Origin of the sequence: Halomonas sp. GXIMD04776 (assembly GCF_049808615.1) — a bacterium.
Lineage (GTDB): Bacteria > Pseudomonadota > Gammaproteobacteria > Pseudomonadales > Halomonadaceae > Modicisalibacter.
In genome coordinates this window covers 57364-115034 of record NZ_JBNCAN010000006.1, presented here as the reverse complement: position 1 = coordinate 115034, position 57671 = coordinate 57364, and the positions used below count along the sequence as shown (strand labels likewise).

The 57671-nt window shown below is 60.0% G+C and carries 50 protein-coding genes (2 of these 50 only partly in view); 18 read left to right on the top strand and 32 right to left on the bottom strand.

Annotation, left to right across the window (positions count from 1 at the left end; genetic code table 11):
• From gltB to pilM, 8 genes are all read right to left on the bottom strand, one after another.
• Positions 1 to 2277 carry the 5' portion of a glutamate synthase large subunit gene (gltB, locus tag ACPF7Z_RS05765; protein WP_425192233.1) on the bottom strand. 2175 nt of this gene lie to the left of the window's left edge, so the window shows 2277 of its 4452 coding nt (coding positions 1-2277); its start codon is at positions 2275 to 2277; its stop codon lies off the left edge, out of view.
• Positions 2278 to 2644: 367 nt separating this feature from the next.
• Entirely contained in the window at positions 2645 to 3763 is a 1119-nt protein-coding gene (aroB, locus tag ACPF7Z_RS05760) for a 3-dehydroquinate synthase (protein ID WP_425192232.1), read from the bottom strand.
• A 5-nt stretch (positions 3764 to 3768) separates the two neighbouring features.
• The gene (gene aroK, locus ACPF7Z_RS05755) at positions 3769 to 4311 is read right to left on the bottom strand and encodes a shikimate kinase AroK (protein ID WP_425192231.1); all 543 of its coding nucleotides are present in this window, start codon (positions 4309 to 4311) and stop codon (positions 3769 to 3771) included.
• Positions 4311 to 6443 (bottom strand): type IV pilus secretin PilQ, encoded by a 2133-nt coding sequence (gene pilQ, locus ACPF7Z_RS05750; protein ID WP_425192230.1) that lies wholly within the window; start codon positions 6441 to 6443, stop codon positions 4311 to 4313. Before pilQ ends, aroK begins: the two co-directional genes overlap by 1 nt.
• A 99-nt stretch (positions 6444 to 6542) precedes the next feature.
• Complete coding sequence (locus ACPF7Z_RS05745; RefSeq protein ID WP_425192229.1) at positions 6543 to 7082, bottom strand: pilus assembly protein PilP; 540 nt, start codon at positions 7080 to 7082, stop codon at positions 6543 to 6545.
• Positions 7079 to 7708 carry a type 4a pilus biogenesis protein PilO gene (locus ACPF7Z_RS05740; RefSeq protein ID WP_425192228.1) on the bottom strand — a complete coding sequence of 210 codons (630 nt, stop codon included), beginning with the start codon at positions 7706 to 7708 and terminating at the stop codon, positions 7079 to 7081. Before ACPF7Z_RS05740 ends, ACPF7Z_RS05745 begins: the two co-directional genes overlap by 4 nt.
• The gene (locus ACPF7Z_RS05735) at positions 7705 to 8283 is read right to left on the bottom strand and encodes a PilN domain-containing protein (protein ID WP_425192227.1); all 579 of its coding nucleotides are present in this window, start codon (positions 8281 to 8283) and stop codon (positions 7705 to 7707) included. The genes ACPF7Z_RS05740 and ACPF7Z_RS05735 overlap by 4 nt, the downstream gene beginning before the upstream one ends.
• Positions 8280 to 9344, bottom strand: a complete 1065-nt coding sequence (pilM, locus tag ACPF7Z_RS05730) for a type IV pilus assembly protein PilM (RefSeq protein ID WP_425192226.1) — start codon at positions 9342 to 9344, stop codon at positions 8280 to 8282. Before pilM ends, ACPF7Z_RS05735 begins: the two co-directional genes overlap by 4 nt.
• A gap of 239 nt (positions 9345 to 9583) precedes the next feature.
• Here pilM and ACPF7Z_RS05725 point away from each other — a divergent pair, with 239 nt between their 5' ends.
• Together ACPF7Z_RS05725 and ACPF7Z_RS05720 are read left to right on the top strand one after the other, a co-directional pair.
• A complete protein-coding gene (locus ACPF7Z_RS05725; protein ID WP_425192225.1) occupies positions 9584 to 12109 on the top strand; it encodes a penicillin-binding protein 1A in 2526 nt (841 codons plus the stop codon).
• A gap of 135 nt (positions 12110 to 12244) precedes the next feature.
• Complete coding sequence (locus ACPF7Z_RS05720) at positions 12245 to 13015, top strand: DUF481 domain-containing protein (RefSeq protein ID WP_425192224.1); 771 nt, start codon at positions 12245 to 12247, stop codon at positions 13013 to 13015.
• 12 nt (positions 13016 to 13027) lie between these two features.
• Here ACPF7Z_RS05720 and ACPF7Z_RS05715 read toward each other — a convergent pair whose 3' ends face one another.
• The gene (locus ACPF7Z_RS05715) at positions 13028 to 14299 is read right to left on the bottom strand and encodes a malic enzyme-like NAD(P)-binding protein (protein WP_425192223.1); all 1272 of its coding nucleotides are present in this window, start codon (positions 14297 to 14299) and stop codon (positions 13028 to 13030) included.
• A gap of 239 nt (positions 14300 to 14538) precedes the next feature.
• Positions 14539 to 14754: a 50S ribosomal protein L31 gene (rpmE, locus tag ACPF7Z_RS05710; protein ID WP_425192222.1), complete on the bottom strand. Its 216-nt coding sequence runs from the start codon at positions 14752 to 14754 to the stop codon at positions 14539 to 14541.
• A gap of 185 nt (positions 14755 to 14939) precedes the next feature.
• Between rpmE and ACPF7Z_RS05705 the strand changes: the two genes are divergently transcribed.
• The 13 genes from ACPF7Z_RS05705 (at position 14940) to tatC (ending at position 27235) form a co-directional block, all read left to right on the top strand.
• Positions 14940 to 17180 (top strand): primosomal protein N', encoded by a 2241-nt coding sequence (locus ACPF7Z_RS05705; RefSeq protein WP_425192294.1) that lies wholly within the window; start codon positions 14940 to 14942, stop codon positions 17178 to 17180.
• A gap of 168 nt (positions 17181 to 17348) precedes the next feature.
• On the top strand, positions 17349 to 19034 hold the full coding sequence (gene argS, locus ACPF7Z_RS05700; RefSeq protein ID WP_425192221.1) for an arginine--tRNA ligase: 1686 nt from the start codon (positions 17349 to 17351) through the stop codon (positions 19032 to 19034).
• Positions 19035 to 19037: 3 nt separating this feature from the next.
• Entirely contained in the window at positions 19038 to 19709 is a 672-nt protein-coding gene (locus tag ACPF7Z_RS05695; protein ID WP_425192220.1) for an SPOR domain-containing protein, read from the top strand.
• A 176-nt stretch (positions 19710 to 19885) separates the two neighbouring features.
• Complete coding sequence (gene hslV / locus ACPF7Z_RS05690) at positions 19886 to 20404, top strand: ATP-dependent protease subunit HslV (RefSeq protein WP_425192219.1); 519 nt, start codon at positions 19886 to 19888, stop codon at positions 20402 to 20404.
• 7 nt (positions 20405 to 20411) lie between these two features.
• The gene (hslU, locus tag ACPF7Z_RS05685; RefSeq protein ID WP_425192218.1) at positions 20412 to 21740 is read left to right on the top strand and encodes an ATP-dependent protease ATPase subunit HslU; all 1329 of its coding nucleotides are present in this window, start codon (positions 20412 to 20414) and stop codon (positions 21738 to 21740) included.
• Between the two features lie 50 nt (positions 21741 to 21790).
• On the top strand, positions 21791 to 22174 hold the full coding sequence (locus ACPF7Z_RS05680; protein WP_425192217.1) for a gamma-butyrobetaine hydroxylase-like domain-containing protein: 384 nt from the start codon (positions 21791 to 21793) through the stop codon (positions 22172 to 22174).
• Between the two features lie 112 nt (positions 22175 to 22286).
• Positions 22287 to 23033 carry a bifunctional demethylmenaquinone methyltransferase/2-methoxy-6-polyprenyl-1,4-benzoquinol methylase UbiE gene (ubiE, locus tag ACPF7Z_RS05675; protein ID WP_425192216.1) on the top strand — a complete coding sequence of 249 codons (747 nt, stop codon included), beginning with the start codon at positions 22287 to 22289 and terminating at the stop codon, positions 23031 to 23033.
• A gap of 7 nt (positions 23034 to 23040) precedes the next feature.
• On the top strand, positions 23041 to 23685 hold the full coding sequence (locus tag ACPF7Z_RS05670) for a ubiquinone biosynthesis accessory factor UbiJ (protein WP_425192215.1): 645 nt from the start codon (positions 23041 to 23043) through the stop codon (positions 23683 to 23685).
• Complete coding sequence (gene ubiB, locus ACPF7Z_RS05665; protein ID WP_425192214.1) at positions 23682 to 25304, top strand: ubiquinone biosynthesis regulatory protein kinase UbiB; 1623 nt, start codon at positions 23682 to 23684, stop codon at positions 25302 to 25304. Before ACPF7Z_RS05670 ends, ubiB begins: the two co-directional genes overlap by 4 nt.
• Before the next feature lie 51 nt (positions 25305 to 25355).
• Positions 25356 to 25694 (top strand): phosphoribosyl-ATP diphosphatase, encoded by a 339-nt coding sequence (locus ACPF7Z_RS05660; protein ID WP_425192213.1) that lies wholly within the window; start codon positions 25356 to 25358, stop codon positions 25692 to 25694.
• 30 nt (positions 25695 to 25724) lie between these two features.
• Positions 25725 to 25997, top strand: coding sequence for a Sec-independent protein translocase subunit TatA (tatA, locus tag ACPF7Z_RS05655; protein ID WP_425192212.1), 273 nt, complete (start codon positions 25725 to 25727; stop codon positions 25995 to 25997).
• Positions 25998 to 26003: 6 nt separating this feature from the next.
• Positions 26004 to 26456, top strand: coding sequence for a Sec-independent protein translocase protein TatB (gene tatB / locus ACPF7Z_RS05650; RefSeq protein ID WP_425192211.1), 453 nt, complete (start codon positions 26004 to 26006; stop codon positions 26454 to 26456).
• Complete coding sequence (gene tatC / locus ACPF7Z_RS05645; protein WP_425192210.1) at positions 26453 to 27235, top strand: twin-arginine translocase subunit TatC; 783 nt, start codon at positions 26453 to 26455, stop codon at positions 27233 to 27235. The genes tatB and tatC overlap by 4 nt, the downstream gene beginning before the upstream one ends.
• 71 nt (positions 27236 to 27306) lie before the next feature.
• On the opposite strand, the gene elbB is transcribed toward tatC, so the two are convergent.
• Positions 27307 to 27966 (bottom strand): isoprenoid biosynthesis glyoxalase ElbB, encoded by a 660-nt coding sequence (gene elbB / locus ACPF7Z_RS05640; RefSeq protein WP_425192209.1) that lies wholly within the window; start codon positions 27964 to 27966, stop codon positions 27307 to 27309.
• Positions 27967 to 28175: 209 nt separating this feature from the next.
• Between elbB and hemB the strand changes: the two genes are divergently transcribed.
• Positions 28176 to 29183 carry a porphobilinogen synthase gene (hemB, locus tag ACPF7Z_RS05635; RefSeq protein ID WP_425192208.1) on the top strand — a complete coding sequence of 336 codons (1008 nt, stop codon included), beginning with the start codon at positions 28176 to 28178 and terminating at the stop codon, positions 29181 to 29183.
• Between the two features lie 41 nt (positions 29184 to 29224).
• The gene (gene ppk1, locus ACPF7Z_RS05630) at positions 29225 to 31435 is read left to right on the top strand and encodes a polyphosphate kinase 1 (RefSeq protein WP_425192207.1); all 2211 of its coding nucleotides are present in this window, start codon (positions 29225 to 29227) and stop codon (positions 31433 to 31435) included.
• A 195-nt stretch (positions 31436 to 31630) separates the two neighbouring features.
• On the opposite strand, the gene ACPF7Z_RS05625 is transcribed toward ppk1, so the two are convergent.
• The 7 genes from ACPF7Z_RS05625 to ACPF7Z_RS05595 all read right to left on the bottom strand — a co-directional run bounded on the left by ACPF7Z_RS05625 (position 31631) and on the right by ACPF7Z_RS05595 (position 38520).
• On the bottom strand, positions 31631 to 32146 hold the full coding sequence (locus tag ACPF7Z_RS05625) for a DUF3087 family protein (RefSeq protein WP_425192206.1): 516 nt from the start codon (positions 32144 to 32146) through the stop codon (positions 31631 to 31633).
• Positions 32147 to 32154: 8 nt separating this feature from the next.
• Complete coding sequence (locus ACPF7Z_RS05620) at positions 32155 to 33234, bottom strand: 3-deoxy-7-phosphoheptulonate synthase (protein ID WP_425192205.1); 1080 nt, start codon at positions 33232 to 33234, stop codon at positions 32155 to 32157.
• Positions 33235 to 33739: 505 nt separating this feature from the next.
• Positions 33740 to 33865, bottom strand: coding sequence for a hypothetical protein (locus tag ACPF7Z_RS05615; RefSeq protein ID WP_425192204.1), 126 nt, complete (start codon positions 33863 to 33865; stop codon positions 33740 to 33742).
• 53 nt (positions 33866 to 33918) lie between these two features.
• On the bottom strand, positions 33919 to 34668 hold the full coding sequence (locus ACPF7Z_RS05610) for an NAD(P)H-flavin reductase (protein ID WP_425192203.1): 750 nt from the start codon (positions 34666 to 34668) through the stop codon (positions 33919 to 33921).
• Positions 34669 to 34696: 28 nt separating this feature from the next.
• The gene (gene ubiD / locus ACPF7Z_RS05605; RefSeq protein ID WP_425192202.1) at positions 34697 to 36184 is read right to left on the bottom strand and encodes a 4-hydroxy-3-polyprenylbenzoate decarboxylase; all 1488 of its coding nucleotides are present in this window, start codon (positions 36182 to 36184) and stop codon (positions 34697 to 34699) included.
• A gap of 403 nt (positions 36185 to 36587) precedes the next feature.
• Positions 36588 to 37847, bottom strand: coding sequence for a transcription termination factor Rho (rho, locus tag ACPF7Z_RS05600; RefSeq protein WP_425192201.1), 1260 nt, complete (start codon positions 37845 to 37847; stop codon positions 36588 to 36590).
• Between the two features lie 340 nt (positions 37848 to 38187).
• Positions 38188 to 38520 (bottom strand): thioredoxin family protein, encoded by a 333-nt coding sequence (locus tag ACPF7Z_RS05595; RefSeq protein WP_425192200.1) that lies wholly within the window; start codon positions 38518 to 38520, stop codon positions 38188 to 38190.
• Between the two features lie 109 nt (positions 38521 to 38629).
• On the opposite strand from ACPF7Z_RS05595, the gene ppx reads away from it, so the two are divergent.
• A complete protein-coding gene (ppx, locus tag ACPF7Z_RS05590) occupies positions 38630 to 40159 on the top strand; it encodes an exopolyphosphatase (RefSeq protein ID WP_425192199.1) in 1530 nt (509 codons plus the stop codon).
• Here ppx and tilS read toward each other — a convergent pair.
• The 14 genes from tilS to frr form a co-directional block, all read right to left on the bottom strand.
• Entirely contained in the window at positions 40138 to 41412 is a 1275-nt protein-coding gene (gene tilS / locus ACPF7Z_RS05585) for a tRNA lysidine(34) synthetase TilS (protein ID WP_425192198.1), read from the bottom strand. The genes ppx and tilS overlap by 22 nt on opposite strands.
• 261 nt (positions 41413 to 41673) lie before the next feature.
• The gene (gene accA / locus ACPF7Z_RS05580) at positions 41674 to 42627 is read right to left on the bottom strand and encodes an acetyl-CoA carboxylase carboxyl transferase subunit alpha (RefSeq protein ID WP_425192197.1); all 954 of its coding nucleotides are present in this window, start codon (positions 42625 to 42627) and stop codon (positions 41674 to 41676) included.
• A gap of 179 nt (positions 42628 to 42806) precedes the next feature.
• Positions 42807 to 46310 carry a DNA polymerase III subunit alpha gene (gene dnaE / locus ACPF7Z_RS05575; protein WP_425192196.1) on the bottom strand — a complete coding sequence of 1168 codons (3504 nt, stop codon included), beginning with the start codon at positions 46308 to 46310 and terminating at the stop codon, positions 42807 to 42809.
• Positions 46311 to 46359: 49 nt separating this feature from the next.
• Positions 46360 to 46998, bottom strand: a complete 639-nt coding sequence (gene rnhB / locus ACPF7Z_RS05570) for a ribonuclease HII (RefSeq protein WP_425192293.1) — start codon at positions 46996 to 46998, stop codon at positions 46360 to 46362.
• Between the two features lie 59 nt (positions 46999 to 47057).
• Positions 47058 to 48239, bottom strand: a complete 1182-nt coding sequence (gene lpxB / locus ACPF7Z_RS05565) for a lipid-A-disaccharide synthase (RefSeq protein ID WP_425192195.1) — start codon at positions 48237 to 48239, stop codon at positions 47058 to 47060.
• A 2-nt stretch (positions 48240 to 48241) separates the two neighbouring features.
• Complete coding sequence (lpxA, locus tag ACPF7Z_RS05560) at positions 48242 to 49012, bottom strand: acyl-ACP--UDP-N-acetylglucosamine O-acyltransferase (RefSeq protein ID WP_425192194.1); 771 nt, start codon at positions 49010 to 49012, stop codon at positions 48242 to 48244.
• The gene (gene fabZ / locus ACPF7Z_RS05555) at positions 49009 to 49452 is read right to left on the bottom strand and encodes a 3-hydroxyacyl-ACP dehydratase FabZ (protein WP_425192193.1); all 444 of its coding nucleotides are present in this window, start codon (positions 49450 to 49452) and stop codon (positions 49009 to 49011) included. Before fabZ ends, lpxA begins: the two co-directional genes overlap by 4 nt.
• Before the next feature lie 119 nt (positions 49453 to 49571).
• Positions 49572 to 50621, bottom strand: a complete 1050-nt coding sequence (gene lpxD / locus ACPF7Z_RS05550) for a UDP-3-O-(3-hydroxymyristoyl)glucosamine N-acyltransferase (RefSeq protein ID WP_425192192.1) — start codon at positions 50619 to 50621, stop codon at positions 49572 to 49574.
• 97 nt (positions 50622 to 50718) lie between these two features.
• Complete coding sequence (bamA, locus tag ACPF7Z_RS05545; protein WP_425192191.1) at positions 50719 to 53052, bottom strand: outer membrane protein assembly factor BamA; 2334 nt, start codon at positions 53050 to 53052, stop codon at positions 50719 to 50721.
• 150 nt (positions 53053 to 53202) lie between these two features.
• A complete protein-coding gene (rseP, locus tag ACPF7Z_RS05540; protein ID WP_425192190.1) occupies positions 53203 to 54555 on the bottom strand; it encodes a sigma E protease regulator RseP in 1353 nt (450 codons plus the stop codon).
• 16 nt (positions 54556 to 54571) lie between these two features.
• Positions 54572 to 55771, bottom strand: a complete 1200-nt coding sequence (gene ispC, locus ACPF7Z_RS05535) for a 1-deoxy-D-xylulose-5-phosphate reductoisomerase (RefSeq protein ID WP_425192189.1) — start codon at positions 55769 to 55771, stop codon at positions 54572 to 54574.
• 7 nt (positions 55772 to 55778) lie between these two features.
• Entirely contained in the window at positions 55779 to 56576 is a 798-nt protein-coding gene (locus tag ACPF7Z_RS05530) for a phosphatidate cytidylyltransferase (RefSeq protein ID WP_425192188.1), read from the bottom strand.
• On the bottom strand, positions 56569 to 57312 hold the full coding sequence (uppS, locus tag ACPF7Z_RS05525) for a polyprenyl diphosphate synthase (protein ID WP_425192187.1): 744 nt from the start codon (positions 57310 to 57312) through the stop codon (positions 56569 to 56571). The genes ACPF7Z_RS05530 and uppS overlap by 8 nt, the downstream gene beginning before the upstream one ends.
• A 54-nt stretch (positions 57313 to 57366) precedes the next feature.
• Positions 57367 to 57671 carry the 3' portion of a ribosome recycling factor gene (gene frr / locus ACPF7Z_RS05520; protein ID WP_425192186.1) on the bottom strand. The gene runs 253 nt beyond the window's last position, so the window shows 305 of its 558 coding nt (coding positions 254-558); the start codon falls outside the window, past its right edge; its stop codon occupies positions 57367 to 57369.

Genomic DNA, 57671 nt, shown 5'->3' with positions numbered 1-57671 from the left:
GGCGAAGCCAGTACCTTCGATGCGCGACATCATGCCGGAGAAGCACAGGTCCATGACCTCCGAGGAGAGCCCTACCGCCTCGAACAGCTGGGAGCCGCGATAGGAGGCCAGGGTCGAGATACCCATCTTGGAAAGAATCTTGTAGAGACCTTTTTGTAGTCCCTTGCGGTAGTTCTCCCGAGCATCCGCCGGATTACCCACCAGCTCGCCGCTGTGATGCATGTCTGCCATCACCTGATAGGCAAGATAGGGGTAGATCGCCGTGGCACCGACACCGAACAGCACCGCCATCTGGTGCGCGTCCCGGGCATAGCCGGTCTCCACGATCAGATTGACCCGGGGGCGCAGGGCCAGACGCGCCAGATGATGATGGATCGCGCCGGTAGCCAGGGCAGCATGTACCGGCAGCTGGCCCTTTTCAAGCTCCGCATCGGACAGCGCCAGGATGACCACCCCTTCCCTGGCGGCCCGCTCTGCCTGCTGGCAAAGCGCCAGCAGTGCCTGCTTGAGAGTGCTCTTGTCCGGGTCGTAATTCAGGCTCAGGGTCTGGCTACGAAATGCCGGGTCGTCTTGCGTGACCAGGGCGGTGAACTTGCGCGGCGACAGTATCGGGGCGGTAAGAATCAGGCGATGAGCGTGGTCCTCGGTGGTCTCGAACACATTGAGTTCGGCGCCGCAGCAGGTTTCCAGGGACATCACGATCGCTTCGCGCAGCGGATCGATGGGCGGGTTGGTGACCTGGGCAAACTTCTGCCGGAAGTAGTCGGTGAGCACACGGCTTTGCCGGGACAGCACCGCCATGGGGGTGTCATCGCCCATGGACCCCACCGCTTCCTGACCGCTTTCCGCCAGGGGGCGCAGCAGCTGGTCGCGCTCTTCAAACGTCACCTGGAACATCTTCTGATAGACGGCGAGTTCCTGGGCATCGAAGGGATGAAAACGGGCAAGCTCCGTCAACGCCGATTCCAGATACTGGGCGCGATCCTTCAGCCAGCGCTTGTAGGGGAAGGCGGACTTGAGCCGGTTGTCGATATCCTGGGTATGCAGCACTTCACCTGTGTGGGTATCCACGCCCAGAATCTGCCCCGGCCCCACCCGACCCTTGGACACCACGTCTTCCGGCTTGTAGCCATAGGTCCCGATTTCCGAGGCCAGGGTGATGTAGCCATTGTTGGTGATCACCCAGCGCGCCGGACGCAGGCCGTTGCGATCCAGCATGCAGACGGCATTGCGGCCGTCGGTCATGACCAGACCCGCCGGCCCGTCCCAGGCTTCCATGTGCATGGAGTTGTATTCGTAGAAGGCGCGCAGATCCCCCGGCATGGTTTCGACGTTCTGCCAGGCCGGGGGCACCATCATGCGGATGGCGTTGTACAGATCCATGCCGCCGGTGAGCAGCACCTCGAGCATGTTGTCCATGCTGGAAGAATCGGAGCCGACGGTATTGACGATCTCCTCGAGCTGGGTGACGTCGGGCAGCAACTCGCTGACGAAGTTCTCCTTGCGCGAGTTGGCCCAGCCGCGATTGGCCTCGATGGTGTTGATCTCGCCGTTGTGCGCCAAAAGCCTAAACGGCTGGGCCAGCGGCCAGCGGGGCGCGGTATTGGTCGAAAAACGCTGATGGAAAACGCAGGTGGAGGTCTCGAGGCGCGCGTCACCAAGATCCTGATAAAAGGTAGGCAGGTCCGCGGGCATCATCAGCCCCTTGTAGGACAGCACCCGGGATGACAAGGAGCAAACGTAGAAATCTTCTTCGTGCTTGAGCTTCTGCTCGGCAAGACGCCGCGCCATGAAGAGATCGACGTTGAATACCGGGTCGGGCCGATCGTCACTGGCTTCGACGAAGATCTGACGAATCCGCGGCAGGCAGTCCAGGGCCATGGGACCACACACGCTGGCGTCCGTGGGCACGTCGCGCCAGCCATGCACGGTCAGACCCCGCTCGACAAGCTCACCTTCCAGAGTGTCACGAGCATGGGTTTCCCGAGCGTCGTCATCCGGAAAGAACACCACGCCGACGGCAAAGCGCTGACTCAACTCAACGCCTAACGCCTCTTGGGCCATGGCACGCATGAAATCGGTGGGCATGGCAAACAGCAACCCACAGCCATCACCGGTCTTGCCATCCGCCGCGATGCCGCCGCGATGCGTCATGCAGGTCAGGGATTCGATAGCCGTCTGTAGCAGATCATGACTGGCCTGCCCCTGCATATGAGCGATCAAGCCAAAGCCACAGTTGTCGCGAAACTCACCAGGCTGATGAAGACCTTTTCTCATGGGCGCGCCTCTAAAAACGTGAATAGCCAGAAACTGAATGAAACGGGGGCAAAACAGACGCTGCATTGATGACTGCAGTCTTATATTATGCGGATTGTGCATAAGCCATGCACAACCAGCAAGAGGGAAAGACTACCCTGAATTACCACGCCAATGCAAAAGCCCGCGACCAGGCGCGGGCGATGAATTCATTCAAGATTCTGTGAAAAAGAAAGGATTACTCTTTAGGGAAGTGCTGAATAAATCAGCGAGCGGTATCAAGCACAAGGCGCCCGAAGCACAGGAACCGCAGCATATGGGGTATATGTGAGGATTCCGACCGGGCTGGCGTACCAGCACCGCGCAACGCAGTGATTGCAGCGCGCAGTCATTTATTCAGTGTTTCCCTAGGGCACTCCTGCAGGAATTGCTCGAGCAATGCAGGTGGGGTTTCATCGTAAATACAGGCGTCTCCCAGGCCACGCAGAAGCACCAGGCGAATGCGCGCGTCCAGATTCTTCTTGTCCCGGCGCATGTGCTCGAGAAAAGCCGCTGCGTCCATGTTTTCTGGCGCCGCCAGTGGTAGCTCGGCTGCCGCCAGCACACTACCCACTCGTTCGACCTCGACTTCTGCCAGCCAGCCCAGGCGCTGGGAAAGCAACGCCGCCAGGTACATTCCTGCGCCCACCGCCTCTCCATGCAGCCAATGGCCGTACCCCTGATGGGCTTCGATGGCATGACCGAAGGTATGCCCAAGGTTGAGCAGTGCACGGACGCCTTGCTCGGTCTCGTCCTCGGCCACGATGTCGGCCTTGATCCTGCAGCTGCGCAGGACGGCCTCACTGAGCAAAGCGTCATCGAGCTTACGCAACTCGATCATGTGACGTTCGAGCCAGGCGAGAAAATCGAGATCGCGAATCAGGCCATACTTGATCACCTCGGCAAGCCCCGCGGATAGTTCACGCACCGGCAGGCTCGCAAGCGTGGCGGTATCGACCACCACGGCCCGGGGTTGCCAGAAGGCCCCGATCATGTTCTTGCCCAGTGGATGATTGACCCCGGTCTTTCCTCCCACCGAGGAATCGACCTGGGAAAGCAATGTGGTCGGTACCTGGATGAAGGCCACGCCGCGCTGATAACAAGCGGCTGCATACCCCGTCATGTCCCCGATCACCCCGCCACCCAGAGCGATGAGGGTACAGCGACGATTGAAACCGAGCTCGAGCAGGGTATCCCATATACGCGTTACCGTGGCCAGGGTCTTGGTCTGCTCACCGTCCGGCAAGATCAGTTCGCGCACCTCAAGATCGTCACCGAGTCCTTGCTTGAGTGACTGAAGATAAAGCGGCGCTATTGTCTCGCTGGTGACGATCAAGACCTGCTGCCCCGCCAGATGAGAATGCAACAGTCCCGGAGCACTCAACAATCCGGCACCGACATGGATCGGATAACTGCGTTCACCCAAGGCGACGTCGAGGGAGCGCGGTTGAACGGACGATGTATTCATGGATTTCAGGCCTTGGTCTGCAAAGGGTCGATGAGGCGTGTCACGCGTTTCAGAATATCGTTGACCAGCGAGCGCGTGCCACGCCGATCGGTACGAACCAGCAGATCGGCGGTGGCACGATACAGCGGATCACGCACCTCGAACAACCCACGCAACACGGCCTCAGGATCCTTGTTGCGCAACAGAGGACGGTTACGATCCTTGGCGGTGCGTCGCAACTGCTGTTCGACGGTGGCATAGAGATAGATCACGGTGCCGCGCTCACGCAACACCTGACGATTGTCTTCATGCATCACCGCTCCGCCGCCGGTCGCAAGGACGATTTCACTACGCTGACTGAGCTCGTCGATGATCAGCCGCTCGCGCAGGCGAAAGCCGGCCTCGCCCTCAACGTCGAAGATCCAGGGAATATCGGCACCACAACGCCGTTGAATTTCGTGATCGCTATCGACGAAATCGCGCTGCAACTCGGCCGCCAGAAGGCGGCCGATGGTGCTTTTACCGGCCCCCATGGGGCCGATCAGAAAGAGATTGGGAAAACCCTGCATCAGCGAATCGCCAGTCTATCCTCGATGATTTTCGGAGTAATGAAGACTAACAATTCTACCTTCTGATTGCTCTGTTCGGTATAGCGGAATAGATGACCCAGCAGCGGTAGATCACCCAGTAGTGGTGTCTTGAACAGATTTTCCAGTTGTTCGGTGGTCAGAATTCCGCCTAGAACCACGGTTTCACCATTGTTGACCAGCACTTGAGTCTCGATCTCGTTGGTGTCAATGGCCGGTGCACCGTCGAATCGGCTATCGGACACATCATCATTGTTGATGATCAGATCCATGATGATGCGATCGTCCGGCGTGATCTGAGGCGTGACCTCCAGCGACAGCACCGCTTCCTTGAACTCGACGTTGGTGGCACCGCTGGAGGTAGCTTCCTGATACGGAATCTCCTGCCCCTGCTTGATGACCGCCTTCTTCTGGTTGGCGGTGATCACCTTGGGCTGGGAGATAGTCTGGCTCTTGCCTTCGCTCTCCAAGGCACGCAACTCCAGATCGAGCAGGATATCGCCGGAGAGGTAGCCGAAACTGAAGACGCTACTGGGATTGAAGTCGTCGCCCAGATCTACCGCCAAGCCGCCATTGGGCGCTTGGCCGTTCGAAGCACCGCCGAGATCCATGCTACTGCCGTTGCCCAACACGCCGTTGACTGGATCGGCCGAGGACAACCCCCAGTTGACCCCCAGCTCTCGAGCGGCGCTGTCCCTCGCAATGACGATACGCGCCTCGATCTGCACCTGACGCACCGGCACATCCAACTGGTCGAGGGTAAACTTGATCGCCTCCAGTTGCTCCGGCACCTCCTGGATCAGCAGCGTATTGGTACGGGCATCGACACTGACCTTGCCGCGCTCGGAAAGCAGACCGAACCCTTCGCCACCGCGCAGCAGCGCGGCAAGTTCATCCGCCTTGGCATAGCGCACCTGAAGGTACTCGGTGGCCAACGGGGCCAGTTCCTGCATCTGGGCCTTAGCTTCGAATTCCAGACGCTCCATGGCGGCCAGCTCTTCTGCCGGGGCCACGACCAGTACATTGCCGGTCTGACGGCTGGCCAGACCATGGCTCTTGAGTACAAGATCCAGCGCCTGGTCCCAGGGTACATCCTGCAGATTGAGTGTCACGCTACCCTGTACACTGTCCCGGGCGACCAGATTGAGGCCGGTGAAATCGGCGATGATCGCAAGCACTTCGCGGACCTCGATATCCTGGAAGTTGAGCGTGATGCGCTTGCCGGTATAGGTAACGCGTTCGCGCTCCTCGGCATCGCGCTCGGCCCGGGTCAGCGGCCTGGCCTCGATTGTCAGCTCACGGCCATTCGAGGTCGAAAGCATCGCATAATCGCCTTGGGCTTCGATCGTCAGTTGCACTCCCTGCCCCTTGAGCTGCGGCACAACACGCTGCATCGGGGTGCCGAAATCGCTGACATCCAGTATCTGGAAAAGCGATGCAGGCAAGGTCACGCCCTTGATATCTGCAACGATGCGTCGATCGCCCCGCTCGCTGACCCGAGCATCGATGCCACTCCGATCGAAGATCACTGTCAGCCGACTGGCACCATCGTCGCCGCGACGGAAGTCGATGTCCTTGATCTGAGGTTCCAGGTGCTTCGCCGGAGTGGTCTTGTACTCGCTCAGGTCGGCGGACGCCTCGGCCAGATACGGGCTCGTCTCGTCCAGATCGACACTCGCTCTCTCGATCACGGTACCGGTCGCGATCAGGTCGGAAAGCGCCGATGCCTCTTGCGTTCCCTTGCCCAGACTGAGCACCAAGGCATTGCCTTGTTCACGAATGGCATAGGGAAGGTCGCTTTCGAGATCGAACACCAACCGAGTGCGTTTGCCGGATTCCACGGCCACCAGCTGGCGAATACCGGCCAGATCAAGATCGAAGCGGCGTTGCGCTAACTGGCTGGCGGTCTCCAACAGATCGATGGTCAGCCGCGATGGAGACTCGAGACGGTAGCTGCGCACCTCCGGCAGCTCGCCGGAAAAGCGCAGCGCAACCTCGAGTCGGTCCTCGTCGGGCTGCTCGAAATCCACGCCGACAAGTGCCGACTGGGCCAGCGCCGAACCGGCGCCGGTAAGCAGCACCGTCGCCAGCAGCGTGCGAATGATGTGTGTCATAGTCGTTCCTCATATTCCCTGCGTTCCGCCATCTTGAAAGCCATCGTATGAATGCCCGTAGAAGCGAACCGCTTCATCGGCCACTCATTCAGCGATATCTCAACCTTGGCGTTTTTTTTCGTTGTCGTCGTTCAATGCGAGCTTGCCGCTTCGCTCTATCCAGCCGCCCTGCCCATTCGGTACGATCTCCATGAGTTGCACGGAGTACTCATCGATACGCGTAATACGGCCGAAGTCAGTGCCCAGATGCTCGCCGGAGTACACACGATGCACTTCCCCCTCAGGATCGCGTACCAAGGCCGAGATCCGCCCATCAATACGCAGTGTGCCAACCAAGGTCAGCCCGTCCAGAGGGTAGGCTTCGAGTGGTTCCCGTGGGCGCTCCAGATCCGGCGCCAGCTCCATGTTCGTGCCATTGTCTCGCTCGTTTTCCGGGCGCTGAGGCGCGAAGGGGCTACGGCCGGCGGCTTGATCATAAGTCACCGGACGATATACCGGTGCTTCCGGAAGTGGCGCGACCTGTCCTTTGGGGCGACTTTGCAGGACGTTCAGTTGGCGCTCTAGGGCGCCAAGATCACTGTCACCACAGCCTGTCAGTGTCAGTATCAATAGTGCCCCAACGATGACGCGGCCCTTCATGGCTGGTTCTCCGATCGATGGTTATAGGTCTTGGCCAGCATCGACAGCCGCAGCGTGTTCGCCTGGTCTACCGGTACAAGACTGAAATCATGCAGGGTCACGATGCGCGGCAATCCGGCGACACCGGACAGAAAGGCGGCAATGCGGTGATAATCGCCCTGAACCTGAATATCGAAGGGTTGCTCGGTATAGAACTCCTGAGGTTCCGGTGAACGCAGGCGAATGAAATCGATGGCCAGCTGATTGTCATGGGCGGTGTCGCTGATGTTGTCGATCAGCGCCGGCACTTCCACCCCCGTAGGCAGCATTTCCAGTAGCACCGCCATGCGGGCTTCGAGTTCGCCCATCTGCTCGCGCATCAAGGGCAAATTGGCGGCCTGGAAAGCCTTGCTTTCGTAACGCTGAAGCAATTCATGTTCCTGCGCCTGGGCCTCCTCGAGCAATTCGGCGCGAGGAGCGGCCATGTACCAGTTCATGGCGGCGAATAGACCCGTCAAAACCAGCACATGACAGATCACCTTCAACGACACGGGCCAGCTGGCAGCTTCGCTCACATCCAGTCCACGCCAATCGAGATCGCGCAGCCGCTGCCACTCTGCCTTGAGGTTCATAGCGTTGAAGTTCATGGCCTATCCTCCTTGGCGTATTGCTCGGATGTGGCGCTAGGCAGGATCTCGTCTACGCTCATGCCAAAGCGTTTACGCGTCCCGTCGTCCTCTGCCTGTACCTCGGACAGCAAAGGAATCGCGAACACCTCGCTCGCGGCGATCGCCCGCAACTGATCGGAGACCTGACGATTGGTATCGGCGCGGCCAGCAAAACGCAGCTGATCCTTGTTCCGTGAGAGCTCGTCGTAATACACACCCTCTTGCAGACTCGTCACCAGTTGATTAAATACTCGAACCGTCTGGGGACGACTGAACTGCAACTCACGGATCAATTCGATCTGGGTCAGCATGCGTTCCCGCAGTGTCTGATATTCACGGATTGCGGCGATGTCCTGCTCAAGACGCTGCATCCGGGTTTCAATGTATTGATTACGCTGATGCTGAGCGTCCAGCGCGTGTTGATAGAACTGCGTCAACCCCAAACCGCCGGCAATACCCAGCAAGGCCGCAAGCCCTACCCCCACTAAAAAACGCCGGCTACGAGTTTCACGTTGCGCCGCACGCCAAGGCAGCAGATTGATTTCAATGCTCATGGGAGAGACCTCATTGCCAGGCCACAGGCGGTCAACAGGGCTGGGGCATCACTGGTCAAGGCCGCAACATTGACGCGGGAGTTGATGGTCATATGTTGGAACGGATTGGCGATTCCTACCTGCATACCGCTGCTGGCGGCAAGCTTTTCACGCAAACCGGGGATCACGCAGGAACCACCGGCCAGAATTAGATGCTTGACCGTAGGATTGCGTCCAGCACTGTAATAGAGCTGCAGCGAGCGGCCGACCTGTTGAATCACGGCATCGACGAAGGGGATAAGCACCTGATCGGTGTAATCCTCGGGCAGCCCGCCCCGCTTCTTGGCCAGCCCCGCTTCTTCAAGACTCAGTCCATAGCGTTGACGAATTTGATCGGTCAACTTGCGACCGCCAAAGACCGTGTCGCGGCTATAAAGGGTGCGTCCATGCTGCAACACATGAAAGGCGTTCATGTTGGCACCAAGATCGACCAGGGCGACGCACTCATTCTCATTTGCCTCCTGTTCGAACTGGCGACACAGCTCGCCGCACACCCGTTCCAGAGCGAACGCTTCGATATCCACTGCCGTAGGCTCGAGCCCTGCCCTCAGGACCGCATCGGTAAGCTGCGCGACTTCCTGCTGCCGACAGGCGACCAGTAGTACATCTTGCTGGTCCGGATAGCGGGCATTCGTGCCCAGTCGTTGAAAATCAAAGGCGACTTCATTGAACGGAAAGGGGATATGCTTGTCGGATTCGAGTCGAATACGTGCCTCGATTTCCTCATCGCTAAGCGAGGAGGGTAGCGTCAGCGTTTTGGTGATGGCGGCATTGGAGGGGATCGCCACGGCGGCATGCCGACTGCGCGGACGAGCCTGCTCTACGGCTAGACCAATGGCATCGACGACGTCATCCATGTTGCGGATACGACGTTCGACCACGGCACCTTCCCGCAAGGGCCGTACCGCATAGCTTTCGACGCGGCGCTGTAGGCCACGTCCTTTCAGTTCGATCAGTTTGACCGTTGCCGAGGTGATATCGACCCCGACAAGCCCCTTGGGGGGCGCTTTTAGCCCTAGCACGGTGTGGCCCCTATGTACGTGTAATCGTTCGTATGGAGTTTTATCGGCCTCTACAAAAAAATCATTAATGCGCGTCCCGCCTCTGGATGCCTGCCACCAAGGCGATTTCACACTTATTCCTCACAAGGAATCCTGTTTGCTGGTTTTCGCATCGCACGCTTTCTATATAATGCGCAGTCTAAGCTGGTGCGGCATTTCACCGTTCGGCGGCCATTCGATTACACGGACATTGATATTGCATGAAGTTTTTCAGACGTCTGCTCGGCTCGGCCCTGTGGCTTCTCATCTCGTTGAGCGCGGCTTGTGTGTTGGCCGTGATCGGCGCCGCCTTGTACTTTGCCCCGGGCCTGCCCGATGTGCGCCAGCTGCAAGGGTATGAATTGCAGACGCCACTGCGTATCTATACCCGGGATGAAAAGCTGATCGGTGAATTCGGCGAGGAGCGCCGTACCCCGGTCACCTACGATGTGATTCCCGATGATATGGTCCAGGCCTTTCTGGCTGCGGAAGATGACAGCTACTTCGATCATCCCGGCGTCGACCCCAAAGGGCTTGCCCGGGCGGCATTCGAGTTGGTGGCCAGTGGCGGTAACATTCAGTCCGGCGGCAGCACCATCACCATGCAGGTGGCGCGCAACTATCTGTTGACCCTGGATCGCACTTTCACGCGCAAGATTCGCGAGATTTTGCTGGCCCTGCAGATGGAGCAGATTCTCAGCAAGGAAGAGATATTCGAGCTCTACGTCAACAAGATATTCCTGGGCCATCGCGCCTACGGCATCGCCGCTGCCGCGGAGACCTATTACGACAAGCCGCTGGCTGACCTGACGCTGGCGGAAAAGGCCATGATCGCCGGCCTGCCGAAGGCGCCTTCCACCTTCAACCCGTTGGCCAATCCTGAACGTTCACTGATCCGTCGCAACTGGATTCTGTACCGCATGCGTGAGCTGGGCTACATCGATGCGGCCCGTTATGACGAGGCAGTTCAAGCACCGCTGACGGCACGTCGTCACACGGCACAAGTAGAGATCGAAGCGTCCTATATCGCTGAAATGTCCCGTCAGTTCGCCATCGAGCGGTTCGGCGACGACGCCTATACCGGTGGTTACCGGCTCTATACCACGCTGGACAGTCAACTGCAGGAGCAGGCACGCAACGCCCTCGTCAAGGGGCTGATCGAGTATGACACCCGTCATGGCTGGCGTGGTGCCGAGGAGACCGGCATTTCTCCCAGCCTGGTCGAGGCCCAGGACCAGACCCAGCGCGAAGGACTCGAAGAAGAACTTTCCGCCTCGCCGGAAGTCATGGAAACAGCTCGTCAAGCGGCTCAGAGTAGCGAAGTACAGGTCAGCGGCATCGAAGGCGACGTCAGCAACTGGCTCAAGGTTCTCGACCGCACCCCGGTGATGGGGCCCTTGCAGCCTGCGATCGTGGTATCCACCGAACAGCAGCAGATGCAGGTGCTGACAGGCGATGCGGAGCTTGTCACCCTGAACTGGGAAGGACTCAAGTGGGCCCGCGAATATCGTAGCCCCAAATGGCGCGGTGAGGTGCCCAAACGCGCCGAGCAGATTGCTCAGCGTGGCTCGCTGGTGCGTATCCTGCAGGATGACGAAGGCAACTGGCGCCTCTCCCAGCGCCCCGGCGCCGAGGGGGCTATCGTCGTACTCGACCCTCAGACCGGTGCCATTCGAGCGCTCCAGGGTGGCTTCAGTTTCGCCCAGAGCAAATTCAATCGCGCAACCCAAGCCAATCGTCAGGCGGGTTCGATCTTCAAGCCGTTCATCTATCTGGCGGCGCTACAGGCAAACAACATGACCGCCGCTAGCGTGGTCAACGATGCGCCAGTGGTGATGAGCGACATGGGCGGAGACTGGCGACCGGGTAATTCAGAAGGCGAATTTCGCGGACCGACCCGGCTACGCGTAGGCCTCTATCGTTCGCGCAACCTGGTCACCATCCGTGTTCTGCAGGCACTGGGGCTGGACAACGCCATTGAGTTCCTCGAGCGTTTCGGATTTGCCGAAGGACGCCTCCCGCATGGTTTGTCCTTGGCCTTGGGTAGCGCCTCGCTGACACCGCTGGAAATGGCCAACGCCTATGCGGTACTGGCCAACGGTGGCTTCAAGGTCACCCCCTGGTATATCGAACGGGTGATGCACGTCGGTGAGGAAGAACCCCTTGCCGAGGCAACACCGAATGTCGCCTGCCCCGACTGCGCCGATAGTGCTCGCGAGACGCGCATCGACGGCAAGACGTACCCGCTCGCCCCAAGGGTCGTCGATCCCGATGCGTTGTACATCCTGCGCGACATGATGCGCGACGTGATCGAACGCGGCACCGGGCGCGCCGCACTGGATTTGAATCGTGACGACATCGTCGGCAAGACAGGCACCACCAACGAACAGCGCGATGCCTGGTTCTCCGGTTTCAATACCCGCCTGGTGGCGACGGTATGGGTCGGCAAGGACAGTAATGAAAGCACCGGCGAGTACGGTGCACAGGCGGCTCTACCTATCTGGAAGGACTTCATGCGTGCGGCACTCGAGGGCACACCGGAGAGCCTTCCCGAACGCCCTGAAGGTATCGTTACCGAGCGCATAGATCCGGATAGCGGATTACTGCTGCACGACGACCAACCCGGCGGTATCGAAGAATTATTCCGCGAAGGCAATCTACCGGACTTCGAGCCGCGGCGTATTCAGCGCGATCTGGAAAATCGCAGCGGTTCCCAGGGTACCGGCACCTACGAAGCGATCTTCTGAGCAGCGCCTGCCCACGATCTACGGTGCTCGGCGGGTTAGTCATCGTATTGACAGGCCCGCCCAATCTGCCCTTTCCACCCCGTCGCAGATAGCACGCCTATCTGCGCCAATACGAGAGTATCAGGAGTTTTCGACATGCCACGCCCATGGCTTACGCCAACACTTCTGTTGACGCTCGCCATTTCGTTGACCGCCTTACAGGCCTCCGCCGCCTCGTTTTACGCCCCTCCCGCTCCCGATGACGAAGCACCGGTCTTCAGCGGCCAGGCCGAACTTGGCTATACCAGCTTGTCAGGCAATACCGACAGCGAGACATTGATCGCCAAGGGACGGCTGACCTGGCTGACAGGACGCATGACCCACAGCCTTCGCGGTAGTACACGCAAGATCGAGGAAGACGGCGAAAGCAGTGCCGAACAATATCTGATCGCCGGTCGCGAGCGTTACGATCTTGACGGGCCACACTACTTATTCGGTTTCGCGCGCTGGGAGAAGGAGCGTTTCAGCGGTTATCGCTATCAGACAACCTTCATCAGTGGTTACGGCCGCCAGGTACTGGCTGGCCCCAAGCACACGCTGTCGCTGGAAACGGGGCCGGGCTACCGGCGCGATGCCCTGGAAAATGGGGAAGTCAGGAATCTGGCGGTAGGCTATGGCGCGCTGGACTACGAATGGCAGATTTCGGAGGGCACGAGTTTTCAACAGGAGCTGTCGGTGGAAGGAACGCGGGACAATGTCACGACACGCACCTTCTCCGCCATAACCACTCAACTCAATGCCAGCCTCGCCTTACGCATTTCTCATGAAATCAAGCACAACTCCGACCCACCCCAGGATGAAGATGACGACGATACCGAGGTGAATACGGATACCACCACGGCAGCGTCGCTGCTCTACCATTGGTGACCGACCCAGGCGTTACACGCCGTAGACATCCTCGACATGTTTCAACGGGTAGTGCGAAGGATAAGGCCGACGCGCCACACCGGAATCCACCGCGGCCTGGGCAACCGCAGAGGACACCCGGTCCAGCAAACGTTCATCCAGGGGCGTCGGGATGATGTAGCCACGACCGAACTCCAAGGAGTCGACCTCATAGGCGTCGAGCACCTCCTGAGGCACCGGTTCGCGGGCCAGATCCTTGATAGCGTGAACCGCTGCGACCTTCATCTCCTCGTTGATACGTGTCGCACGCACATCCAGCGCGCCGCGAAAGATGAACGGGAAACCCAGGACATTATTGACCTGGTTGGGATAATCGGAGCGTCCTGTCGCCATGATAACATCGTCCCGTGCGTCGTTGGCCACCTGAGGATCAATTTCTGGATCGGGATTGGAGCAGGCGAACACCACCGGATTGGCGGCCATTTTCTGAAGCTGCTCGGAGGAAAGCAGATTGGGACCGGAGAGACCGACGAACACATCGGCGTTTTCGATCGCCTCGTCGAGGGTGCGCAGCGGCGTCTGGGTGGCAAACATCGCCTTGTACTGATTGAGATCATCACGACCGCTATGAATCACACCTTTGCGGTCGATCAAATAAATGTTCTCGGCCCTGGCGCCGCAGGAGACCAGCAGCTTCATGCAGGCGATGGCTGCCGAACCGGCGCCCAGGCACACGATACGCGCATCGGCGATTTTCTTGCCGGCAATATCCAGCGCATTGAGCATACCCGCCGCCGTGACGATCGCGGTCCCGTGCTGATCGTCATGAAAGACGGGAATGTTGCAACGTTCGATGAGTGCTCGTTCGATCTCGAAGCATTCCGGCGCCTTGATGTCCTCGAGATTGATCCCTCCCCAGGTGTCGGCGATACGCGCCACCGTATCGATGAACGCCTGAGGGCTCTCGGCATTGAGCTCGATGTCCACCGAATTGATCCCGGCAAAGCGTTTGAACAATACCCCCTTGCCTTCCATGACCGGCTTGCTGGCGAGCGCCCCCAGATTGCCTAGCCCAAGGATGGCGGTGCCATCGGAAATGACCGCCACCAGGTTGCCCTTACCGGTATAGAGATAGGCGTTTTCCGGGTCCTTGGCGATCTCCCGTACCGGTTCCGCGACGCCTGGGCTGTAGGCCATCGACAAATGCTTGGCGGAAGTAGTCGGCTTGGTGATTTCGACCGACAGTTTTCCAGGGATCGGTTGGGAGTGATAATCCAGTGCCGCTTGCTTCTTTACGTCTGTCATGGGACCGTCCAGTCTCTCGGGTATTCCTCAGGGTATAGAAAAAACCACTATTCCACAATTAGTCACAAGCTCATGTTTGCGTTGTTTTTTGTGTGAAAAGGGGAAATTATTTCCATAAAAAACGATCGGCACGAACAACAGTGCCTACTATCTGACCGAGGATCATCTGCCGGTGGCAACAAAAAACCCGCCGTGGCGGGCGGGTCTTCGACTCGAGCAAGCTTTTTGCAACGTCCTGCTCAATTGCGCTTGATGGCGGCGCCAAAACGCTTGTTGAAGCGCTCGACGCGACCGCCAGTAGTCGCCTGCTTCTGCTTACCAGTGTAGAACGGGTGGCAGTTGGAGCAAACGTCTACAAAGAAATCTTCGCCAGCGGTGGTGCCGATCGAATGAGTGGCGCCGCAGGAGCAGGTCGCGGTGACCTTCTTGTAATCCGGATGGATACCTTGTTTCATCTTGAAGCCTCATGAGTCTATGTACCGCCACTTGATCTTTGCCAAGCACCGTACACGGGTTGTGAGATAACCGGCTGTCTTGGAAGCTACGTCACTGCCAGGCTGTTGTATAAAGCCACCAAGCAATGCGCTGACCGCCAAGGGTCGCACATGATAGCAGAGCTATTACCGGAGACCAATTGCCAATCCCATCGTCCATAGCGTCGTCGCCCAGGATACTCGGCGTTGCCGTGCCCACGCCCCTGCGCAAATTGTTCGACTACCGACCTTGTCATCCAGGACCCGCGAGCGGCTGGCAACCCGGGCTGCGCGTTCGCGTGCCACTGGGCCGGCGTGAAGTGGTGGGCATCGTCATCGAGTGTCGTGATACCACCGATTTCGAGTTCAGCGCCTTGAAACCGGTCACAGCCTGTCTGGATAGCGAGCCGCTACCCGCCGATTGGCTGTGGTTGTGTCATTTCACCGCGCGCTATTATCAGCATGCCCTGGGGGACACCCTGCAACAGGCGCTGCCCGTGTTATTGCGCCAGGGACGCCCCCTGGAAGCCCGCACCCGGGAGCGTTGGAGATTGACCGCCGCCGGTCGCGACGCCGATGCCGCCCAGTTGGGCCGCGCCCGGCGTCAGGCTGCACTCCTGGAACTGCTGCGTCAGCATCCGCGCGGTGTCATTGGTTCGGTGATCAGCGCTCAGGGGTTCAATCGCCCTCAACTCAAGGGACTGGCGGAAAAAGGGCTGGCGGAGTGCCATGAAGAGCCATTGACCGGCTCTCCGATTCCCCCCGGTGGCAACCTCTTAGCCGAACCGGCCCTGGTACTCAATCGTGAGCAGACGACCGCCCTGGCGGAACTGCATCAGGAACTCGATCATTATCAGGCCTGCCTGTTGCAAGGCGTGACTGGCAGTGGCAAGACCGAAGTGTATCTGCAACTGATCGAGGCGGTCATCGCCAAGGGTCGCCAGGCGCTGATGCTGGTACCCGAGATTGGACTGACGCCCCAGACCCTGGCACGCTTCAGACGCCGCTTCCGGGTCCCGGTGGTGGCCTTGCACTCGGGGTTGACCGACGCGGAGCGTCTGGACGCCTGGGAGGCGGCCCGGGCCGGGCGCGCGCCCATCATCATCGGCACCCGCTCCGCAGTATTTACGCCGCTGGCACGCCCCGGCATCATCGTGATCGATGAAGAGCACGACAACTCATTCAAGCAGCAGGAGGGGCTGCGTTATCATGCCCGCGACCTGGCCATCGCTCGCGCGCATCGCGATGACATCCCCGTGGTACTGGGCAGTGCCACCCCGTCTCTGGAGAGTCTGGTGCAAGCTCGCAGCGGCCACTATCGTCATCTGCATCTGACTCGACGCACCAGTCATCATGCGCCGGCCAGACTCGAGCTCATCGATCTGCGCGGCCGTCCGACTCAGGGTGGCCTGATCCCTCCCAGCATCGATGCCATTGGCAGCGCCCTCGATGGCGGCGGTCAGGTGCTGGTCTTCATCAACCGGCGCGGTTTCGCTCCCACCCTGGCCTGTCATGCCTGCGGCTGGCTGGCCGAATGCCATCACTGCGATGCGCGCATGACCCTGCATCGCCAACCACCACGCCTGATCTGTCATCACTGCGAACGCCAGGAGCGGCTGCCCGAGATCTGTCCCGAATGCGCCAGCGTCGATCTGCGTCCCCTGGGCACCGGCACCGAACGCAGCGAAGAGAGCTTGACCGCGCTATTCCCGAAAGTCCCGGTCTATCGCATCGACCGGGACAGCACCCGACGCAAGGACGCCTTCGAGCACACGCTTAACGAGGTGCGTCGCGGCGAGCCCTGCCTGCTGATCGGGACTCAGATGCTGGCCAAGGGGCATCATCTTCCCCATGTCACGCTGGTCGTGGTGGTCAATGCCGACGCGGGACTCTACGCCAGCGACTTCCGGGCCCTGGAACACAGTGCCCAATTGCTGATCCAGGTGGCCGGACGCGCCGGGCGCGCCGAACGGCCGGGGCGGGTTCTGGTACAGACCCTGCATCCCGATGATCCACATCTTCGTCTGCTTGCCGAGAGCGGTTACGATGCCCTGGCCGAAACACTGCTGGAGGAGCGCCGAATCGCCGCCCTTCCGCCTTATCGCTACATGGCATTGCTGCGCTTCGAAAGCCCACGGGAAAGCGATGCTGCCTCACTCGCCGGCGCGGCGGCTGGCGCCCTGCGAACCTGGCTTGGTCAACGCGACTTGGCCGTGAACTGTCTGGGACCGGCACCGGCGCCCATGGAGCGGCGTCAGAATCGCTACCATATGCACCTGATGCTCTCCGCAGCCAAACGTAGCGCCTTGCATGTAGCCACGGCCTTTATCATCGACTGGCTGGAACGTTCTTCCGAGGCAAGACGGGTGCGCTGGTCGATTGATATTGATCCCCAAACCCTGAGTTAAGGACCATGAACGGATCCTGCGAAGCGTTGAAAGGTTTAAAGCCGGGCCGCAATTGCCGATAATGCTCGGTTACGCTTATCCGCGAACGATGACGTCGCGACGCTGCACCACACTCAGGCGTCGTGGTGTGAATACTCGCTAGAGCCACAGGACACCGCACGCATCCCCATGAAAGACATCATTGTTTCACTGCTCGACCAGGCACTGGCGACACTCAAGCAACAAGGCATCGTGCCCGAGGAGGCACATCCCGCCGTCAAGATCGAGGCGACCCGGGACAAGGCCCACGGCGACTACGCCAGCAACCTGGCCATGCTGCTGGCCAAGCCGGCGCGCCGAAAGCCCCGTGAGCTCGCCGAGGCGCTGATCGACGCCCTGCCGCCCCACGACGCCGTGAAACGCGTCGAGATCGCCGGCCCCGGCTTCATCAACTTCTTTGCCGCGACGGATGCCGTAGCCCGGATCGTGCCGACGATACTCGATGCCGGCGATACCTTCGGTCGCAGCCTGGAAGGGGCTGGCCAAAAAGTGCAGGTGGAATTCGTCTCCGCCAACCCGACCGGCCCCCTGCACGTCGGCCACGGCCGTGGGGCGGCGATCGGCGATTGCCTGTGCCGTTTGCTGGAAGCGACCGGTTACGACGTGACCCGGGAATTCTATTACAACGATGCCGGCGCCCAGATCACCAACCTGTCCCTGTCGGTGCAGGCGCGCATCAAGGGCGTGACCCCGGAGGACGAGGCCTGGCCCAGGGATGGCTATCGTGGCGACTACATAAGCGATATTGCCAAGAGCTATCTGGCCGGCGACACCGTCGACGCGGACGATCAGCACGTCACCGCGGCCGCCGACCCCGATGACCGCGAGGCGATCCGCCGTTTCGCCGTGGCCTATCTACGCCGCGAGCAGGATCTCGATCTCAAGGCCTTCGGTGTCGAGTTCGACGTCTACTTCCTGGAATCCTCGCTATACGGCGAAGGCAAGGTCGAGGAAACCGTGGAGCGGCTCATCGAATGCGGCCACACCTACGAGGAAGATGGCGCCCTGTGGCTGCGCACCACCGCCTTCGGTGACGACAAGGACCGCGTCATGCGCAAGCGTGACGGCGACTACACCTATTTCGTTCCCGATGTGGCCTATCACCTCGACAAATGGCAGCGTGGCTTCGGCCGGGTGATCGACGAGCAAGGGGCCGACCACCACTCCACGGTGACCCGGGTCCGGGCCGGCCTGCAGGCTCTGGAGGTAGGCATTCCTCAAGGCTGGCCGGATTACGTGCTGCACCAGATGGTGCTGGTGACCCGTTCAGGGGTGGAAGTAAAGCTCTCCAAGCGCGCCGGCAGCTATGTCACGTTGCGCGACTTGATCGACGAGGTCGGGCGTGACGCCACGCGCTATTTCCTCGCCGCCCGGCGGGCCGATTCCCAGCTCACCTTCGATATCGATCTGGCCCGCTCGAAGTCCAACGACAATCCGGTCTATTACATCCAGTATGCGCATGCGCGGGTATGCAGCGTGCTGCGCCGAACCGAGGCCGCCGACCAGCCCTTCGATCTTGCCCTCGCGACCGAGAGCCTGGCATTGCTCGAAGAGGATCAGGAAAAGGCGCTCATGAACCGTCTTGCCCGCTTCCCGGAGGTGGTCTCCCACGCTGCCGCCAGTCGTGAGCCGCAGCAGGTCGCTCAGTATCTGCAGGATCTCGCCGCGGATTTCCATACCTGCTACAACGCCGTCAAGGTCATGGTCGACGACCCCGCACTGCGCAATGCGCGCCTGGCCCTGGGCCTGGCGACCCGACAAGTCATCCGTAATGGTCTTAGCCTGTTGGGCGTCGGCGCCCCGGAGGAGATGTAACCCATGGCCAGCCGCAGTTCGAGTCAAAAATCAACCCAACGCCCGCGTCAAAAAGGCGCCACAGCGCGACGCTCATCGCGCCAGAAACATCGCGGCGGCATGAGCATTCCCGGTTGGCTATGGGGTCTCGCCGGACTCATCGCCGGTTTTGCACTATCGCAGTACTTTCAGGAAACGGCACCCCCCATGGCCACGGTGGTACCCAAGCCGACCAAAACTCAGAACGCCTCGCAGCCCATTTCGTCGAGCAGCGGCAAGACAGCGAATGAAGAAGAAGCCCGCATGCCGACGTTCGAGTTCTACACCTTGCTGCCGGAATCCGAGGTCATCGCGCCCAAGGTCGACGAGGTGCAAGACACACCGGGTACCGCGGCGGTGGCGGATGTGGTCGAGGGCGATTCAGCCGTCAAGAAATCCCAGACAGCCCCCCAAGGCGACGGCAGCTATATGTTGCAGGCGGCGTCGTTCAAGAATGCCACTGATGCCAAGCGCCTGGCCAATCGGCTCAAGGACTTCGGCCTGCTGGCCAAGATCACTGAGGTCAAGGCTCAGGGCAACCAGACCTGGCACCGAGTGCAGGTCGGCCCTTACAAGGATACCCGGGAGCTCAACCGCGCCCAGGACCTGATGGTAACCCAAGGGATCGAGCCATTGATGATCAAGCTCCAGAACTGACGTGACTCGGTACTCCACGACACCCGGCACAAACTCGCCGCTTGATTTCTACACTCCCCGCCCACACCTCCTAGAGTGATTCCATGCCGGGTGTTCCTCCTGCGAGTGAGCATCCAAAGTCACTGGGCGGGTCGGAAGCATTTCGAAAGGATCTGCCACCAGGGAGTTTTCTACACATGACAACGATCGTGTCCGTGCGTCGCGGCGATCAAGTGGCCCTGGCCGGCGATGGCCAGGTATCTCTCGGCGACACGGTAATGAAGGGCAACGCCAGCAAGGTCCGCCGGCTCTATCATGGCCAGGTGCTCGCAGGCTTCGCCGGTGGTACCGCCGATGCCTTTACGCTGTTCGAACGCTTCGAGGCCCAGTTGGAGAAGTACCAAGGGCATCTGGTCAAGGCCGCTGTCGAGCTGGCCAAGGACTGGCGCACCGATCGCGCCCTGCGTCGGCTTGAGGCGATGCTGGTGGTCGCCGACAAGAACGCCTCGCTGATCATCACCGGCAACGGTGACGTGGTCGAGCCGGAACGCGGCATCATCGCCATCGGTTCAGGCGGCAACTATGCCCTGGCCGCGGCTCGGGCACTCCTGGAAAACACCGAGATCAATGCCCGGGAGATCACCGAGAAGTCGCTGAACATCGCCGCCGACATCTGTGTCTATACCAATCACCACATCACCCTCGAAGAGCTCTAGGTCGATCATGTCCCAATCCCAGATGACGCCCCGTGAAATCGTCCACGCGCTGGACCAGTACATCATCGGCCAGCACGATGCCAAGCGTGCCGTGGCCATCGCCCTTCGCAATCGCTGGCGGCGCATGCAACTCGACGACACCCTGCGCCCGGAGGTCACCCCCAAGAACATTCTGATGATCGGCCCTACCGGGGTGGGCAAGACCGAGATCGCCCGACGCCTGGCAAAACTCGCCCGGGCGCCGTTCATCAAGATCGAGGCGACCAAATTCACCGAAGTCGGCTATGTAGGCCGTGATGTGGAATCCATCGTGCGCGATCTGATCGAGATGGCGATCAAGATGGTGCGCGAGCAAGCCAAGGAAGAAGTAGGCCACCGGGCCGACGATGCCGCGGAAGACCGCATTCTCGATGCGCTGCTGCCACGCCCCCGGGGCAGCGAGTACGACAGCGCCCGCGACGACTCCTCGACTCGGCAGGCGTTTCGCAAGAAGTTGCGCGAGGGTCAGCTCGACGACAAGGAAATCGATATCGAGATCACCCCGCAGAGCGGCGGTTTCGATCTTGCCGGCCCACCGGGCATGGAAGAGATGACCAGCCAACTGCAAAGCATGTTCTCCAATCTCGGCAAGCAGAAGACCGAAACCAAGCGGGTCGCGGTCAAGGATGCCTGGCAACTGCTGCGGGACGAGGAAGCGGCCAAGCTGGTCAACGACGAGGATATCAAGCGCCGTGCCATCGAGGCGGTGGAAGAGAACGGCATCGTCTTCCTCGATGAGCTCGACAAGGTCGCCAAACGGGGCGAATCCGGCGGTGCCGAGATCTCACGAGAAGGCGTGCAACGTGACCTGCTACCCCTGATCGAAGGGTCCACGGTGTCGACCAAGCACGGCATGATCAAGACCGATCACATCCTGTTCATTGCTTCCGGCGCCTTCCATCTCTCCAAGCCTTCGGATCTGATTCCCGAACTGCAGGGTCGTCTGCCGATTCGTGTCGAGCTCTCGGCCCTGACTCCTGAGGATTTCCGGCGCATCCTGACGGAGCCTTCAGCGGCGCTGACCAAACAGTATCAGGCACTCATGGCCACGGAAGGACTGACGATCGAGTTCACCCAGGATGGCATCGCGCGCATCGCCGAGATCGCCTACCAGGTCAACGAAGGCACCGAGAACATCGGCGCCCGGCGTTTGCATACGGTCATGGAGCGTTTGCTCGAGGAGGCCTCGTTCCAGGGCGGCGACATGCCTGGCCCGCTGGTCATCGACGCGGATTATGTCAACTCCCAGCTCGGCGAACTGGCGCTGGACGAGGACTTGTCGCGGTACATTCTCTGAGGCATCGCGCGGCGAGCATGGCCTGCTCGCCGCTTTTTCAGGAGACCAAGATGACTGCCCCGATTCCCACCCGCGTGCACTATCACAAGCAGGCCCGTGAACTCGAACTTGGCTATGACGAAGGCGAAAGCTATCGCCTGAGTGCCGAATACCTTCGGGTCTTCTCGCCTTCCGCCGAGGTACGCGGCCATGGCCCGGAGTCCGCCACCCTGCAGACGGGCATGAAATATGTCGGCCTGAAGAACATCACCCAGACCGGGCGCTACGCCCTCAAGCTGCACTTCGATGATGGTCATGACACGGGCCTGTACAGTTGGGACTACCTCTACGAGCTGGCCACCAACCAGGATGCCAACTGGGCCGACTACCTGCGGCGCCTCGAAGAAGCCAACGCCTCCCGAGAACCGCTGGGAATCCCCCTGAAACAGCTATAGGGGTGCACGAGGCATTTGCTGACGCTTTGCCGCATCGAAAGACAAACGCCATCGGCGGAGTCTACAATGGCGTCATCTCAACTTCTTGATTCGCGCCATAGCAAGGATCGACATGGACAAGCCTACGACTCATTTCGGCTACCAGGAGGTAGCGCGCGAGGAGAAAGCCGCCCGAGTGGCGGACGTCTTTCATTCGGTGGCCGCTCGTTACGACGTCATGAACGATCTCATGTCACTGGGCATTCATCGTCTTTGGAAACGCGTGACCCTGGAACGGGCCGGGGTGCGTCGAGGCCATCAGGTGCTCGACATCGCCGGCGGCACCGGCGACCTGACACTCAAGTTCTCGCGTCTGGTGGGCCCCAACGGCCGTGTGGTGCTGGCGGATATCAACCAGTCGATGCTCAAGGTGGGGCGCGACAAGCTCCTGGACAACGGCGTCGGTGACAACGTCGAATACGTTCAGGCCAATGCCGAATGTCTGCCGTTCCCCGATAACAGCTTCGACTGCATCACCATCGCCTTCGGGCTGCGCAATGTCACCGACAAGGACGCCGCCCTGCGCTCGATGACCCGGGTGCTCAAGCCTGGTGGTCGGCTACTGATTCTGGAGTTCTCTAAGCCGCCGAACGCGCTGCTGTCCAAGGTCTACGACAACTACTCCTTCACTGTCCTGCCAAAGATGGGTGAATGGGTGGCCAACGATGCCGAGAGCTACCGTTATCTGGCCGAATCCATCCGCATGCACCCGGACCAGGACACCCTCAAGGCCATGATGCAAGCCGCCGGCCTCGAGCGCGTGGAATATACCAATATGACCGGGGGTATCGTCGCCCTGCACCGCGGCATCAAGCTGTGAGGATCCGATGTCATTGATGTCCACGCTACTGCTCGGTTGTGCCGAAAAAACCCTCAATACTCTGTTGGCGCGCGATCCGGCGGCGCCTTCGCGCTTGAATAAGCTCGCCGGCAAGCGTTTGCTGATGCGATTGGAAAGGCCGCGATTCGATCTGCTGATCGTCTTCGATGAAAAAGGCTTGAGCCTGTTGCACCACCCCCAGGCCGAGGAAGATGATGCCGACGCCATCGTCGAAATCGACAGTGATACGCTCGGTGCGCTACTGGGCGGCGAATCGGTGGAGCACCTGATGTTCTCGGGACGCCTGGCGCTGCGTGGCCAGGTCGGGGTGCTCGAAGGCGCTCGCACGCTATTGATGGATATCGATGTCGATTGGGAAGGCGCTCTGGCCGCGTGGTTCGGCGATTACCCCGGGCACAGTCTGGCAGAGGGCATGCGGCGCTTCACGCACTTCGGACTGCGAAGCCAGCGCGAACTGCATGCCGATCTTTCCGATTTCGTGTTCGAGGAAGCGCGCCTGCTACCCGGGCATTCTCAACGGGAGGCGCTACGCGATCATCTGACCGAACTCGAGATCGCTACGGATCGTCTTGAGGCCCGTATCACCCGATTGCAGCGCAAGCTTGCCCCGCACCAGAAGGACACTGCGTGAATCTGCGACTACTGCGCATCTTCTGGGTCATCACCCGATTTCGCCTGGACACGCTGATCCCCCTCGAGCGTTTGCCTGCAGCGCTGCGACTGCTTTTTCGCTTATCCCCTCTACGGCTGGTGCCAACGGGCCCGCACTCCCCTGGCAAACGACTGCGCCTGGCACTGGAGGCATTGGGGCCGGTATTCGTCAAGTTCGGCCAGATGCTCTCTACACGCCGCGATCTATTGCCGCCCGAGATCGCCGACGAATTAAGGCGCCTGCAGGATCAGGTACCGCCCTTCCCCGGTGAGCAGGCGCGAGCACTCATTGAAGCCGAACTCGAATGCTCCATCGAGACAAGCTTTGCGGAATTCGACACTCACCCCATGGCATCGGCTTCCATCGCTCAGGTACATGCGGCCCGCCTGCACAGCGGTGAGGCAGTGGTGGTCAAGGTGATTCGTCCGCGTATCGAAGAGGTGATGCGAAAGGACATCGGTCTGCTGTACACCTTCGCGCGTCTACTCAGACGAATTCCCGAGGCGCGTCGATTGCGCCCCGTCGAGGTGGTGGCGGACTACGAGTCGACGCTATTCGATGAGCTCGACCTGCGCAAGGAAGCCGCCAACACTTCCCAGCTCAAGCGCAACTTCAAGCATTCACCGCTATTGTACGTCCCGGCCATCCATTGGCCCCTGACCCGCCAGCGCGTGATGGTGCAGGAACGTATATACGGAACGCCCGTGGCCGACATGCAGGCGCTGGCGGAACAGAACGTCGATCTGCGCCGACTCGCCGAACGCGGGGTGGAGATCTTCTTCACCCAGGTATTTCGCGACAACTTCTTTCATGCCGACATGCATCCGGGCAATATTTTCGTCAATCGCGAACACCCAGAAGATCCTCAGTATATCGCCATCGACTGTGGCATCGTCGGCAGTCTGACCCGGGAAGACCAGGATTATCTGGCGCGCAATCTGCTGGCCTTCTTCAATCAGGATTACTATGAGGTCGCGGCACTGCATATCGAGTCGGGCTGGGTCGGTGAAGACACCCGGGCCAACGAGTTTGCCGCGGCGATCCGCACCGTCTGCGAACCGATCCTCGAGCGTCCGCTCAAGGAGATTTCCTTCGGCCAGGTACTGCTGGGCCTGTTTCAGACCGCCCGACGCTTCAACATGGAAGTCCAGCCGCAGTTGGTGCTGTTGCAGAAGACGCTACTCAACATCGAAGGCCTGGGACGCCAGCTCTATCCCGATCTTGACCTGTGGACGACCGCCCGGCCCTATCTGGAACGCTGGATGAAGGAACGCGCCGGGCCGCGAGGTCTGTGGGAATCCTTCAAGAAACAGGCACCGGAGCTTAGTCGCCAACTTCCCGAATTGCCGGTACTGGTCCATCACGCGCTCTCCCGAGTGGAGCACGATCAGCATCAGCGTCAACGCCAGGCCGACGCCATCGAGGACATGCAGCAGCAGTTGAAGTACAGCGCACGCCGCGATCGGCGTCTTCGCCTGGGCATATTGCTACTGGCCTTGGCCATTGCCTGGCAGCCGCTGACGCAATGGGCCACGCAGCAATCCTGGCCGGTACTGGTCGCCGCGGGACTCGGCATGTTGCTGCTGATCTCGCGTTAGCCCTACACTTTCAATGTCACACAACTCTCTATCTCATAGGAGCGTTTGCAGGTGAGCGATATACTCGATCAACTTGGCGACGTGCTCAAACAGCGACGTCATGCCGATCCTGAATCCTCCTACGTGGCATCCCTGCATGCCAAGGGGCTCAACAAGATTCTCGAAAAAGTCGGTGAGGAAGCGACCGAGACCATCCTCGCGGCGAAGGATAGTGCCAATGATCTTGACCAGGATCATCAGGCAGTGGTCGCCGAAACCGCTGACCTGTGGTTTCATAGTCTGGTGATGTTGTCACATCTCGATATCGATCACCGGGCGGTGCTCGAGGAACTGGCACAGCGCTTCGGCATTTCCGGGCTGGACGAAAAAGCCGCCCGATCGTCTGAATGAACGGGGTCATTGCCCCAGGAGAGACTCTCAATGTTAGGTGGTATCAGTATCTGGCAGTTGCTGATCGTACTCGGCATCATCATCCTGATCTTCGGCACCAAGAAGCTGCGTAATGTCGGTGGCGATCTGGGTGGTGCAGTCAAGGGCTTCAAGAAGGCCATGAGTGAAGACGACAAGGATGGCAAGGAAAAGGACGACAACGTTCAGCACCAGGTTCGTCATGACGAAAAAGGCGAAACCTACGACGTCAAACCCGAACAACGCAGTGGTGAGCACGTCGAAGACAAGCATGAGCGGAAGTAACCCTGCATGTTCGACATCGGCTTTCTCGAGCTACTGATCATCGGTGTGGTCGGCCTATTGGTGCTGGGTCCCGAGCGGCTACCCCAGGCCGCCCGCACGGCTGGCTTATGGATAGGCAAGATCAAGCGCACCGTCTCCGGCATGCAACGCGAAATCAACGCTCAACTGGAAGCGGAAGAGTTGCGCCAGAAACTCGAGGAGCATCAGAAAAAGCTCGATAGCGGTTTCGACAAGGCCCGCAAGGACATCGAGAACTATGTCAGTGCGCCGGGATCGAGCAACACCGACAAGACCTCTGCGCAATCATCCTCTGGTGAAAATGCGAATACGCCAAGGAACCTCGAAGCCCCCCTCGATCAAGATACCCATCGAGACGCAGTCGGACGAACACCCGATGAATCCGCCTCCACGGCTCCGGATGCCGCTACCGCCGATGACAAGGATGCCAGCTCGCGATGAGTGAAGCCCCCTCTCCGCGCAACAAGACTCCGGAAGAGCCACCTCAGGCACCGTTGATCGAACACTTGATCGAGTTGCGCTCGCGTCTGATGCGAGCGGTGATCGCGATACTGCTGATTTTCCTGGGGTTGTACGCCTTCTCCAACGACATCTACACCTTCGTCGCAGATCCGTTGATGGCCCTGCTGCCGGAAGGCTCCCAGATGATCGCCACCGAGGTCGCCTCGCCCTTCCTGGCGCCCTTCAAGCTGACGCTGGTGGTCGCGGTATTCATCGCCGTGCCTTTCGTGCTGCATCAGCTCTGGGCCTTCATTGCCCCTGGGCTTTACGAAAACGAGAAGGTCCTCGCGATCCCCTTGCTGGTCTCGAGTGTCCTGCTGTTCTATGGTGGTGCCGCTTTCGCCTACTACGTGGTGTTTCCGCTGCTCTTCGACTTCTTCGTGCACACGGGCCCGGAGAATGTCGCGGTGATGACGGACATCAACCAGTACCTGAATTTCGTTCTCAAGCTGTTCTTCGCCTTCGGGGTCGCTTTCGAGATTCCTATCGCCACTTTTCTGATGATCTGGACCGGGGCCACCACCGTCGAGAGCCTGTCGAAGAAACGTCCCTATATCGTGCTTGGCTGCTTCGTGGTGGGCATGCTGATGACACCGCCGGACATCATTTCCCAGAGTCTGCTGGCCATCCCCATGTGGCTGCTCTATGAGATCGGCATCCTGGCCGGACGCGTCCTCCGCAGGCGGCAGCGCAAAACAGCAGACGCCGACGACGCCTGACATCCTGAACGTCGATCAGAAAAGCCCTCGTGTTCAGGGCTTCTGAATGCTTGGTTTGGATGATGGGTCGCTCAGCGCATCATTTCATCGAGTTTGTCGACCAGTTTGGAGATACCCTTGGCGGCCTCGGCAAGACCCTTGGCGGTCATGAAGGCCGGTGTCGTCACGATCCGATGCTCACGATCGACCACTACATCATCCGCACTGCAGGTCTTGTGTAGACCTCCCATGCTGCTGATGGCACCGGCGATCCTGGCGTTGTGGCCCACCGTGACCGGGATGGTCACATCCAATAGCCTGGGGGCCAGTAGCGAGGAGTAGCACATCAGTCCGATCGGTTTGCCGGCCTCGAAAAATGCCACGATCTTGTCGCGCAATAGCGGCAGCACCGTCATGTCGGCTCCGGCCTCGGCAAAATCCGAAAGATTCTTTGCCACCCCCTGGCCACCCGGCAGGATAACTCCATCGAAATCGTCCGGATTCAGCGCCTCGAGAGACTCTATCTCGCTACGCGCCAGACGGGCGGATTCTACCAGCATGTTGCGCGTTTCGTTCTCGCAAGCCTCACCGCTGACATGATCGATGACCTTGGGTTGATCGAGATCCGGGGCGAAACAGCGATATGCTATATCCAGCTGATCGAGACGTAGCAAGGTGAGTGTCGTCTCGTAGATTTCCGAACCGTCGCGAAAACCGCAGCCTGACAGGATGATCGCTACCTGTTTGCTCATGCCTTACTCCTTGGACACGGTGCCGGGATTTACTCCCGCCGATGAGTTTCACTCTAAAAGGTCTTGCCGGGTGCGACAAGGCGCCGGCATTCTCGCACCCTCATGCTTGATATAATGGATACGCTTCTTGTTGCCGTCGTCCCGCTGTCATATTACTTGAGCAGATTAACGGGACGTGCGACCGCAATCTTTCGACTGGAGACACGATCTTGAGCTTTTTGATCCCACGCCAATATCCCGCTACCCGCCTGCGTCGCATGCGCAAGGACGATTTCTCTCGGCGTCTGATGCGCGAGTCGTCGCTGAGTCCCAACGACCTGATCCTGCCGGTGTTCGTGCTGGAAGGCGAACAGCGCCGCGAAGCAGTCGCTTCCATGCCCGGCGTCGAACGAATGTCCTTGGACCTGTTGCTTGAAGAAGCGCGCGACGTTTCAGCGCTAGGCATTCCGGCCCTGGCGCTCTTCCCGGTCATCGATGCCCAGCACAAGAGCGAATTTGCCGAAGAGGCCTACAATGCCGGCGGTCTCGTGCAGCGCAGCGTGCGGGCCCTCAAGGAGAGCCTTCCCGAACTGGGCGTGATCACCGACGTGGCCCTGGACCCCTACACCGTGCACGGTCAGGACGGCATTCTCGACTCACAGGGCTACGTGCAGAACGATCGTACCGTCGAGACCCTGCTCAAGCAGGCGCTCTCTCACGCGGAGGCCGGCGCGGACGTGGTGGCCCCCTCGGATATGATGGACGGCCGCATCGGCGCCATTCGCAGGATCCTCGAGCAGGAGCAACTGCACAACACGCGCATCATGGCCTACTCCGCCAAGTATGCCTCACGCTACTATGGTCCCTTTCGCGACGCAGTGGGCTCTGCAGGCAATCTCGGCAAGGCCGACAAGACCACCTATCAGATGGACCCGGCCAACAGCGACGAGGCCGTACACGAGGTCGCCCTGGATCTGGCCGAGGGTGCCGACATGGTGATGGTCAAGCCGGGCATGCCCTATCTGGATGTAGTCCGGCGCATCAAGCAGGAACTGGCGGTGCCGACCTTCGCCTACCAGGTCAGCGGCGAGTACGCCATGCACATGGCCGCTTTCGAAAACGGCTGGCTCGATGCCGACAGCGTGATTCTCGAATCGCTCATGTGCTTCAAGCGCGCGGGGGCGGATGGCATCCTGACCTATTTCGCCAAACGCGCAGCCCAGCTGCTCAATCAATAGTCGAGGCGCGACGCTCCTCGCTGAACTCGGGAAGTCATGCGATGGAAAAGTCGCGCGATCATAAGAAGTCCTCTGCCAAAAAGGGGCAGGACACCTTGCCCACCCAGTCCGAAACCACTCCGCCACCGCTGAGGGTCAATCGCACCCGCACCGGCATTCATGCCAAGCCGACGCCTTCGCCGGAGGCGGAGCTGGACGAGGCCGTTCTCTACTTCAATCGCGAGTTGTCCCATCTGCAGTTCAACATTCGGGTACTCGAGCAGGCGCTGGATACGTCTCATCCACTGCTCAACCGCCTGATGTTCCTACTGATCTTCTCCTCGAATCTCGATGAATTCTTCGAGATCCGGGTCGCGGGCCTCAAGCATCAGCTGGCGCTGGGACGCGACGACACCGGCGCCGATGGCCTGACGCCGAAACAGGTACTCGACGAGATCGCACGCATCACCCATGAACAGATCGAACGCCAGTACCAGATCCTCAACGATGTGCTGTTGCCTGCCCTGGAAGAGCAAAACATCCGCTTCCGGCGCCGCACCCAGTGGACCGATGCCCAGAACGAATGGGTTCGTGACTACTTCGAGGAAGAGGTCATGCCGGTGATCAGCCCCATCGGACTCGACCCGTCGCACCCTTTCCCTCGGCTGGTCAACAAGAGCCTCAATTTCATCGTCGAACTGGAAGGTCAGGATGCCTTCGGCCGGGAAGGCGGCCTGGCGATCCTGCCCGCGCCGCGTTCGCTACCGCGCCTGATTCGCCTGCCCGAGGCGCTGGCCGAGGAAGGCTATGCCGATTACCTCTTCCTTTCCTCGATGATCCATGCCCATGCCCAGGAAGTCTTCCCTGGCATGAAGGTGCATGGCTGCTACCAGTTCCGCCTGACCCGCAACGCCGACCTGGCCGTCGATCCCGAAGAGGTCTCCGACCTGGCCTCGGCGCTGCGCGGCGAACTGCTGGCGAGGCGCTACGGCGATGGCGTGCGGCTGGAAGTGGCGGACAACTGCCCCGATGACCTGGCGGCCTTCCTGCTCAAGCAGTTCGAACTCGAGGAACAGGATCTCTACCGCGTCAACGGGCCGGTCAACCTGATCCGCATGATGGCCTTGATCGGCGACATGGATCGCCCCGACCTGCTCTATCGCCCGTTCACGGCCGGGATTCCCAAGGAACTCCGCTTCGAGGGCAGCCTGTTCGACACCATTCGCCAGGGCGACGTCCTGCTCCACCACCCCTTCCAGTCCTTCGCACCGATCGAGGATCTGCTTCGGGAAGCGGCCCGGGACAGCGACGTGCTGGCCATCAAGCAGACGCTGTATCGTACCGGCGCCGACTCGCCGATCGTCGGCGCCCTGGTCGATGCGGCGCGCAACGGCAAGGAAGTGACGGTGGTCATCGAGCTACGCGCACGCTTCGACGAAGCCGACAACCTGGCCCTGGCCTCGCGGCTGCAGGAAGCCGGTGCCATCGTCATCTATGGCGTCATGGCCTACAAGACCCACGCCAAGATGGTGCATATCGTGCGCCGGGAAAAGGGCGAGCTCCGTTATTACGTTCACCTCGGAACGGGCAACTATCACTCCAAGACGGCCAAGCTGTACACCGATTACAGCCTGCTCACGGCCAACGAGACCCTCTGCGAGGATGTTCACAGGGTCTTTCAGCAGCTCTCGGGCATGGGCAAGCCCCGCAACATCGACATCCTCTTGCATGCTCCCTTCGTGCTTCACGAGCGCCTGGTCGAGATGATCAATCGCGAAGCCAAGTTCGCCGAGAAAGACAAGAAGAGCCATCTGATCATCAAGTGCAACTCCCTCACCGAGCCACGCCTGATTCGCGCCCTCTACCGCGCCTCCCGGGCCGGCGTGAAGTGCGACCTGATCATCCGCGGCATGTGTTGCCTGCGCCCTGGCGTGCCCGGTATCTCCGATAACATTGCCGTGCGCTCGATCATCGGCCGCTTCCTCGAACATACCCGGGTGTTCTACTTCCACAACGACGGCAAGCCGGAGGTGTGGGCCTCAAGCGCGGACTTCATGGAGCGCAACATGTTTCATCGGGTGGAAACCTGCTTCCCGATCCTCGACAAGAAGCTCGCCCAGCGTGTGCGCAAGGACCTGGAGACCTACCTGGTGGACAACTGTCAGAGCTGGCTGCTGCGCGAGGATGGCAGCTATCAGAAGCAGGAACCCGACGACGCCGCGCCGATCAGCGCTCAGGAGACGTTGCTTTACGCCTATGCCGCCAAGCCTTAGTCTTTGTCCGAAAAGTGCCTGCGCTCGCCCATACAGCGTTAAAAATCAACTCAAAGTACTCATTTACACCACGTAAACTCCGTCTTTTCGTCGATTTTTTGATTTGTGACCCACAGGGATGTGGGAAATGCGTTAGCCCGCAGGGAGCGGGCTTAGCGCTGGCCATCGCTCGTCGACTTTTCAGACATAGCCTATTCATGCCTCGCGAAACGCCTTCACCGCCTGGGGATCGAGACCTGAGACCTCGGCCGGCATATTCAATGACTCACGAGCCTGACGCACCCTCAGACGCTCGGCAAGGCGCTCGCTGTCGTCGTCCGGGGTGCGACCATTGAGTTCGGCCATTTGTTGCATACCCTGATGATAGAATGCCAGCAGATCCAGGGCGCGCGGATCATGACCCTCCAGCCCCGCCTCCCGTAGCGTCGACAGGTGCCCACTCACGCGCGCCAGATGATGCTTGAGCTCCCAGGCATAGCACTGATCCTGTAACCAAGGTCGTTCGCGCAGCACGGCCACCACTACACTGGTTGCCAGTAATCCCAGCAACACGCCCAGTGCATTCATGGCCAAGCTGGAACCGAATTTTGCAGTCAGCAGCTGCGAGAACAGAAGACCAAGAACTATGAACTGGGCCGCCACGATGATCGCCATGAGGCGTGACTTGCGACGAAACTGCTCGGGGTCGTGATATTCGAAGCGAAAATTCATGCCTGCCGTTACTCACTCGATTCGTTGCGCAAGCGCTCCGCCGCACGCCGCAGCAGATCGGCGGTGGTCTCCCATCCCAGGCAGGCGTCGGTGACCGATACCCCATAGCGCAGCGCGTCAAGATTCAGGGGCTGTTTGCCTTCATGCAGGTGCCCTTCCAGCATCACGCCTATCAGGCTAGTGTCACCGCCCAGACGCTGTGCCAGCACATCGAGCAACACCTCGCTCTGACGACGATGGTCCTTGCGCGAATTGGCATGACTACAGTCGACCATAATCCGTGGCTCGAGCCCTGCGTCCAGCATCGCTCGGCGGCAGGCCGCGACACTGACAGCATCATGATTGGGCTGTCCATGACCACCGCGCAACACGAGGTGGGTGTGCGGGTTGCCCTGGGTCTCGCGCATGATCGGTCGTCCCTGCACGTCCATGGCGAAGTGACATTGTGGATGAGCTGCGGCATGCATGGCGTCGATGGCCACATCTATTCCACCATCGGTGGCGTTCTTGAACCCTACCGACGCTTCGAGGCCACTGGTCAGTTCGCGATGCACCTGGGACTCGGTGGTGCGTGCGCCGATGGCTGCCCAGCTCAGCAGATCCTCGAAATAGGGAGCCGCCATGGGCTGTAGCAATTCGGTCGCCACCGGCAAGCCAAGGGCGGCGACATCCCGCATCAGTCGGCGTGACAGCGTCAGACCGTGGGCCATGTCGTCGCTGCCATCCAGGTGCGGATCATAGGCCAAGCCCTTCCAGCCTATCGTTGTACGCGGTTTCTCGACATAGACTCGCATGACGAGCTGGACACGGTCGGCGACTTCCTCGGCCAGTCCGGCGAGACGCTCCGCGTATTCGAGGGCCGCCTTGGGATCGTGGATCGAACAGGGGCCGACCACCACCAGCAGGCGATCATCACGACCGTCGAGAATGGCGCGTACCGCCTGGCGCTGGGCGGTGACCCGGGCACGAAGTTCGGCATCGACGGGAATCCTTAGACGCAGCTCCGCGGGGGTCGGTAACACCCGCTCATGGCTCGGGATACAACGTGACTCGATAGCAGTTTCGATCTTGGGTAATTGTGCGTTCATCATTCTAATTCCTGACCGGCTATGGGTGACATCGGGATTGTCGTGGGCCACCGATGAATTCCCGGCCAGAGGTGGCAGATTGCACCGACCGGGCGACGTTAAATCGCCAATAACCTTCGTCACGATAACCGGTTGTATCAGCACGGTAGGCGAAGGATAAGAGGGTCATGTGCAGTCTCCTTGAAACCTGTTTATGTCGCGAGTCGTGTTCATGGTCAATAAAAACCCCCCGATGGGGTTGCCACCGGGGGGTCAATGATTCAATGGAGGCAACCCTGCTGTTCAGGGTGCGCCTCTTGGTTCAGGTCATCTGGCTCAACTTCTCGGGACCTGACCGTCGGGCGCACCATCTCTAAACCAGCGCCAATATCCCGCCGGATAGCCGACATGCTCCACACCCGGCGAAGGCTGGGTTGTGATCACAATATGGCTACATTGGGCAGAAAGCATGGTCGTCTCCTAGATACCTTTTCTATCCTACACGGCTTGCCTGCGTTGGCAACCGTCATTCAAAATATTGGACCCAGACGATGGTCGCGGGCAAGGCACTCATGCCCAACAGTACTACCAGACCAAGAAAGAGAGACATGAAGCCGCTTTTGTCCTTGAAATTGGGATCGTATTCCGACATGTATTCGTCTCCATCAGGTGAGTGTAATCAGAGGGATTTATGATTTTAGCTTGTCACGGCAACTCTGACGACTCGCGCGGCGCGTAGGAAAAGACATCCGAAAACACGCGCTCGAGCTTGAGCCCCAGAGGCCTCAAGGTATCGATGCAGGCATAGACCATACCCGGAGAACCGGACAGATAGACATCGTATTCCGAAATATCCTGCAGATTTGCCGCCAGGGCCTGATCGATACGCCCCTGATGACCAAATACGCGCTCCTCATCGAAGCCTGCTTCTATAGGCGCTTCCGATACCGCGTGGAAACAGAAGTTGGAATGGGTTTCGGCCCACTCTCGCGCCAGGCTCTCGAGATAGAAGTCACGGCGTTCGCGCACCGCCCACCAGAATGATACCGGCAACGCCTGGTCCGCGGCGAGGGCGGCTTCCAGCAAGGCCTTCATCTGGGCGAAACCGGTACCGGCGGCGATCAGCAGCAGCGGACGCGAACTGTCAGGGTCCAGGCGACATTCACCGCCGGGCAAACGCACCCTCAGCACTCCGGACTTTAGAACCAATTCCCTCAATCGCTGGGAATTGTCGTGTTCCGGCCAGTGCTGAATATGCAACTCGATAGTGCCATCACCGCGGTGGGCGTTGGCGATAGAAAAGGGTACCCAGATGTCATCCTCGAGATTAAGTTCCAGGTACTGTCCTGGGGCATGGGCCATCGCTTCGGCGCGGCCTTCCAGATGTACACGAAAGACATCGGATGTCAGGTCTTCCACCGCGCTCACGTGACAGGTCAGAGTCCTTGCCGTCATGCTGTCCTCATAAGATTATCGAAGCGATTCATCGCTCTGTTGCGTTGGGCAAGACAATGCCCAGCTCTTCCCAGCGTGCATCGACGCTTTCCTTGACCGCGGCGTCCATCTGGATCGGCACTCCCCACTCGCGATCGGTCTCGCCGGGCCACTTGGCGGTCGCATCCAACCCCATCTTCGACCCCAGACCAGCTACCGGGGAGGCGAAATCGAGATAATCGATCGGCGTGTTCTCGACCATTACCGTATCACGCGACGGGTCCATGCGGGTGGTGATGGCCCAGATCACGTCTTCCCAGCATCGCGCATCGACATCATCATCGAGCACGATCACGAACTTGGTGTACATGAACTGACGCAAGAAGCTCCACACGCCCATCATCACTCGCTTGGCGTGGCCCGGGTACTGTTTTTTCATGGTCACGACCGCCATGCGATAGGAGCAGCCCTCCGGGGGGAGATAGAAATCCACGATCTCGGGAAACTGCTTGCTCAGGATCGGCACGAAGACCTCGTTCAATGCCAGTCCGAGAATCGCCGGCTCGTCCGGCGGGCGCCCGGTATAGGTGGAATGATAGATCGGATCGCGACGGTGGGTGATGCGCTCCACGGTAAAGACAGGGAAGGTCTCGACTTCGTTGTAGTAGCCGGTGTGGTCCCCATAAGGGCCTTCCGGGGCCGTGTCGTCGGGATAAATGAAACCCTCCAGCACGATCTCGCTTGATGCCGGCACTTGAATATCCGCATGCCCGCACCTGACCAGCTCGGTACGCGAGCCGCGCAGCAATCCCGCGAAGGCATATTCCGATAGCGTATCCGGCACCGGCGTAACCGCACCGAGAATGGTCGCCGGATCGGCGCCCAGGGCTACCGCCACGGGAAAGGGTTCGCCGGGATGCGCCGTGCACCACTCCTTGAAATCCAGCGCCCCACCGCGATGGGAGAGCCAGCGCATGATCAGGCGATTCCGAGAGAGTTTTTGCTGGCGATAGATTCCCAGGTTCTGGCGTTCCTTGTGCGGCCCCTTGGTGACCACCAACGCCCAGGTTACCAACGGCGCCACGTCGCCGGGCCAGCAGTGCTGGATGGGAATGCGATCGAGATCGACGTCGTCACCCTCGAGTACCACCTCCTGCACCGGGGCGCGCTTGAGCGTCTTCGGCCCCATGCTCATGACCTGGCGAAAGACCGGCAATTTGTCCAGCGCATCGCGAAAACCCTTGGGCGGCTCCGGCTCCTTGAGAAACGCCAGCAGCTCGCCCACTTCACGCAAGGCGGCTACCGAGTCCTGGCCCATGCCCAGCGCCACTCGCTTCGGCGTACCGAACAGATTTCCCAGCACCGGCATGCCGTGGCCCTTGACGTTCTCGAACAGGAGCGCCGGCCCGCCGGCACGCAGGGTGCGATCGCAGATCTCGGTGATTTCCAGATAGGGATCCACCTCGGCGGTCACGCGCGTGAGCTCGCCGCTCTTTTCCAGCGCCGCGATGAATTCGCGCAAATCCTTGTACTTCATGCGGTTTTCTCGCTTCCCAGACGACAGAAGAGGCAGCATAGCATGCCGCCCCTTCTTTCAATGCCTGGCCTGGTGGCAATATTCATCGAGGCTTTTACGAGGCCAGGTCTTTGCGAAGGCGCTGTGAACCCCTCCCTGGGCGCTACCTTTGCTATCTGACCGCCATGGATGGCGGGAATGCCGGAACTGCATGGAGCTTTTTCCGGCCATGAAAAAGGACCTTCGCGCCGACCTGGCCTCGGCGCCGCTCGTGCTGGAATTCTTCAGAGAAGACGTTGAAAGCTGGCCGTTGCGAGCGAAGACGAGACAAGGCGGAAAACGGCGACAGCACGGAGTTTACTTTAGTAAATGAGTAGCTTGAATCGTTTTCCAACGCCGTATCGTCAAGCGCAGCAGGTCAGAATCAACGTCTCTTCATGGCCTCGAAGAACTCCAGATTAGTCTTGGTATCCTTCAGCCGATCGATCAGGAACTCGGTGGCCGCGGTATCATCCATGGGATGAAGCAGCTTGCGCAGGATCCACATGCGCTGCATCTCGTCTTCCGAAGCGATCAAATCTTCGCGGCGGGTACCGGAACGGCGAATGTTGAGTGCCGGGTAGACGCGCTTCTCGGCCAGCTTGCGATCGAGATGAGCTTCCATGTTGCCGGTGCCCTTGAACTCCTCGAAGATTACCTCGTCCATCTTCGAACCGGTATCGACCAGTGCGGTGGCGAGAATGGTCAGGCTGCCGCCCTCCTCGATGTTACGCGCAGCGCCAAAGAAGCGCTTGGGCTTCTCCAGAGCGTGGGCGTCGACACCGCCGGTCAATACCTTGCCTGAGGACGGCACCACGGTGTTGTAGGCTCGCGCCAGACGCGTGATGGAGTCGAGCAGGATGACCACATCCTTCTTGTGCTCGACCAGGCGCTTGGCCTTCTCGATGACCATCTCGGCGACCTGCACGTGACGCGCCGGCGGCTCGTCGAAGGTCGAGGCGACGACCTCGCCGCGCACAGTGCGCGACATCTCGGTCACCTCCTCGGGTCGCTCATCGATCAGCAGCACGATCAGATGGCACTCGGGATTATTGCGGGTAATCGAGGTGGCGATGTTCTGCAGCATCAGCGTCTTGCCCGCCTTGGGTGGCGAGACGATCAGGCCACGCTGGCCCTTGCCGATGGGGGCGGTGAGGTCGATGATGCGCGCGGTGAGATCCTCGGTGGAGCCATTGCCGATCTCCATGAACATACGTTCTTGAGGAAAAAGGGGCGTGAGGTTCTCGAACAGGATCTTGTGCTTGGCGTTCTCGGGCTTGTCGAAATTGATCTGGTTGACCTTCAACAGCGCGAAGTAACGCTCGCCCTCCTTGGGCGGACGAATCTTGCCGGCGATGGAATCGCCCTTGCGCAGGTTGAAGCGACGTATCTGTGACGGCGAGACGTAGATATCATCCGGCCCGGCAAGATAGGAGCTGTCGGCGCTACGCAGGAAGCCGAAGCCATCCTGGAGAATTTCCAACACGCCATCGCCATAGATGTCTTCACCACTCTTGGCGTGCTTCTTCAAGATGGCAAAAATGATATCCTGCTTGCGGGAACGGGCCAAATTATCAATGCCCATCTGCTGAGTAATTTCCAGCAGTTCCGGCACGGTCTTTTGCTTGAGTTCGGTAAGATTCATCGGTTTGTTCAGAAGTTGCTCTTGTCAGCGTGGCGGCGTGCGCCGAAATAGGACAGGAGGCGGTGTTATACGCCGCACAATGCGTTCAGAGCCCTGAGGGTTTTCGCTCGCCAATAAGCATATTGGATGGCGGCTCCAGGGGAGACCATAATTGCTATCGGGAGAGGTACTGTTCTTGTTGCCTGATGTTATCAACCACAACCGATGTGTCGATAGGCATAGGTTGAATCAGTGGGCTACTGACGACTTGGAAAATTGATCGCAAAACGACCGGGAAGTATTTAGAACAGGCGAACGTCTCGATGTTAGTTAAGCTCGCCGCCAAACGCAAGCCCTGTCGTCAAAGAGTAGACATAATCAGAGCCTCGAGCTGCTCTTCATTGACGGCTCCCACACGCGAGGCTTCGAGATCGCCATCGACGAACATGAACAGCGTCGGCATACCACGGACATTGTACTTGTGTGTCGCCTCGGGATATTGGTCGATATCGATGAGATAGCAGCGACATCGCGCCGCGTGCCGCTCGATCACCCTCTCTAAACGAGGTATCAGCGCTTGACAAGGAGCGCACCAGTTAGCAGTAAAAACCACTAGCGTCGCACCGGGAAGTACCAGCACATCTTCCAGCGCCGTATCAGAAAGCCATTCCATGGCGCTATCAGTCATCTTCATCCTCGTCCCACCTGTTTATTGCGCAATGCCATTGAACGATGCACATGCACGATTGACAAGCTCTGTAGCGCCCAGCAACCTTGCAACATCACCAGTACAGGGACAGCGTATGAGCAGGATGCCACAGGCCGAGGTAAAGCAGCCACGACGTCTGGCGGCTATCGATCTAGGCTCCAATAGCTTTCATCTGTTGGTTGCCAATTATCAAAATGACCAGTTGCAGGTCGTCGCCAAATTGGGCGAGAAGGTACAGCTGGCTGCCGGCATCGATGAGGATGGTAACCTGAACGAAGCCGCTATGCAGCGCGCGCTTGAATGCCTGACTCGCTTCGCCTCCTTCATCGAGGACATCGCTTCGCCTGACCTGCGGATCGTAGGCACCAATGCGCTGCGCGCTGCCTACAATAGTGAGGTGCTGATCGAGCGTGCCGAAGAATTGCTGGGTCACGAGATCGAGATCATCGCCGGGCGCGAGGAGGCTCGTCTCATCTATCTCGGGGCGGCCCACGCCCTGGCGGATGTCCACGGGAAACGGCTCATCGTGGATATTGGCGGCGGTTCAACGGAGTTCATCATCGGCGAACGCTTCGAACCCTTGGTGCTGGAAAGCCTGCACATGGGCTGTGTTACCTATACCCGACACTTTTTCGGCGATGGTGATATCACTGAAAAACGCTTTCGCCAAGCCGAACTGGCGGCACTGTCTGAACTTGCCAATATCCGACGTCCTTATCTTGAACTGGGCTGGTCCGACCCGGTGGGCTCGAGCGGCACGATCAAAGCCATCGCATCGGTACTCACCGCCAAAGGTGACAGCCCTGAAGGAATGATTCGTGTGGAGGGGTTACGCGCCCTGCGCGACCAGGTCATTGAGTTCAAGCAGCTCGACAAGGTTGCCATGGCAGGCCTGAAGGAGGATCGTGCCAAGGTCTTCCCGGCAGGCCTGGCCATTCTCTGCGCGATCTTCGAGGCCTTCGACCTGACCCACATGCGCTACTCGGATGGCGCCTTGCGTGAAGGCGTGCTTTACGATGTCGTCGGTCGTAACACCGCCGAGGATTCGCGGCTGAAGACCTTGCATGGTCTTCAGCGCCGCTACAGCATCGAAACGCGCCAGGCCAATAATGTAGCCACTAGCGCCGCCATAGCCTTCGATCAGGTACGCGATGTCTGGAACCTCAGCAATGTACAACGCCAATTCCTGGTCTGGGCTGCCTGGCTGCACGAGTTGGGACTCGCCGTGTCACACAGCAAGTTTCATCGTCATGGCGCCTATCTGATCGAAAACTCGGATCTGCCCGGCTTCTCACGCCCCGAGCAGCGAGCGCTGGCATTTCTGGTCCTGGCCCACCGCCGCAAGTTTCCGCACAAGGAGCTTGCGGCGCTGCCGCGTCTGGTGCGTTCGCACTATGCTCGGCTTGCACGCCTGTTGCGTCTAGCAGTGCTTCTCAACCACTCACGCCCGGAACAGCCCATTCAGGACTTCGTTCTGCGCGTCGAAGACGAAGCCCTGCATCTCTCGCTATCCAATGAGTTATCGGAACGAATGCTGCTGCTCGACGATCTCAGACAAGAAAGCCGCTATCAACAAGCTGCCGGCCTCCTTCTGGAAATCGATCAGCTCACGACAGAGGCCTGACCGGTCTGTCTCCACCCTTGAGCAACAGCGACGCCTAGCACCGCCACCAGGACACCCTCATGCCAGGCCAATAATTGCCGAGAGCGCTGCCAGGGCGGGATAGCCGCCTCCTGGAGGAGGCGCTTGACGTCCCGTCGACCGCGACCCGCCACCCTCAACGACTCGCCACCACGGCGCAAGGTCAAGCGCAATGCAGCTCCCGGCGCTCCATTGCTGGGAAACAGACCTTGTTCGATGCGCCCCACCGGGGTCATCAATCCGGGCCGACCATCCCAATCACATTGCCAGTGTGCCGGTAGCTCGCTCATAGGCGCCTGCAGGTACAACCTGTCGCGCCAGCAACGCGCTTCAGCACCGGGCCAGACGACCCGTACCTGGGCACCGTCCCGAGCATCGAGTTGTTCGAGCAAGGTGGCCAGTCGCGCCGCCGGTGGCGTGGGCAGCTCAAGTCGCTGGCACGCATGACGGATCAACAGCCGCTGGCGTGGTGCGGATAGCGTTCTCAGTGCCTCAATCCGCAAACGGTGCGGCTCGCCCCCGGCCGCTGCGAGATCCAGTGCCGCCAGCTCGTCGAGTAGTTCATCGGCTTCACCGGCCAGATGGGCGCTCTGGGCGAGCGAACGAAGGGCCTGTGACCAGCGGGATGTCAGTAATGGCATAACCCTGTGGCGCAGGAAGTTACGATCAAGATCGATGTCTGCATTGGTCGGGTCCTCGATCCAGTCGATATCCAGCTTCCGCGCCACACCCTCGAGCTCACTGCGCGAACGCTCGAGCAACGGGCGCATCACGCACCTACCCTGCCACTCGCGTACCGATGGCATGCCCGCCAGACCTCGCACCCCACTGCCACGTAGCGCAGCAAGCAACAGCGTCTCGGCCTGATCATCCGCGTGCTGGGCCAGCCATAGGCTCTCGCCTTCCCGCACTCGCCGTACGAAGGCCGCATAACGGGTCTCTCGAGCCGCCGCCTCGATCCCCTGGCCTCTCGCATCAACCTGCACCTGCTCAACGAATAGCGGCACACCAAGACGCCCACACAGCCTGCGACAATGCCACTCGAAGTCGATGGCAGCGGACTGCAGCCCGTGATTAACATGCACGGCGTAGACGGGACGAGGAAATCGATGGGCGGCACGCGCCGCCAGCGTCAGCAGTAGGCAAGAATCCAACCCACCGGAAAGCGCCACCCAGACGGGCTTGTCTGGAGGTGACTGCGCAAGCGCATTGGCGATCAAGGAGTCAGGGGACATGGAGTAGGCAATTATCCAAGCCCAGAAGTGGGCTTCGAGCAGTTATCGAAAAGATAACCTGGTCAAGATAGCGGCATCGCGGGCAACTGCACACCTTGCTGATGAGCGATCGAACCCGCTTCGAGCGATGGTCAGGCCAGGCAAAAACCGGTGAGAAAGCGGAGTTTACGTTAGTGAATGAGCATTTCGACCGGGCTGGCGCACCAGCCGGTTTTTAATGCTGCACGATTGAGTACAGAAAGGCGAGCGCAGAAAGGGTCGTTAACTCGGAGCGCCGTAGCTCATCAGGCGTTCATAACGTCTTTCCAGCAATGCCTCCGTCTCCATTCCCTGCAACCGCTCCAGGCTTTCCAGGAGTTTTTCCTTGATGCGGTCCGCTGTGATCTGCGGGTAGCGATGCGCCCCACCCAGCGGTTCATCGATCAATGTATCGACGAAGCCCAGCTCCTTGAGGCGTTCGGCGGTGATGCCCATGGCCTGGGCCGCATCGGAGGCCTTTTCAGCACTCTTCCACAGGATCGAGGCACACCCCTCGGGGGAGATGACCGAGTAGGTCGAGTATTGCAGCATCTGAAGCTCATCGCAGACCCCGATGGCCAGGGCACCACCAGAGCCTCCTTCACCGACGACGGTGGAGACGATCGGCGTCTTCAGCCGTGACATCACCGCCAGGTTATAAGCGATTGCTTCGGACTGGCCGCGTTCTTCGGCGCCGATACCGGGATAAGCCCCCGGTGTATCGATGAAGGTCAGCACCGGCATCTTGAAACGCTCGGCCATTTCCATCAAACGACAGGCCTTGCGGTAACCCTCTGGCCGCGGCATGCCGAAGTTGCGGCTCACCTTGTCGTGCACGGTACGACCTTTCTGATGGCCGATGACCATCACCGGCTTGTCATCCAGCCGCGCAACGCCTCCCACGATGGCGGCGTCATCGGCGAAATGGCGGTCACCATGCAGCTCATCGAAATCGCTGAAGATGGTCTCGAGGTAATCGAGGGTATAAGGGCGCTGCGGGTGACGCGACAACTGAGATACCTGCCAAGGCGTCAGGTCGCGGAAAATCGACTCGGTGAGTTTCTTGCTCTTCTCTTCGAGCCGTGAAATCTCGTCACTGATATTGATCTTGCTGTCATTATCAACCAACCGCAGTTCTTCAATCTTGGCCTGCAATTCAGCGATCGGCTGTTCGAAATCCAGATAATTGGGATTCATAGCGCATCTGCTTGTTGAAATAGGCAGCCGGTATCATTGGCTGTGAGTCATATACCTGTAATCCCATACATCCATGCTTGTGACTAGCTGTCTATAGGGTTGTACATTTTATGGCTCGCTGTAGGTGCGCATTATCGCACCTTGATTCGATCACGCAAGACAAGGAGATGACACAGAGATCATCCACGGTATTTCAGGCGTACTCCGTCTTGCCCCTCGACCTCGCGTAGCGCGATCATCAGCTCGTCCGCAGGCGATACTCTCCAGTCGCTTCCCAATTCCAGCCAGCCGCTGGCCTCGGCGTTACGATACCGAACCCGTACCGGCAGACCGGCGTCATTACGCCAAGGGTCGAGACTATCCCGCAGGCTGGAAATGAAACGACCATTGAGGCGTCGACCATCCACCGATAGCTCCAGCGCCTCACCGTACCGGGCGCGTGCGTCCATCATCAGGGTGAACTCCTTGCCGCGTAGGCGCAGCCCACCGGAGAAGTCATCGCTCTGTACCTCACCTTCGACGATCAGCACCTGATCCGGAGTCAGGGAACCGCGCACCTGATCGAATAGCTCGCCGAACAGAGAGGCCTCGATACGCCCGGTACGATCGTCCAGGGTCACGAAGGCCATGGTATCGCCGCGCTTGGACTTCATGGTGCGCATCGCCACCACCAGCCCGGCGACGCGCTGAGGCTCACGGGACGGCTTGAGATCGCGAATGCGGGTCGAAACGAAGCGCGCAAGCTCGGCCTCGTATTCGTCGATGGGATGCCCGGTCAGATAGAGCCCCAGGGTGTCTTTCTCGCCGGCCAGACGCTGTTTGTCGCTCCACTCCCGGGCATTGCGATAGGCTTGATAACCATCACCGGCCTCGGGTTCGGCGAAGGCCTCGCCGAACATGTCGATCATGCCCAGATTGGCGTTGGTCGAACTCTGGGCCGCCGCCTTCAAGGCATCCTCCAGGGCCGCGGTCAGCACCGCCCGGGATGGCCCTAGATTATCCAGCGCGCCGGAGCGGATCAGGGCCTCCAGGGTGCGCTTGTTCAGCCGTTTGGCATCGACGCGGCGGCAGAAATCGAACAGATCGGCAAACTCACCGCCTTGGCTGCGAGCCTCGACGATGGCGCCTATCGGCCCTTCGCCGACCCCGCGAATCGCCCCCAGACCATAGACCACCCGCCCCTCGGTATCGACGGTGAACTTGTAGCTGCCCATGTTGACGTCCGGCGGCGTGACCGTCAGACCGAGACTGCGGCACTCCTCGATCAATGGCACCACCTTGTCGAGGTTGTCCATTTCCGTGGACAGCACCGCCGCCATGAAGGGCCCCGGATAGTGGGTCTTGAGCCAGGCGGTCTGATAGGAGACCAGCCCGTAGGCCGCGGAGTGGGACTTGTTGAAGCCGTAACCGGCGAACTTTTCCACCAGGTCGAAGATGTTGCCGGCGAGATCCTCCTCGATGCCGTTGGCGGCGCAGCCCTCGAGGAAGCCGGCGCGCTGCTTGGCCATTTCCTCCGGCTTCTTCTTGCCCATGGCGCGGCGCAGCATGTCCGCCTGACCCAGGCTGTAGCCCGCCAGCACCTGGGCGATCTGCATCACCTGTTCTTGATAGAGAATGACGCCGTAGGTGGGCTCGAGCACCGGCTTGAGCCAGTCGTGCTGATAGTCCGGGTGCGGATAGGACAGCTCGGCGCGACCGTGCTTGCGGTTGATGAAGTCGTCCACCATACCGGACTGCAGCGGCCCCGGGCGGAACAGCGCCACCAGGGCGATCATGTCCTCCAGGGAGTCCGGCAGCAGGCGCTTGATCAGCTCCTTCATGCCCCGGGATTCGAGCTGGAAGACCGCGGTGGTCTCGGCCTTCTTGAGCATGGCGAAGGTCGGTGCATCGTCCAGCGGGATGCTGGTGATATCCAGCGGCCCCACGCCGTCCCGAGCCCGCACCGTATCGACCATCTCCAGGGCCCAGTCGATGATGGTCAGGGTGCGCAGGCCGAGGAAGTCGAACTTGACCAGCCCTGCCTCCTCGACATCGTTCTTGTCGAACTGCACCACCAGACCGTTGCCTTCCTCGTCGCATAAAAGCGGCGAGAAGTCGGTGAGCTTGGTCGGGGCGATGACCACGCCCCCGGCGTGCTTGCCGGTGCCCCGGGTAATGCCTTCGAGCTTGAGCGCCATGTCCCAGATCTCCTGGGCTTCCTCGTCGCCGGTCAGGTAATCGCGCAAGGCCTCTTCCTGCTCATGGGCCTTGGCCAGGGTCATGCCGACCTCGAAGGGAATCAGCTTGGAAAGCTTGTCCCCCAGCGAATAGGGCTTGCCCTGGGCACGGGCCACGTCCCGCACCACCGCCTTGGCGGCCATGGTGCCGAAGGTGACGATCTGGGAGACCGCGTTGCGGCCATAGCGCTCGGCGACATAGTCGATGACGCTATCGCGCTTCTCCATGCAGAAGTCGACATCGAAGTCCGGCATCGAGACCCGCTCCGGATTCAGGAAGCGCTCGAACAGCAGATCGTATTCCAGGGGATCGAGATCGGTGATCTTCTGGGCGTAGGCTACCAGCGAACCGGCACCGGACCCCCGCCCCGGCCCCACCGGCACATCGTTGTCCTTGGCCCACTGAATGAAGTCCATGACGATCAGGAAGTACCCCGGAAAGCCCATCTTGATGATGATGTCGAGCTCGAAATCCAGACGCTCACGATAGGTGGGCTCATGCTCGGCGCGATCGCGACCCGCATAGATCGCATTGGGCCCTTCGAAAAGCTGATCGAGACGCTCGGTCAGGCCGTCATGGGAAATCTTGCGAAAGTACTCCTCCAGGGACATGCCCTCGGGGATGGGAAATTCCGGCAGGAATATCTCGCCCAGGCGCACCTCGACGTTGCAACGCGCCGCAATCATCACACTGTTTTCCAGCGCTTCGGGAATGTCCGCGAAGAGCTCCGCCATTTCCGCCGGGCTCTTGAGATACTGCTCTTCGCTGTAGCGCTTCTCTCGGCGCGGATCGTCCAGCGCTTTACCCTCGCCGATGGCGACCCGCGTCTCGTGGGCCCAGTAGTCTTCCCGCGAAAGAAAGCGCACATCATTGGTGGCCACCACCGGCGTACCGGTGCGGGCGGCCAGGGCCACGGACAGGTGCACGCACTCCTCGTCGTACTGACGTCCGGTACGCTGCAGCTCCAGATAGAAACGATCTGGGAAATGCGCTTGCCACTCACCGAGCAGTGTGTCGGCATCGTTCTCGTGGCCTGCCAGCAGGAAACGCCCGATCTCGCCCTCCCGGGCCCCGGAAAGCGCGATGAGCCCCGCGCTTTGTTCGAACACCCAGTCCTTCTTCAAGATCGCCAACCCCTGGCGCTGGCCTTCGACCCAGCCGCGCGAGATGAGCTCGGTAAGGTTGCGATAGCCCTCGTCATCCATCGCCAGCAGGGTCAGTCGGTATGGATGACCTGTATCGTAAGGATTTTCGAGCCATAGATCGGCACCGATGATCGGCTTGAGGCCAGCCCCCTGAGCCGCCTTGTAGACCTTGACCAACCCGAAGAGGTTGGCCTCATCGGTGACAGTGACCGCGGGCATACCGGTTTCGACGGTCGCCTTGACCAGGGGCTTCAGGCGCACCAAACCATCGACGAGAGAGTATTCGCTGTGCACACGAAGATGGACGAAGGGGGTAGTCATAAATCGGACTCGTTGCAAAGCATGAAATCGACGCGATGTAGCGTTGCGCCTAAAGAATATCGAGCAGCTTTCTCACCGGCGCAAAGGAGCGGCGATGCTCGGGAAGTGGCCCAAGCCGGGCCAGGGCCGCCAGGTGTTCGGGGGTCGGGTAGCCCTTGTGGCGTGCAAACCCATACTCAGGGAAATGCTTATCAAGCGCCACCATCTGCGCATCCCGAGCCACCTTGGCCAGGATCGAGGCCGCGCCGATCGCCGGATGACGGGCATCGCCCTTGATCACCGCCTGCCCGGGAACATGATGCCCGGGCAGGCGATTGCCGTCCACCAGCAGATACTCGGCAGCGACCTTCAAACCATCGATGGCTCGGCGCATGGCCAAATGCGTCGCGTGGTAAATGTTGAGCTCATCGATTTCTACAGGGGATGCCTCAGCCACCGCGAAGGCCAGCGCCTGACTGCGGATCTCGGCATCCAGGGCCAAGCGGCGTTTTTCGGTGAGCGCCTTGGAGTCGCCGAGCCCGGTGATGACACGCCGTGGGTCGAGAATCACCGCCGCGGCGACGACCGATCCGATCAGCGGGCCGCGGCCGACTTCATCGACACCGGCCAGGCGCTCCCCCGCATAATCGATGATCAGAGGAGGAAATGCCTTGGCACTGCTGTGCTTCTGCTTGACCGACGTCCTCATGGTCGTTCGATCCGTCTCGATTGTCATGAGATGCTCTCTAACTTCTTTCTAGTCGCTTTCTATTGGCTATCAGGCTCTTGAGGCAGCACTTTCGCGGGAAGGGGTCGCCTATCGGCCACCGCAATCACCGCTTCCGCTGCGCGTTGGCTGGCGCCACGCTGCAGGGAAGCATGCATCGTGGCGAAACGTTTCTCCAACGCCTGGCGGGCCTCGGCGTCCTCGAACCATACGGCCAGATGATCGGCGATCGCCTCCGGTGTCGCTGCCTGCTGAATCAGCTCTGGTACCAGGGTTTCCTGGGCGATCAGATTGGGCAGCGAGATCCATTCGGTCTTGACCAGATACTGCGCCAGCCAGTGAGTCGCCGGTGCCATCTTGTAGGCCACCACCATGGGCCGATGGCACAGCATCGCCTCCAGAGCCGCCGTACCGGAGGCAAGCAGCACGGCGTCGCTTGCGATCATGGCCTCGCGGGATTGGCTATCCAACAAATGAGTACGGTGACTCAACTGCGGGTAGTCGGTCAGCAACGTTTCCAACTCCTCGCGCCGCTGGGCGGAGGCCGCCGGAATCACCAGTTGCAGATCGTCGACACGCTGGCATAGACGTTCGGCGGCATCACAAAAGGTCGCCCCCAGAAAGCGGATTTCATTGGCCCGGGAACCGGGAAGGATGGCCAGCAGCGGCGCGTCCAGACTCAACCCCAGTGCGCGGCGAGTCGCGTCGCGCTCGTTGACCAGCGGCATGTCATCGGCCAGCGGATGCCCGACGAAGGCGACCGGCACCTGGTGGCGTTCGTAGAACGCGGCTTCAAAGGGCAGGAAGGTCAGGATGGCGTCCACTGACCGGGCGATCTTCTTGACCCGCCCCTGGCGCCAGGCCCATACCGAGGGGCTGACGTAATGCGCGGTGGGAATGCCTGCCTCGCGCAATTGTCGCTCGAGCCCCAGATTGAAATCCGGTGCATCGATGCCGATCATCACGTCCGGACACCAGCGCATGGCATCACGCTTGAGATGACGACGTACCCGCAGCAACTCGGGCAAATGCTTGAGCACCTCGACCAGCCCCATCACCGACAGGGTTTCCAGCGGATAGAGGCTTTCGAGGCCCTCGGCGATCATGCGCGGACCGCCGATACCACGAAACTCGATATCCTCCTGGCGGGCCTTGAGGGCCTGCATCAATCCGGCACCGAGAATGTCACCGGACAGCTCGCCGGCTACCAGATAGACACGCATCCCTAGCGCGTGATCCCTCGGGTGGAGGCTCTCAAGGAAGCAATGAAGATGTCTAGCTCCGGGAGTCTGGCATTCTTTGCATCGAGTTGCTCGAGTGCCTGCTCCAGGGTCAGCCCTTGGCGATAGACAATCCGATAGGCATCGGTCAGCGCATGCAATGCCTCTCGCGAAAATCCGCGGCGTTTCAGTCCTACCAGATTCAGACCATGAGCCTGGGCCGGATGGCCGTTGATCATCAGATAGGCGGGCACATCCTTGGTGACGATGGAGCCACCGCCACACATGGCATGCTCCCCCACGTGGCAGAACTGATGTACTGCGACCAAGCCACCAAGAATGACGTAGTCACCGATCTTGACATGACCGCCGAGGGTCACCTGATTGGCGAGGATGCAATCGTCACCAATCACGCAATCGTGCCCGACGTGCGTGTAGGCCATGAACAGGTTACGACTACCGATGGTGGTCACACCGCGATCCTGAACGGTGCCGCGATGCAGCGTTGCCCCCTCACGAACGATATTGTCGTCACCCATCTCCAGGCGCGTCGGCTCCCCGGCGTATTTCTTGTCCTGGCAATCTTCGCCGACCGAGGCAAACTGAAAGATACGCGTACGACGGCCGAGGCGCGAGGGCCCTTTGATCACTACATGCGATCCGATGCGGCTACCGGCACCGATTTCGACGTCCGCACCAATGACGGTGAATGGGCCAATCTCCACGTCGTCGGCGAGTCGCGCAGAGGGATCGACGATGGCGTTGGGGTGAATCAAGCGACCTTCCTCTCGGCACAGATGATGTCGGCCTCGCAGGCCAGTTCGCCATCGACGGTGGCACGGCAGGCAAACTTCCAGATCCCTCGTTTACCACGAATCACCCGCGCCTCCAGACGCAGTTGATCACCGGGCATGACCGGGCGCTTGAACCGCGCATTGTCACTCCCCACCAGGTAGTAGACGTAGCCATCTGCGGGCAACTTGTTGACCGTCTTGAAGCCAAGGATACCGCAGGCCTGAGCCATCGCTTCGATAATCAGAACGCCGGGCATGATGGGATGGTGCGGAAAGTGACCATTGAAGAACGGCTCGTTGATGCTGACATTCTTGTACGCGACGATCATTTCGCCTAGTCCGAGCTCTACCACACGATCCACCAGCAAAAAGGGATAGCGATGAGGTAGATATTCTCGGATCTCGTTGATATCCATTACCATCGGTGCAACCTCTAAAAGTACGTAATGCCCGCCCTCAATGGGCAGACATCGTTTGGCGAGTCAAAGACGGCCAGACTCGGCGGTGGATTATAGCGCCATCTGTGATATCTAGCAGCCGTTTACTCGCTCCGCCCGTGATGACGTTCGAGCCGTGTCACCCGCTTGGCGATATCATCGAGCTGCTTGAAACGCACGGCATTCCTGCGCCATAAGCTGTTATCCATGGCGCCCGTCCCCGACGAGTAGACTCCCGGCTGGGTAATGGAGTTTGTCACCAGGCTCATGCCGGTGACCTGTACGCCATCGCAGATCCTGAGATGCCCGGCAAGTCCTACCCCACCGCCGAGCATGCAATGGCGACCCACCTTGGTCGATCCGGCGATCCCCACACAACCGGCCAGGGCGCTATGGTCACCAATCTGCACGTTGTGCGCGATCTGCACCTGACTGTCGATCTTGACGTCGTCGCCGATGAGGGTGTCACCCAGCGCACCACGGTCGATACTCGAACAACTTCCCACCTCGACATCATCACCCAGAATGACGCCGCCCAACTGGGCGATCTTGTGCCAGCGACCACCATCGTGGGCGAAACCGAAACCATCGCCGCCGATGACGCACCCACTGTGCAGAATCGCTCGTTCACCGACGACCACACCGTGACAGACCGTCACGTTGGCATGCAGTCGCGAACCGGCACCGATGATCGAATCCATGCCCACCACACTACCCGGGCCGATGACCACATCGTCGCCCAACGTGACGCCCGCCTCGATCACCGCCTGAGGACCGATCTCGACATTGCGACCCAAGGTCACATCGCCAGCGACGAACGCCGTGACATGGATGCCGGAGGGCTCTCGGGCCAACAGCGGGTCAAACAGTCGCGAGAGCTGGGCGTAGGCAAGATAGGGGTTATCGAGCTCGAGGCGTGCCGTGGTGTCGGGGCATTCACCGGCATGGGCCGGATGCAAAAGAACCGCGGCGGCTTGCGTCTCCAGTAGGTACTTGAGATACGCCTTGTTCGCCAGAAAGCTGATATCGGAAGGCCCCGCATCACTCAGTGTGGCAAGCCTGCTGATGCGTCGATTGCCATCGCCAACCAGGGTGGCTCCTAGGCGTTCCGCCAATTCAGCCAGTGAAAATGAGAGGCAGTTGGTCTTGTTCATGATCGTGTGCCAGCCCTGCGGTGCCCGATATCGGTTGACGTTGTGGCCCTGTCGTATGCTCCAGCACAGGCAGGGCCATCATCTGCCAGCGGCTGGCTCAGAATGTCTGGCCAAGAGAGAACTGGAAGGTCTGGGTATCGTCTCCGTCCTCATCGTTGAGAGGATTGGCCACACTGAACGTGAGCGGCCCCACCGGCGTCAGCCAGGTCAAGCCCAGACCGACACTGTAGCGAAGGTCACCGATATCCACGCCGCTTTCACAGTTCGACGTAACCCCATCTGGCACATCATAACATTCGGTCAAATAAGTGTTACCGGCATCGAAGAACACGCTGGTCTGCAGTGAGCGGCGATCCTCCACCCAAGGGAAAGGATAGATGAGCTCGACCGTGCCCTCTACCAGCACATTGCCGCCCAGGGTGTCATCGTCACCGAAGTTGCTGGCGGTGGTCTTGGGCCCTAGAGTATTGCCGGTAAAGCCACGCACCGAGCCCAGCCCACCGGAGTAGAAGTTCTCGTAGAACGGATAGGGGTCGTTACCGATACTGTCGGCGTAGCCCAACTCGGTGCCGAACTTGAGCGACCAATCGGGATTCAGCTCGAACAGCTTCTGCCCGCGGTAGCGCACCTTGTAGTACTCGGCATCGGAACCCGGCACTGCGGTTTCCAGGGAAACGCGCTGATAGCTGCCATCCGTCGGCATGATGCCGCGATTGAGCTTGTTGCGTGTCCAGCTGGCAGTGAGCTTGTAGCTCGTCGCATCTTCGCCCTGGGTATTGGTGTACTCGACGATTTCCGCCGGCGTGTCCCGATACGTCTCGATCGACAAGTCTTCGAGACCGACACCGAAGTTGAGCCGGCTGTACTCGTTGATCGGATATCCGAAGTCGATACTGCCACCGTAGGAATCGGTGGAGTAGGTCGAGACGTCAGAGTCCTCGTAATCGGTTTCGCGATAGAACAGGTTGTAACCCCGCGAAATGCCATCCAGGGTCCAGTAAGGATCGGTAAAACCGAAATTCACGCTGGTGAAGGTGTCGCTCTTCTGCGCGCCGACATTGACCTGGTTACCGGTCCCCAGAAAGTTCTTCTGCGCCAGCGAGGCACCATAGATGATTCCGGCACTTTGTGAATAACCGACACTCGCCGAGATCGACCCCGAGGGCTGCTCCTCGACGTTGTAGGTGACATCGACCTGGTCCGACTCGCCGGCGACGGGACGTGTCTCGACATCGACCTGACGGAAGAAGCCGAGGCGCTCCAGGCGCTGCTTGGACTGGCTGATGCGATCGGTGGAGGCCGGCGCACCCTCCATCTGGGTCATTTCGCGGCGCAACACCTCATCCTGGGTCGTGGTATTACCCTCGAAATTGATGCGGCGTACATAGGCACGACGGCCCGGTTCCACCAGGAAGGTCACATCGACCGTGTCGCCGTTTTCCGCCACATCGGGAACGCTTTCGACATTGGCAAAGGCATAGCCTTCGGCGCCAAGCTGCTGACGCAATGCCTCGGCGGAATCGGTCAGCGCACTGCGCGAATAGATCTCGCCGCTTTCGGTGGTGATCAGCGAACGCGCCTCTTGCTCGGGAAGCGTCAGTTCGCCGGCAAAATTGATCTTACCGATCCGGTAACGTTGGCCCTCGTCGACGTTGACGGTGACGAATATCTGCGAATTGTCGGGGCTGATCGCGACTTGAGTCGACGTAATTGCAAAGTTGACGAAACCACGATCCAGATAATAGGAACGCAGGGTTTCCAGATCACCGGAGAGCTTTTCACGCGAGTATTCATCATCGGAGAACCAGCCGAAGAACCAGCCCGGCCGATCCTCGAGCTCGATCAAGTCACGCAACGTCTCATCGGAAAACGTCTGATTACCGACGATGTTGATCTGACGAATCTTGGCGACCGCCCCTTCATCGACCTCGATATTGACCTGAACCCGGTTACGATCCACCGGTTCGATGGAGGTATCGATACTGGCACTGTAGCGCCCCTGGGAGTGATAGAGCTGCTCGAGCTGACGCTGCACCTCGTCCAAGGACGCACGCTGCAACACCTGACCTTCTGCCAGCCCTGCTTCCGCCATGCCCTTGCGCAAGTCCTCATCGGCGACCTGGGAGTTGCCCTCGATCTCGATGCGGGATATGGAGGGCCGCTCTTCCACCCGGATGATCAGTACGTCGCCATCTCGCGCCAATTGAACGTCGTCGAACAACCCGGTTGCGAACAACTCCTTGGCGGCGGCGGCCAGTTCGCGATCGTCCACACGCTCGTTGGCGCTCACCGGGAAGGCATTGAACACCGACGCTGCCGAAACCCGTTGCAGGCCTTCGACACGGATGTCAGAAACAGTGAAGTCGGCCGCCAGGGCCGTCTGGGTGCTTAACGTCAGTAATACCGCCAATCCGATGGTCTTAAATTTCATGCAATCGCTTCGCTCGAGTTGTTCCGCCGGCTCGCTGAACAGGCACCTTATACATTTCCCGGGGTGACTGACAAGCGTGGTCACACTGCTCATCAGGTGTTTGCCTCGGGACGATGGACGCCAGCGGCGCCACAGTTGTCGATACGTCGGTCACAGACGCATCAGATCAAAATAGATCGCCATCAGCATCAAGGTGCCGACCATGGCCATACCGATACGCAACCCGACCGCCTGGACCTCTTCGGATACCGGTCGGCCACGAACGGCTTCGATCAGGTAATAGAGCAAATGACCGCCATCGAGCACCGGGATCGGCAATAGGTTGAGCACACCGAGACTGATCGACAGATACGCCATGAAACTGATGAAGCTTTCGAAACCGCTGCGGGCGGTATCACCGGCAATGCGTGCAATGGTGATCGGCCCGGAAAGATTGGAGGGTGAGATCAAGCCCACGAGCATCTTGCGGATCGAATCCAGGGTCAATACGGTCATGTCAGCCGTGCGCGTCAGAGCGCGCCCCACGGATGCCAACGCGCCATAGCGAATCTCACGCTGGTACTCTTCGGGCCAGGAGACCGACTCGACACCGGCCCCGATATAGCCCATCACTTCACCCTGGACCTCGCGCTGGCCCGGGGTCAGGGTGAGGTCCAGGGTCGCTCCATCACGCTCGATGCGCAGTGCCAAAGATTCGCCGGGACGCGCACGGACGACCTCGACGAACGCCATCCAGCTAGTCACTTCATTGCCATTCAGCGCCAGGATTCGATCGCCGGCTTCGAGCCCGGCCCGGGCGGCTGCTTCACCCTCGAGCACCTGCCCCAGCACTGGCGGAATAGTCGGACGCCAGGGCGCGATGCCCAGGCTCTCCAAAGGCTGTGGGGGATCCTGACGGGCCAACCAATCGGAGACTTGAACCTGATGACTGCGCGCTTCGCTGCTGTCACTATCGCGCGTTGCCACCTCGAGCGTGCCATTGAGGCCAATCAGCGATATCAGTTCGAGATTGACGTCTTCCCAGGAGCGAGTGCGATCATTTTGTATCGACACGATTTCCTGCCCCGAGCTCAACCCGGCGCGGGCTGCCGGGGAGTCCGGCGCCACCTCACCGATGACTGGCGCAATCGCGGTGGTACCAATGACGAACAGCAACCAATAGGCCACCACCGCCAGCAAGAAGTTAGCCAAGGGTCCAGCCACCACGATAGCGATACGCGCCCAGACACTCTTGCGATTGAAGGCCAGATGCTGCTCCTCGGGAGCGACCGGCGCTTCGCGCTCATCGAGCATCTTGACGTAACCGCCCAAAGGAATGGCGGCAATGGCGAATTCCGTACCCCGGCGGTCGAACCGCGACCACAGCGGCTTGCCGAACCCCACCGAGAAGCGCAATACCTTGACGCCGCAGCGGCGTGCGACCCAGAAGTGACCGAACTCGTGAAAGGTGATCAGCAGTCCCAACACCACGATGACCGCCAGCACGTTCTGTACCACGCTCATATGCATTCCTCTCTGGTCAGCGTGTCAGATACCGCTCGGCGACACGACGCGCCCTTGCATCCTCGTCAAGTATCACTTCCAGCTCGTCCGCCCTACCTACGTCACAGGCTTCAAGTACCGACTCGACGACCCGGGCGATACCGGTAAATCCCAGGCGTCCATCAAGGAAAGCCTCGACTGCTACTTCGTTGGCCGCATTGAGCAGCGCTGGCGCCGTGCCACCTGCAAGCATAGCGTCACGGGCCAGGCGCAAGCAGGGAAAGGCCGCCTCGTTCGCAGGCTCGAAGTCGAGTCGCGCCACTCTGAATAAGTCGAGACGCTCGACACCCGCCGCAATGCGATCTGGCCAGGCCAGGCCGAAGGCGATCGGCGTGCGCATGTCCGGATTGCCCAGCTGGGCGATCACCGAACCATCACTGTAGGCGGCCATGGAGTGAATCACGCTCTGCGGATGCACGACGACTTCGATCTGCTCAGGGCGCGCATTGAACAACCAGCACGCCTCGATCAACTCGAGCCCCTTGTTCATGAGGGTAGCGCTGTCCACCGAAATCTTGCGCCCCATCGACCAGTTGGGATGGGCACAGGCCTGTTCCGGGGTGACGCTCTCCAACTGGTCGGCGCTCCAACCCCGAAACGGGCCACCGGAGGCGGTGAGCAGCAGTTGGGTGACACCTGCATCGGCGAGGCCATCACGTCCTCCCGAAGGTAGACACTGGTAAATAGCATTATGTTCGGAATCGATGGGCAGAAGCACGGCATCATGACGCGTCACCTCTTGCATGAACAGCGCACCGGACATTACCAGCGCTTCCTTGTTGGCCAGCAATACGCGCTTGCCGGCACGCACCGCCGCTAGAGTAGGCAACAGACCGGCGGCACCGACGATGGCCGCCATCACCACATCCACCTCGGCCGCCTCGACCACTTCCAACAGTGCCGCCGCGCCGGAACGCACTTCGGTAGCGAGCCCGGCACCGTGCAGTTCAGCGCGCAGCCAAGCCTCATCGCGATCATCCGCCAGCACCGCCAACGTGGGTCGATGAATTAGACATTGATCGCGCAGCGCTGCGCTGCTGGTGGAGGCCGTCAGCGCATGCACACGAAAGCGATCGGGATGTTGGCCCAGCACATCGAGAGTGCTGGCACCGATCGACCCGGTCGCACCGAGTACGGTGACCGTTTGCACATTGGAAGCGAAGGAATCGTTTAGCACGATCTTCTCACCCCCACAGCCGCAATAAAGCGAACAGCGGCACTGCAGCAGTGAGACTGTCGATACGATCGAGCACGCCGCCGTGACCGGGCAACAGATCGCCGGAATCCTTGATACCGCGTAGGCGCTTGAACATGCTTTCCATCAGATCCCCAAGCACCGATACCAGGGTGACGACTATCGTCGTGACTATCAGTCCCAGACTCCTGCCGAAACTCAGTTCGAGGACAACGGCGAAACCGATGGCCAGCACCGCGGTGGCGATCATACCGCCATAAACGCCTTCCCAGGATTTGCCGGGACTCACGGCCGGCGCCAGCTTACGCCGGCCAAAACGGCGTCCGGCGAAATAGGCCCCGATATCCGCCAGCCAGACCATCAACAGCACATAGAGCAACCATTCGGCGCCGCTCGAGCGCAACTGCACGAATCCGATCCAGCAGGGCAATAGTACCCATAGCCCGGTCAGCAAACGCAGCCACGAATGAGACCATTGCTTCAGGCTCTCGGGATAAGTCGCTATCCAGTAGAAACTCACCAGCCATCCAAGTAGCGCAATCCATAATGGCCAGGTCGCCATCATCACATTCATGTGCCAGGCAGCCAACATCGCCATCGCCAGTACCAGTACATAGCCCAGCCGCGGGCCGAGCCGCTCGAAACCGGAAAGGTTGGCCCATTCCCAGGCAGCCAGTAACACGACGGCACCGGTGAAGAGCGCGAAGGCGCCGCCGGTCAGTCCGAACAGTCCCAGCAAGGCCAGAGGAATGAGCACCATCGCGGTCAGTATGCGTTGTTTAAGCACCCTGGGCCTCTATCTGTTCCTGGGTCATACCGAAGCGGCGTTGGCGATTCAGGAAATCATTGATAGCGTCGTCGAAGGCATCGGCATCGAAATCCGGCCACAGCAGCGGCGAGAAATGAAGTTCAGAATAGGCTAGCTGCCACAGCAGGAAATTGGAGAGACGCTGCTCGCCACTGGTGCGAATACATAGATCGACCGGTGGTGCGCCATTCAGACCGATTTCATCATCCAGGCGCTGTTCATCGATATCCTTGGCACTCAGCTCACCGGCTTCGACCCGTTGTGCCAGGCGCTTGGCGGCCCGGGCCACATCCCAGCGCCCGCCGTAATTGGCGGCAATGATCAAGTGCAAACCACTATTATGACGCGTCAAGGCCTCGGCACGCTGGATATGCTGCTGAATAGACCGGGAGAACGCCTCACGCTCACCAATGATCGTCAGGCGAATATTGTTGTCGTGAAGCTTCTTGACCTCTCGCTTGAGCACCATCAGGAACAGCTCCATCAGCGCATTGACTTCACCTGCAGGACGCTTCCAGTTTTCGCTGGAAAAAGCGAACAAGGTCAGAACGCCTACCCCGCGTTTAGCGGCGCGGCGAATGACGGCGCGCACCGGCTCGACACCGGCTCGATGTCCGCGCACGCCGGAAAAGCCCCGGGCCTGGGCCCAGCGGTTATTGCCATCCATGATGATGGCGACGTGATGCGGTATTTGAGGGGACTGCGGTGACGTCATGATAGCTCGCACGGAGAAATGAACACGAACGACGAATCAGCCGTTCGTCACCGCTCAGACCTGCATCAGGTCGTGTTCCTTGGAGTCCAGAAGCTTGTCGATCTCGGCGACATACTTGTCGGTCAGCTTCTGAATGGCCTCCTCGGCGCGGTGCTCGTCGTCCTCGGAGATTTCCTTGTCCTTAAGCAGGGACTTGATGTCGCCATTGGCATCACGACGCACATTGCGTACGGCAACCCGTGCGTTTTCCGCCTCGGCACGCGCCTGCTTGGTGTAACTCTTGCGCGTCTCTTCGGTCAGCGGCGGCATCGGGACCCGAATCACGGTGCCTGCCGTTGCCGGATTGAGCCCCAGATCGG

Bases quoted from the DNA above. Each gene is read 5' to 3' on its own strand.
- ACPF7Z_RS05695 (WP_425192220.1), top strand. From the start codon at position 19,038: ATGGCCAGCCGCAGTTCGAGTCAAAAATCAACCCAACGCCCGCGTCAA.
- hslU (WP_425192218.1), top strand. From the start codon at position 20,412: ATGTCCCAATCCCAGATGACGCCCCGTGAAATCGTCCACGCGCTGGAC.
- argS (WP_425192221.1), top strand. From the start codon at position 17,349: ATGAAAGACATCATTGTTTCACTGCTCGACCAGGCACTGGCGACACTC.
- ACPF7Z_RS05670 (WP_425192215.1), top strand. From the start codon at position 23,041: ATGTCATTGATGTCCACGCTACTGCTCGGTTGTGCCGAAAAAACCCTC.
- lpxB (WP_425192195.1), bottom strand. From the start codon at position 48,239: ATGCGTGTCTATCTGGTAGCCGGCGAGCTGTCCGGTGACATTCTCGGT.
- tilS (WP_425192198.1), bottom strand. From the start codon at position 41,412: ATGTCCCCTGACTCCTTGATCGCCAATGCGCTTGCGCAGTCACCTCCA.
- ACPF7Z_RS05725 (WP_425192225.1), top strand. From the start codon at position 9,584: ATGAAGTTTTTCAGACGTCTGCTCGGCTCGGCCCTGTGGCTTCTCATC.
- ACPF7Z_RS05715 (WP_425192223.1), bottom strand. From the start codon at position 14,299: ATGACAGACGTAAAGAAGCAAGCGGCACTGGATTATCACTCCCAACCG.
- rnhB (WP_425192293.1), bottom strand. From the start codon at position 46,998: ATGAGGACGTCGGTCAAGCAGAAGCACAGCAGTGCCAAGGCATTTCCT.
- ACPF7Z_RS05595 (WP_425192200.1), bottom strand. From the start codon at position 38,520: ATGAAGATGACTGATAGCGCCATGGAATGGCTTTCTGATACGGCGCTG.
- tatB (WP_425192211.1), top strand. From the start codon at position 26,004: ATGTTCGACATCGGCTTTCTCGAGCTACTGATCATCGGTGTGGTCGGC.
- ACPF7Z_RS05625 (WP_425192206.1), bottom strand. From the start codon at position 32,146: ATGAATTTTCGCTTCGAATATCACGACCCCGAGCAGTTTCGTCGCAAG.
- ACPF7Z_RS05615 (WP_425192204.1), bottom strand. From the start codon at position 33,865: ATGTCGGAATACGATCCCAATTTCAAGGACAAAAGCGGCTTCATGTCT.
- tatC (WP_425192210.1), top strand. From the start codon at position 26,453: ATGAGTGAAGCCCCCTCTCCGCGCAACAAGACTCCGGAAGAGCCACCT.
- lpxD (WP_425192192.1), bottom strand. From the start codon at position 50,621: ATGAACAAGACCAACTGCCTCTCATTTTCACTGGCTGAATTGGCGGAA.
- rpmE (WP_425192222.1), bottom strand. From the start codon at position 14,754: ATGAAACAAGGTATCCATCCGGATTACAAGAAGGTCACCGCGACCTGC.
- ACPF7Z_RS05735 (WP_425192227.1), bottom strand. From the start codon at position 8,283: ATGAGCATTGAAATCAATCTGCTGCCTTGGCGTGCGGCGCAACGTGAA.
- ppk1 (WP_425192207.1), top strand. From the start codon at position 29,225: ATGGAAAAGTCGCGCGATCATAAGAAGTCCTCTGCCAAAAAGGGGCAG.
- ubiE (WP_425192216.1), top strand. From the start codon at position 22,287: ATGGACAAGCCTACGACTCATTTCGGCTACCAGGAGGTAGCGCGCGAG.
- ACPF7Z_RS05610 (WP_425192203.1), bottom strand. From the start codon at position 34,668: ATGACGGCAAGGACTCTGACCTGTCACGTGAGCGCGGTGGAAGACCTG.
- rseP (WP_425192190.1), bottom strand. From the start codon at position 54,555: ATGAGCGTGGTACAGAACGTGCTGGCGGTCATCGTGGTGTTGGGACTG.
- ACPF7Z_RS05620 (WP_425192205.1), bottom strand. From the start codon at position 33,234: ATGAACGCACAATTACCCAAGATCGAAACTGCTATCGAGTCACGTTGT.
- aroK (WP_425192231.1), bottom strand. From the start codon at position 4,311: ATGCAGGGTTTTCCCAATCTCTTTCTGATCGGCCCCATGGGGGCCGGT.
- rho (WP_425192201.1), bottom strand. From the start codon at position 37,847: ATGAATCTTACCGAACTCAAGCAAAAGACCGTGCCGGAACTGCTGGAA.
- ubiD (WP_425192202.1), bottom strand. From the start codon at position 36,184: ATGAAGTACAAGGATTTGCGCGAATTCATCGCGGCGCTGGAAAAGAGC.
- ACPF7Z_RS05740 (WP_425192228.1), bottom strand. From the start codon at position 7,708: ATGAACTTCAACGCTATGAACCTCAAGGCAGAGTGGCAGCGGCTGCGC.
- elbB (WP_425192209.1), bottom strand. From the start codon at position 27,966: ATGAGCAAACAGGTAGCGATCATCCTGTCAGGCTGCGGTTTTCGCGAC.
- bamA (WP_425192191.1), bottom strand. From the start codon at position 53,052: ATGAAATTTAAGACCATCGGATTGGCGGTATTACTGACGTTAAGCACC.
- accA (WP_425192197.1), bottom strand. From the start codon at position 42,627: ATGAATCCCAATTATCTGGATTTCGAACAGCCGATCGCTGAATTGCAG.
- pilQ (WP_425192230.1), bottom strand. From the start codon at position 6,443: ATGACACACATCATTCGCACGCTGCTGGCGACGGTGCTGCTTACCGGC.
- ACPF7Z_RS05720 (WP_425192224.1), top strand. From the start codon at position 12,245: ATGCCACGCCCATGGCTTACGCCAACACTTCTGTTGACGCTCGCCATT.
- ACPF7Z_RS05680 (WP_425192217.1), top strand. From the start codon at position 21,791: ATGACTGCCCCGATTCCCACCCGCGTGCACTATCACAAGCAGGCCCGT.
- ppx (WP_425192199.1), top strand. From the start codon at position 38,630: ATGAGCAGGATGCCACAGGCCGAGGTAAAGCAGCCACGACGTCTGGCG.
- hslV (WP_425192219.1), top strand. From the start codon at position 19,886: ATGACAACGATCGTGTCCGTGCGTCGCGGCGATCAAGTGGCCCTGGCC.
- ACPF7Z_RS05745 (WP_425192229.1), bottom strand. From the start codon at position 7,082: ATGAAGGGCCGCGTCATCGTTGGGGCACTATTGATACTGACACTGACA.
- tatA (WP_425192212.1), top strand. From the start codon at position 25,725: ATGTTAGGTGGTATCAGTATCTGGCAGTTGCTGATCGTACTCGGCATC.
- dnaE (WP_425192196.1), bottom strand. From the start codon at position 46,310: ATGACTACCCCCTTCGTCCATCTTCGTGTGCACAGCGAATACTCTCTC.
- fabZ (WP_425192193.1), bottom strand. From the start codon at position 49,452: ATGGTAATGGATATCAACGAGATCCGAGAATATCTACCTCATCGCTAT.
- aroB (WP_425192232.1), bottom strand. From the start codon at position 3,763: ATGAATACATCGTCCGTTCAACCGCGCTCCCTCGACGTCGCCTTGGGT.
- uppS (WP_425192187.1), bottom strand. From the start codon at position 57,312: ATGACGTCACCGCAGTCCCCTCAAATACCGCATCACGTCGCCATCATC.